The sequence below is a fragment of the Sphingomonas sinipercae genome, from assembly GCF_011302055.1.
Lineage (GTDB): Bacteria > Pseudomonadota > Alphaproteobacteria > Sphingomonadales > Sphingomonadaceae > Sphingomicrobium > Sphingomicrobium sinipercae.
The window spans coordinates 1,985,451-2,038,997 of record NZ_CP049871.1; the positions used below are offsets into that span (position 1 = coordinate 1,985,451).

The window sequence follows — 53,547 nt, forward strand, 5'->3', positions numbered from 1 at the left end:
AAGCTCGCGCAGCCTGACCTCGACGCTGCTCGAGGTGCCGCCGGCATAGATCGCATCGGCGGCGTCGGCGCCGCTGGCGGTGGAGTGTTCGACCAGGCGCTGGACGAGGGCTTGCGCGTCGCTGACTGAAAGCATCGCCGCCGACTAGCGGCTCGACAGGCCGACGACCAGCATCGCGAGGAAAACGAACAGGCCGCACAGGCGGTTCGAGCGGAATAGCGCAAGCGCGCCCTCGCCGTCCTTCGGATCGGCCCGCAGCGCCTGGTTGGCGAGGTGCAGTGCCGCCGGGAGCAACGCCAGCAACGCCACCCAGTCCGGCCGCACCAGCCACACCGCCGCGCCCCACAACATCAGCGCCATCGCGTAGAACACTGCCACGCCGGCCGCCGCCCTGTCCCCGAGCCTGCGGGCGCTGCTTTTCACGCCGACCAGGGCGTCGTCCTCGATATCCTGGATGGCGTAGAGCGTGTCGTAGCCGACCACCCACGCCACGCTGCCGAGCCACAAGAGAAGCACCGGCCAATCCAGGCTGCCCGTCACGGCCGGCCACCCGACCAGCGCGCCCCAGCCGAACACTAGCCCCAACCACGCCTGCGGCCACCAGGTAATCCGCTTCATGAAGGGATAAGCCAGCACCGGCGCGATGCTTGCGAGCGCGACCAGTGCAGCGGTGAAGTTGAGCTGGAGCAGCACCAGCAGGCCGATTGCGCAAAGCCCGGCAACCAGCACCCAGGCCGACGGCAACGACACCCGCCCGCTCGCTAGCGGCCGAAGCCGCGTTCGCTCCACCTGCCGGTCCAAATCGCGGTCGACAATGTCGTTATAGACGCAGCCGGCGCTCCGCATCGCGAAAGCGCCGGGCGCTAGCCACAGCAACAGGTCCCATCGCCCGTCCACACCGGCCAGCGCCACGCTCCATGCGCACGGCCAGTAAAGCAGCCAGGTCCCAATGGGCCGGTCGAGCCGCATCAGCGAAGCGAACGGACGCAGCCGCGGCGGCAGCGCGCCGATCAGCCCGCGCCGTTCGCTGTCCGGGACGATGTCGGTGTTGCTGCTCACGCCGCGCTGGTTAGCGTCTCATCCGTTCTGTTGCTAATGTCCGCTCTCGACCCATTCCTGCCATTAGCCGACTGAGCTATACCAGCCGCTGATGGAACCACCTTGGCTTAAGTATCCTGACATTCCGTCTGGCGCGATTGGCTGGAGGATGGGTGCGGGCGAGGACTACTACGACAAGTTCTATCGCTGGTTCTCCGCCTTACCTGCCGGCGAACAGGACACTTACTCCGGGTTAAACGAGCCGCCGTCTGAATGGCGCGACCTTTACGCGACTATCAGAGCGCACCCTTGGACGTAGTGTCCGCTTTCCACCCATAGCGAACATTAGCCGCGCCCGCTAAGCGCGTCTCTATGCCCGCAACACCCGCCTGGCCGCCGAAGGGCCTCCCGCGCCTATTCGTTCGGCAGCCGCTGGCCGAGGGCGCGAGCATCGAACTGGATCGCGACCAGGCCAACTATCTCGGCAACGTCATGCGCCTTGGCGAAGGCGCGGAGCTACTGCTGTTCGACGGTGCTTCCGGCGAATGGCTCGCCCGCGTCGCCGAGGCCGGAAAGAAGCGGATGACGCTTGCCGTCGAGCGCCAGACCCAGGCGCCCGAAACGATTCCCGATGTCTGGCTCGCCTTCGCGCCGGTAAAGCGGACCCAGACCGATTGGCTGGTGGAGAAGGCGACCGAGCTTGGCGCCGCGCGGCTGATCCCGGTGGTCACGCAGCGCACGAACGTTGACCGGGTGAAACTGGAGCGGCTGCAATCGATCTCCATCGAAGCGGCGGAGCAATGCGGTCGAACCGTACTGCCGAAGATCGACGAGCCGGTGCCGCTCAAGCTGTTCCTGCAAGACAGCGGGCGCCGCCTTTACTTCGCCGACGAAAATGGCGGGGAGCCCGCGGTGTCCAGCTTCATGCCCGGGCCGGCGACCATCCTGACCGGTCCCGAAGGCGGCTTCACCGATGACGAACGCCAACTGATCCGCGCCCGGCCAAATGCCGTCGCAATCTCGCTCGGCCCGCGCATCCTTCGGGCCGAGACGGCAGCGCTCGCCGCCTTGGCTTCGTACATGGCCGTTGCCGGCGACTGGCGCGGATAAGGCCGGCTGTTCGGTTCATAAACGAAACCTGCTGGCGCGCCTGCAAACGCGCCGCTAGGGCGCGCAGACGATGACGACGCGGACCGATGAGAGCGAAAGCCCGCTGATCGAGGGCCGCGACGACCTGCTTAAGGTCTTTTCCGGCGGTGCGAAGCCGCGCGAAAGCTGGCGCATCGGTACCGAGCACGAGAAATTCGTCTATCGCACCGCCGATTTCCGAGCCCCGTCCTACGACGAGCCCGGCGGCATCCGCGACCTGCTGATGGGCATGACCGAATTCGGCTGGTCGCCGGTGATTGAGAACGGCAACGTCATCGCCCTGTCCGGGCCCGATGGCACGATCAGCCTGGAACCCGCTGGGCAGCTCGAGCTTTCCGGCGCGGCGCTGACCGACCTGCACGAAACCTGCGCCGAAGCCGGCCGCCATCTCAAGCAGGCAAAGGCCATCGGCGAGCGCCTCGGCGTCGGCTTCCTTGGCCTCGGCATGTGGCCCGACAAAACCCGGGCCGAACTGCCGATCATGCCCAAGGGCCGCTACGCGATCATGCTCAACTACATGCCGAAGGTCGGCAGCCTCGGCCTCGACATGATGCTCCGCACCTGCACGATCCAGGTGAACCTCGACTATTCCAGCGAAGCCGACATGGTCGCCAAGTTCCGCGTCGGCCTGGCCCTGCAGCCGGTGGCGACAGCGCTGTTCGCCAACTCGCCGCTGACCGAAGGCAAGCCCAACGGTTACCTCAGCTTCCGCAGCCATATCTGGGAAGACACCGACCCCGATCGCACCGGCATGCTGCCGTTCGTGTTCGAAGAGGGCTTCGGGTACGAACGCTATCTCGACTACGCGCTCGATGTGCCGATGTACTTCGTCTACCGCGACGGGAAGTACATCGACGTCGCCGGCGAGAGTTTTCGCGCCTTCCTCGACGGCAAATTGCCGCAGCTTCCGGGCGAGAAGCCGCGATTGACCGATTTCACCGATCACCTCTCCACCGCCTTTCCCGAAGTGCGGCTGAAGAGCTTCCTCGAAATGCGCGGCGCGGACGGCGGCCGCTGGGGCAAGATTTGTGCGCTGCCCGCGCTGTGGGTGGGCCTGCTGTACGACGACCAAGCGCTTGGTGCGGCGTGGGAGCTGGCGAAGCACTGGTCGATCGAAGAGCGCGAACAGTTGCGCCACGACGTGCCCAAGCTCGGGCTGCGCACGCCGGTCCCGGGCGGTGGGACGATGTTGGAACTCGCGCGCCAAGTTGTCGCAATCGCGTCCCAGGGTTTGAACCGGCGCGCCCGCGTCAATTCCGCCGGAGACAATGAAAGCGGGTTCCTCGATCCGCTGCACGATATCGTCGCCACCGGCCAATCGCCCGCCGACCGCCTGCTCGACCGATTCAACGGCGAATGGCAAGGCGACGTGCGCCGGATTTACCAGGAGCTGAGCTTCTAATGGACATGCAGACCCAGCAGCGCCGCGGCCTCTACCCGGAATTCGAGCCGTACGAGACCGGGATGCTCGACGTCGGCGACGGCCACAGCCTGTATTGGGAGCTTAGCGGAAATCCCGACGGCAAGCCCGTCGTCTTCCTCCACGGCGGTCCCGGTGGCGGCTCCTCGCCATCGCATCGCCGCCAATTCAACCCGGGAAAGTACAAGATCCTCGTCTTCGACCAGCGCGGCTGCGGCAAGTCGAAGCCCTTCGCGAGCTTGGAGAACAACACCACCTGGGACCTGATCGACGACATCGAGAAGCTGCGCACACGGGTCGCAAAGGTCGACAAGTGGATGGTGTTCGGCGGTAGCTGGGGCTCGACCCTCGCGCTCGCTTACGCCCAGACCTATCCCGACCGGGTCACCGAACTGGTGCTGCGCGGCATCTTCCTGTTCCAGCAATATGAACTCGACTGGCTTTATGCCGAGGGCGGCGCCAGCTCGATCTACCCCGACGGCTGGGACGAATTCGTCGCGCCGATCCCGCAAGAAGAACGCGCCGACCTGCTCCAGGCCTATCGCAAGCGGCTCACCAGCGACGACAAGCAGACTCAAATTGCCGCTGCCCAAGCGTTCAGCCGCTGGGAGGGCCGGACCGTCACGCTGCTCCCCAGCCCAGCCGTGATGGAAGAGTTCACCGAAAGCGACAAGGCGATCTCGATCGCGCGGATCGAGAACCATTACATGATCAACAAGGGCTGGCTGGACGAAGGCCAGCTGCTGCGCGGCGCCGACAAGATCCGGCACATTCCCGGCATCATCGTTCAGGGCCGCCACGACAGCTGCACCCCGCCCCGCGCCGCCTGGGCGCTGAAGCGGGCATGGCCGGAGGTTGACCTTCAGATCGTCCCCGACGGCGGCCACCTCTACAACGAGCCCGGCATCCTCGACGGACTGGTGCGGGCAACGGACCGCTTCGCCGACGCCTAGCTATTCGCCCGGGCGGTACACCCGCTCGCTATGGCCCTTCAGCTGGTCCGGGTAGAAATAGACCTCGCGCAGGTTGCCGCTCGCGTAGCGTTCGGCCTGGTCGTTGAAGTGCGGTGATTTCGGGTCGCCGCTCACGCCCCCGGCAGTCACCGCCCGGGCCCGTACCCGATTGCCGAATTCGACCACCGCAACGAAGCTGTTGCCACCGTTCCCGTACCAGCGCTTGCTCCCCTTGCGCGGTGCCGACCCGACCGATGCCAGCGAGCCATAAATGCCCGACGCAAACGGGATCGGGATGCTGGGTGCGGCGTCGCTGAACGGATGGTCGATCGCCGGCGATATCCGCTGGAAGCGGTTGATCTCGCCCCACGGCGTCCGCCAGCTGCCAAATTCCTTCGTTAGCCGCTCGACCGCTGCCTGCAGCGCTTCGAGCTTCTGCGTGGGCGTCGTATCACGCGTGATCCGCATCGAGGTGACGTTGGTCGGTTCGGCCATGGGAATGCTGAGCTTTCTAACCAGCGCGTTGGCCCAGAACATCGCCACTGATTGCGCCACGGAGCCCGCGCCCCAGCGATAGTTCCAGGTGCGAAGGGCCTGCACCGGCCCGGCAAGCTCCGCGCGCCGCGGGTCGGTCCGCGCCAGGCCATCATAAGCCGCGGCGAGCGCCGGGATCATTGCAGCGAAACCGGGCTGGTAGCTGTCGAACGCCGCCGCCTGCAGCTTGCCCAGCGTCCAGCCCTTGCTTCCCTGCAGCAGCTGCAGCGCATGCAGCCCGCGGAAGTTCTCGCCGTCGACATCCATATATTTGGGGAAACGGCGCTGGTCAGGACTGTCCGGCCCGGCGGCGCGATAGGGCCAGGTGTTCGTGTTCTGCACCCACCCGACCGGCGGCCGCATTGCTGCCGGCAATTCGGCCAGGGGATGCAGCCCCCGCCAGGCCGTTGCCGGATCGCTGCCATCCACCGGCTTGGTGTAATCGAAGCGATCGTCGCGGATCGGCACGAATTGCGGGTGCAGATAAGCGACGGCGCCCTTCCGGTCGGCAAAGATCGTATCGTTTGAACTGTTCGCCTGCCGCGCCGCCACCGCGAGGAAGGAATCGAGGTCGCGGGTCTTGGTCCGCAGGAACGACTGCTCGAGCGCAAGCACCGGCTTGTCCATCATCGCAAAGGCGATCCAGCGCCCCTGGTCGTCGCTTCGCACGATCGGGCCCTGATGCGTGGCGAAGGTGGTGAAGCTGCGCTGCGCCATCGTGCCGTCGCCTGCGCGATAGCGGATTGTCACCGGCTGCTGCTGCATCCGCCGCCAGCTGTTTCCGTAACGGTACCGTGGCCCGATTTCGGGCTGTTCGACCTGCACTGCAAATTCGTCGACGCTGTCCACGCCGCTCGACGTGTGCATCCAGCCGGCGTTCTGGTTGAACCCCTGGTAGATGAAAAACTGGCCCCAGGTCGCAGCGCCATAGACGTTGAGTCCCTCGCCGCTGGTCACCTGCTGCTCGGAGCGGAAGAAGAAGCTGGTGTGCGGGTTGATCAGCAGCAGCGCGTTGCCGCCAAGCGTCAGTTTCGGTGCAATCGCGATTCCGTTCGACCCGGCGGGCTCGGGCAGCCGCTCTGCATTCGGCACGGCCGCAAGCGCGGCGCCGGCGCCGTATCCGGGGTTCCGCCGCACCGAGTAGAACCGCTCAAGGTCTTTCAGGTCGATGCGTTCGATGTCGCCGCCGATGCTGCCTTCCGTAAACGAAAGCGCCATCCATGGTTCGAAGCGGGTCAGCACCTTGGGCGTCACGCGCGGGTGCGTGGCAAGGTAGTAGTTGAGACCGTCCGCCCACGCGTCCATCAGCCGCTTGAGCCAGTCGGGGCTTCGGCCATAGTCGGCGCGAAGCTTCTCTTCACTGACATAGAGCCGTGCGCGAAGATCCTTCCAGATCGCCTTTTCGCCTTCGGCTTCGGCGGTCCGGCCGAGCGCGGTCAGATAATTCGCTTCAATGCGCGGAAAATCGTCTTCCGCCTGCGCATAGATCATCCCGAACACGGCGTCCGCATCGGTGCGGCCCTTGATGTGGGCGATCCCCCAGTCATCCCGCGTAATCGTCACGCGCGCCGCTTGAGCCTGCCATCGGTCACGCTCGGCCGGAGCAGCAGCAGGAGCGGCGGTGGTGAAAAGGGTGAGGATGAGGAGGAATGCGCGCATTCGCCGACCCTACGCGCGGCAAGAGGTTTTGCAAAAGCCGCTGATCGTTCGACAAATCGCATGGCCTTTGGGCGGGGTTCGGAACGAAGGCACCACTCGATACGCTAGAGCGCAATGGGACTGCCCTTCGACCCGCCGACCGCCGTCGGCAGCAGCCCGTTTCGGATCCAGTTGACCTATTGGTGGCGCCATCACCGTCTGGCCCGGCTAGCGCAGCCGCGGCTGTTCACGGAGTGGGTGCAGCATCGCAAGCTGTACGACCGCGATCCCCGCCTGCCGCGACTTGCCGACAAGCTGCATGCCAAGGATTTCGTTGCCGACCAGCTCGGCCCCGACTGGGTGACCCCGACCTTGTGGCGGGGCGTCACTTTGCCCGCCGAGCCGGCGTGGGAGTTCCCCTATGTGGTCAAATCCCGGCACGGTTGCGGCCACACCATCGTCGTCCACGACCTAGCGGGTCACAAGCAAGCCGTGCGCCAGTCACGACGCTGGATGCGGCGAAGCTATGGCGGATGGCTCGACGAATGGCTTTACGGTCAGATCGAACGCGGCTTGCTGGTGGAGCCGTTCATCGGCGAGGCGCCGACCCTGCCGGTCGATTACAAGGTGTTCGTCTTCGGCGGCGAGGCCCGCTTCGTGCAGGTGCATCTCGACCGCGCGGGACGGCACCGCTGGATCGTCCTCGATCGCCAGTGGCAGCGTGTTTCCGAGGCCAGCAGCGATCCGGACCCTGCGCCGCCTGCCGAGCTTTCGGTGATGCTTCGCGCGGCCGAGCGCCTTGGCGCTGGCTTCTGCTTCGTTCGCGCGGACTTCTACCAGGTCGACGGCAAGGCGCGCTTCGGCGAGATGACCTTTTACCCCGGCAGCGGCTTGGAGCCGGTCCAGCCGTCGCGGCTGGACTTGCAGATGGGGCTATTATGGGCCGCGGCCCTGCCGGCGTGGCTGGAACCGGCATCGCGGATGGTCGCTTGAGACTCAGGTCGAAGGAAGCGCTTGGTTCGCTTCTCCCCAGCCGGCGAGCAGCTTGGATTGCGAACGTTCGAACAGGCGATCGACGTCGCGGATCGTAAAGGCATTGCCGCCTCTATACTTGTCCAATTCCTCCCAGGCGATTGGCGCGCACACTGGCGCGCCCTCGCGGGCCCGAACCGAATAAGGCAATACCGCGGTGGACCCGCGCTGGTTGCGAAGCCAATCGAGGAAGATGCGGCCCTTGCGCTGTACCTTGCGCATGTTGGCGGTGAAGCGCTCTGGTTCGGCTTCCGCAACCGCGCGGGAAAAGCGCTCGGCGAAGCTGGTCACCGCCGCCCAATCCGCCGACGCATCCAACGGGGCGACGACATGCAGGCCCTTGCCGCCGGTCAGCAGCGGAAACGTTTCCAGCCCCATCTCGCCAAGCAGCTCCCGCAACCGCCGCGCCGCATCGCGCACGGCGCTGAAGTCGAGCCCCTCGTCAGGGTCGAGGTCAAACACCAGGCGGTCCGGACACTCGACCTTGTCGGCGCGGCTGCCCCAGCCGTGGAATTCGATCGTACCCATCTGAACGCACGACAGGATGCCGCGAACGTCGTCCACGCAAAGGTAATCCTGCGTCCCGCCCTTTTTCTCGACGATCGCGACGTGCTTGACGTGCTCGCCCATCGATCCGGTGTCGTGCTTCTGGAAAAAGCACTTCTTGGCCCGGCCCTGGGGGCAGCGGATCAGGGTGATCGGCCGGTTGGCTGCGTCGACCATCAGCAGCGGGTCGATCGCCGCATAATAATTGGCAAGGTCGCCCTTGGTCAGGTGCTCGGTCGGGAAAATCTGGCGGTCGGGATTGCTGATCGCGATCCCGAAATCTTCCGGCGTCTTGTGCTTCCGCTGCTTGGCCGCCGTCTTCGGCTTGTCCGCTTTCGGCAGAGACTTCGGTGTTTCCACGACCACGTCCTTTGCCGGCTTGTCCTCGCGCAGCGCGATGAAGCTCGGGTGGCGCAGGATTCCTTCCGACGTGAACTCGGTGAATGCGACTTCGCAGACCAGCTCGGGGCGGATGAAGTGGGCGCCCTTGCGCTCGGCCCGCGGCACTTCGACCGGCGCCTTGGCGATCTCCATCGGCTTCATCCGATCCATCATGTCGTGCAGCATCTGCGTGTTGAAGCCGGTGCCGACCTTGCCGACGTAGGTCAGCTTGCCGCTTTCCTTCGCCGCCAGAAGCAAGGAGCGGAAACCCACCCGGCGGTCGCTTTCCGACCAGCCGACAATGACGAATTCCTGCCGGTTGATGCACTTGATCTTGAGCCAGCCTTTCGACCGGCCGGCCCGGTAGGGCGCATCGGCCTTCTTGGCTATCACGCCCTCGCCGCCCTCCGCGCAGATGGCGTTGAACAAGGCCTCGCCCTTGCCCACGATGTGGTCGCCATAAAGGATCGCCGACGGCGCGTCGGCCAGCAAGGCCTGCAGCCGAGCCTTGCGTTCCAGGTTCGTCAGCTTGCGAATGTCCTCGCCGCGGTCGATCAGCAGGTCGAAGGCGTAGAAGGCCAGGTTGTGACCCTTCTCGCCCTTCAGCGTCGATTGCAAAAGCTGAAAATCGGGCTTGCCATTGTCGCCCAGCGCCACCGCTTCGCCGTCGATAAGGCAACCGGGCGGAAGGTCGGCAGCCGCCTTGACCAAGCCGCGAAACTTGTCGCTCCAGTCCTTGCCGTTGCGGGTCCAGGCCGTCGCCGCGCCGCTGCCGGTGGCGATCAGCAGCCGGTATCCGTCATACTTATATTCGAACAGCCAGTTCGACCCGGCCGGCACTTCGTCGACCAAGGTAGCGAGCTGCGGCGCCTCGAACGGCGGCGGCGCGTCGCTCGCTTTCTTTTTGGCCCGGCTGCCCTTTTGCCCGCCGCGATTCGACCGCCAGACGTCTTCGCCTGACGCGATCTCAGCCATCGTCCGGCCGGTGGTGACACTGCTGGTGCATTCGCTGACCAGCGCGTCGCCATTGTCGGCATCGGCAAATTCGTCGGTGACTTTCTTCAGCATCCACGCTTCGCTGCTGTCGCCCGGCTTGCCCTTCAGGCGGAACATCACCCATTCCCCCTTCATCCGCTCGCCTTCCAGCGTGAAGTGGAGGTGGCCTTCCTCGATCGTCTTGCGCGGGTCCTTGTCGGGGTGCGGGATCCAGCGGCCCTGGTCCCACAGCATCACCGTGCCGCCGCCATATTCGGCCTTCGGGATCGTCCCTTCGAAGCTGCCGTAATCGAGCGGGTGATCCTCGGTCCGCATCGCCAAGCGGTTGGTGCCGGGATCGAGGCTGGGACCCTTTGGCACCGCCCAGCTTTTAAGGACGCCGTCGAGCTCGAGCCGGAAGTCCCAGTGCAGGCGAGAGGCCTCATGCTTCTGGACGACGAAGCTGTCGCCCTTGCCCTTTAGCTTGCGGCCCTTGGGCTCCTTGGTCTTCGAGAAGTCGCGCTTCTTGTTGTACGTTTCGATGTCGAGTTTCTTCGCCGCGCGCGCCATGGCTTAGCGCTTCCGCCCCCCGGACGCCGCCTTCTTGGTGCCGGTCGAGCGCGGCCGGGCAGCGCTGCGCGGCGCGGCTTTCGCCTTGCCCTTCGCCTTCGGCTTGGCTTCGTCACCACTGTCGCCAAGGCTTTTCTTCAGCGCAGCCATCAGGTCGATGACGTTCGACCCCTTAGGCACCGGCGCGTCGGCGTCGGGATCCTGCATGACCTTCTCGCCTTTCTTGCGCTGCTTCTCTTCAATGAGCTTGTGCAGCGCGTCGACATAGCGGTTGTGGAATTCCGACGCGTCGAACTCGCCCGCCTTCTTCTCGATCAGCGTCGAGGCGAGGTCGAGCAGGTCCTCGTCCGGCTTGTGGTCGCCGATGTCGCGAAAATAGCTGTTCGCCTTATTGACCTCGTCGGCGTAGCGCAGCGTCTCCATCAGCATCCCGCGTCCGCACGGCTTGATCGCGACGACATATTCCTGCCCGCGCATGGCGAGCTGGCCGATGCCGACCTTCTTCGCCTGCCGCAGCGCCTCGCGAAGCACGACGAAGGCTTCCTCGGCCAGGTCGTCCGCGGGCACGACGTAATAAGGCTTTTCATAATACATGGCGTCAATGTCGGTGATGTCGACGAACTGGACGAGGTCGAGCGTCTTCTTGCTCTCCAGCTTCACCGCTTCGATTTCTTCGGGATCGAGCAGGACGTAATGCCCCTTCGACACCTCATAGCCCTTGACGATTTCGTCGCGGTCAACGGGCCCGATCCCAGGGACGACTTTCTCGTACTTGATGCGCTTTCCGGACGGCTCATGCACCTGGTGGAACTGGATCGAAGCCCCGCTTTTCGTCGCCGAATAGAGCTCGACGGGGATCGAAACCAACGCCAGCCTGATTTGTCCTCGCCAGATGGGCCGAGCAGCCATCGAAACACGCCTCCTTCACCGAGGCGATTCAATCATTCCGGAAGCGAGTCGTTCCGTGTTGCTGATTTGAGTTGGTGAACTAACGCCGCGACATCGCCGCCGCGGGCCGCGCAGGCGACGATTGCCGACCCGCTGATCACGCCGTCAGCGCCTGCGGTTAAGGCGGCGCGGACGTGATCGGGCTGCGCGATTCCGAAGCCGAACACCGGCGGCGGCGCGCTGAGAGCGCGCAATGTGCCGATCAGGCCGGCGTCGAACTGTGCCTGCGCATGCGTGCCGGTGGTGCCCGCCCGGGTCACGCAATAGGTGTAGCCGCCGCCCAACCTGGCAATCCGATCAAGCGTCGCGGCAGGCGTATTGGCCGCGGCGATCAGCACCGGTTCCAATCCGGCCTGGCGCATTTCCCTCGCCCATGGCTCCGCCTCAAGCGCTGGCAGGTCGGCGACCAGCAGGCTGTCGGCGCCGGCAGCTGCGGCCCGTGCGAAAAAGTCGGTCCGCCCGCGCGCCACCACCAGGTTGGCATAAGTAAGGATGCCGACGGGGACCTCCGGATGGTCCGCGCGGCAGCCGGCAAGGAGGCGGAAACAGTCGTCGACCCGCACGCCCGACCGCAACGCCCGTTGCGCCGCCGCCTGGATGACCGGCCCGTCGGCGACCGGGTCGGAAAATGGAATGCCGACTTCGATCATGTCGGCGCCGCCAGCGACAAGTTCGCGCAGAATCCGCGCGCTTGTGACAAGGTCGGGATCGCCGAGCATAACGAAGGCACCAAAAGCGCCTTCGCCGCGCGCGGCGAGCCGCTCGAACATTGCGGCGTAACGGCTCATGCCGATGGCCCCAGCAGCTGTTGCGCCTGGGCGACGTCCTTGTCGCCGCGGCCCGACAAGCCGACCAGCAGGATGCGCTCCGGCTGCTCTTCGGCAAGCTTGAGCGCGTAAGCCAGCGCGTGCGCGGATTCGAAGGCGCAAAGGATGCCTTCTTTCTCCGCCAGCAGCCTGAAGGCGGCGAGCGCGTCTTCGTCCGTCGCCCCGACGTAATCCGCACGGCCGCTGTCTTTCAGGTGCGCGTGCTCCGGACCGACCGCCGGATAATCGAGCCCGGCCGACACCGACCAGCTGTCGGCGATCTGCCCGTTTTCATCCTGGAGGACGTAGGTTGCGGCGCCATGCAAGATGCCCGGCCGCCCGCGCAGCAGGGTCGCGCCATGCTCGGAGCCGTCCAGGCCCCTGCCCGCCGCCTCGACGCCGACCAGCTGCACAGCGTCGTCGATGAAGTCGGAGAACAGGCCGATGGCGTTGGATCCACCGCCGACGCAGGCGATGACCGCGTCGGGCAGGCGGCCGAGCTGGTCGAGTATCTGTGCGCGGGCTTCGCGGCCGATGACCCGCTGGAATTCCCGCACCATCAGCGGAAACGGGTGCGGGCCGGCGGCGGTGCCAAGCAAATAATGCGTATCCCCGAAACTTGCCGACCAGTCGCGCAGCGCCTCGTTGATCGCGTCCTTGAGCCCGCGTCCGCCGCTTTCCACCGGCACCACTTCGGCGCCCATCAGCTGCATCCTAAAAACATTGAGCTGCTGCCGCTCGACGTCGTGCGCGCCCATGTAGATTCGCGTTTCGAAGCCGAGCAGCGACCCGGCGATCGCTGTCGCAACGCCATGCTGGCCGGCCCCGGTCTCCGCGATCAGGCGACGCTTGCCCATGCGCTTGGCGAGCAGGCCTTGAGCCAGCACCTGATTGGTCTTGTGCGCCCCGCCGTGGAGCAGGTCTTCGCGCTTCAGGTAGATGTTGCCGGGAAGATTGCGGCAGCGAGTCAGGGGCGTCGGCCGACCGGCGTAGTTCGCGAGCAGGCCGTTCAGCTCTGCGGTAAAAGTGTCATCGGCCTGGGCGTCCAGGAACGCCGCCTCAAGCTGCTCCAGCGCCGGGACCAGGATTTCCGGCACGAAACATCCGCCAAACTCGCCGAAGCGGCCATCTAGGCGCATTGTTCGTCCACCATGCGCGAGCGCGGGCGGAGCGCATCGAAGAGGACGCCGATCTTCTCCGCCGACTTTTTGCCCGGCGCGGCCTCGACCGCCGAGCCGCAATCCATCGCATAGCCGCCGAGCATTGCTGCCGACCGCGCATTTTCCGCCCCGATCCCGCCGGCGACGATGCTGCTCGGAAGCTCCGGATGCCCTTTGATCGCCGTCCAATCGAAACTTCGGCCGGTGCCGCCGTCGCCATTGTCGAACAGCAACCGGTCGCCGCCGCGTGAGCGCAGCGGGTCACGGCCGACGCTGAGCGCCGTCCAGATTTCGCATTCTCGCGGCAACTGTCGGCGCAGGCCGCGGACGTAGTCGCCATCTTCGCCGCCATGCAGTTGCACCGCATGCAGGTTGAGCAGGGTCGCAACATCGCCAACGATGCCGTGGGAAGCGTTGCGGAATACGCCGACCGGCCGAATGCCTGCCTGCCTGGCCATTCCGGCAAGTGGCGCGGCCTGCTCGACGCCGATGTGGCGCGGGGTACCGGGGACGAGGACGAACCCGGCGAAGGCAGCTGCGGCGCCTGCGCTGATATCCTCGCGGCGGGTCAGCCCGCACAATTTCACCCGCCCGAACAGCAGGGCCCGCGCCGCCTGGGCCGGATCGGGCGCCTGCATCAGCGAGCTGCCGATCAGGAAGGCGTCGACGCGGCTGGCGAGGCGGTCGATGTCGCTCCGGCTGGAAATGCCTGACTCGCTGACCAACGTCCGGCCTCGCGCTAAAGGCGCCAGCCGCTCGGTCGTTGAAAGGTCGATCGACAGGTCCTTGAAGTCGCGGTTGTTGATGCCGATCAGCGGCGCATCGAGGGCCAACGCGCGCTGCATTTCCTGCTCGTCGTGAACTTCGACCAGCGCGTCCATGCCGAGCGCGCGCGCTTCTGCAATCAGGTTGCGAGCAGTTGGGTCGTCGACCAGCGAGAGCATCACCAGCACCGCGTCGGCCCCGGCGATCCGGGCTTCGACCACCTGCCGCGGGTCGAGGAAGAAATCCTTGGCGAGGATCGGTCCGCCAAAGCCGCCGCGCGCCGCCGTCAGATCGGCCAGGGCGCCGCCGAAGTAGGTCGCGTCGATCAGCACGCTCAGCGCGTCGGCGACGCCGGCATAGCCGCGGGCGATGGCGGCCGGGTCGGCGCCGGCGCGGATAGCACCCGCCGACGGCGACGCCTTCTTGATCTCGAGGATGAAGCGCGCGCCCGGCCTGGCGAGCGCGGCGGTGAGGCTGCGCTCCGTCGATTGCGCCCGAGTGCGCAGCGCGTCGAGCGCCACGCCGTCGAAGCGAGCCGCAAGCTCACGCCTTTTGGTGGCAGCGATCTCGGCGAGGATGCCGGTGGGCTCAGCCATTGCTCGCCTCCACGAACCGGTCGAGCACCCTGCCTGCCGCGCCGGACGCGAGCGCATCAGCGGCCTTCTCGACACCTTCGCGCACGTTGGCGGCGCGGCGGGCGGTCATCAGTAGCGCGCCTGCGTTGAGCGCGACGATATCGCGTTCGGATTGCGCCCCACCACCATCGAGCAGCGCGCGCAGACGAGCGGCATTCTCGGCCGCGTCGCCGCCCGCCACCACACTCAGCGGCGCTCGTACAAGTCCGGCGTCTTCCGGCGTGATCTCCACTTCCTCGACAGCGCCATTGGACAGCCGGAGCGCGCGCGTCTCTGCGTGGAGCGCAATCTCATCGACGCCGCTGCCATGGACGACGAGCGCTTCGCGCACGCCCATTGCATCGAGCGTGCTGGCAATGCGCCGGAGCATCCTGGGGTCGGCCACGCCGAGCAATTGCACCGGCGGCCGGGCCGGATTGATGCATGGGCCGAGCAAGTTCATCACCGTGCGGACCTGCAACTGCCGCCGGACCAGCGCCGCATGTTTCATCCCGGGATGGTAGGCCGGGGCAAACAGGAAGCAGAATCCCGTTTCGTCCAGCGCTCGCCGGGCGTCGCCGGGGGCCACATCGAGCCTGGCGCCGAGCGCTTCGAGCACGTCGGCCGATCCGCATTTGGAGCTGACGCTGCGATTGCCGTGCTTGGCGACGGGAAGCCCGGCCGCGGCAGCGACGAAGGCGGCCGCGGTCGAGACGTTGATCATCCCCGACCCGTCGCCGCCGGTGCCGCAGCAATCGGCGAACACATAATCCGGGCGCTCGAACGGCGTCGCGGCGGCAAAGAGCGCGCGGGCTGCCCCGATCATTTCGTCGGCGGTCTCCCCCTTCATCCGCAAGGCGATGAGCATCCCGGCGACCTCGGCCGGTTCAAGCCTGCCCAGCACGAGGCGCTCGAACAGATGCTCGGCATCCTCACTCGGCAAGTCCTCACCGGCGAGGAGACGAGGCAGCGGGTTGGGGACGGGCAGGTCGAGCGGGAGGGATGCCGGCGCGTCGGCAATTGGACGAAGAGCTTGGAGCATGATGGAATCCTGAAACAAAAAAGCCCGCCGGTGGCGGGCGGGCAGTCGAATGATCGTGTGGCTCGTCGATCAGTCGCGCCATCGCGCCGCAAGATTCAGCGCACGCCACCACTGGTGGACGTTGCGAACAGCGGCGATGGCGTTCAGGTTGGTCATCAAGTCATTGGGTAGTCGACGCTTTCCGGTCGCGTCAACCCGCCCGATTGACGGATGCGGACCGCGAGTGGCATTGCGCGCCGACAAGCGGGTGTAGCTCAATGGTAGAGCAGAAGCCTTCCAAGCTTACGACGAGGGTTCGATTCCCTTCACCCGCTCCAAAATGCGACCATGCGTGCATGGTCGGCAATTTTGGAGCGCCCGACGCGAAGCGACTGGGCGACAATCCGTACCACAGGATAAACCCGCGCGCGGCGGCCGATGAAACTTAGCGCCCGCTTGGACGCTCTCCGGTACACGTAACTGGGAGAGCGCGGGTGAACGCCAAGGCCATTGCCATCAATTGCACGCTCAAGCGCAGCGGCGGGGAGAGCTCCTCGACTGACGCGATGATCGACCTCATCGCCGGGGAGCTGCGCAAGCACCAGGTCGATTTGGTGGAAACCATCCGCATCGCCGACTTCAACGTGTTGCCGGGAGTCCGGTCGGACGAGGGCCCGGGCGACGACTGGCCGGCGCTTCGCACGCGCATTCTTGCCGCAGACATCCTGATTTTCGGCACGCCGATCTGGATGGGGCAGCCGTCGAGCGTCGCCAAGCGGGTGCTTGAGCGCATGGATGCCTTTTTAAGCGAAACCGACGACCGGGAGCGCACCCCCGCCTTCGGCAAGATCGCCGTGGCGGCGATCGTCGGGAACGAGGATGGCGCGCATCACTCCGTCGCAGAAATCTTCCAGGCGCTGAACGATGTCGGCTGGACGATCCCGGCGCAGGGTTCGTGCTACTGGGTTGGCGAAGCGATGCAGTCGAAGGACTTCAAGGAGCTGGACAAGGTCCCCGACCCGATCCTGGCGACGGCGCGGATGCTTGCATCGAATTCGGCGCAGCTTGCCAGATTGCTTGGTCGGGACCCCTATCCCGGCACTGAAAAGGAACAGTCGGGCGATCAGTGACGCGTTGACAGCGGGACGCCCCGCCGCCATTTGCGCGTCCGCAGTCTGGAGAGGTGGCCGAGTGGTTAAAGGCAGCAGACTGTAAATCTGCCCGCGCAAGCGTACGCTGGTTCGAATCCAGCCCTCTCCACCACGAACTCGGCCGAACCCCGGTCGACGGCGACAGCGCGGTCGCCGGAACAAATTCGGTCAAAGCGTAATATTTGGCGGAATCCCTCGCTTGGGCTTAGATGAGGGCGGAGTCGTGACGGCGTTGGTATGTCGCGGCAGCGAAAGGAGCTCGGGTGCCGAATCCCGTGGCAAAACAAGACGATCCTTTGGAAGTCGACGGTGTCGAGGCGGACCGCGTTCGGCGATTGTCGCCGGGCCAGCTCGAATGCCTCCGGCTCGTCAACGAACACCTGAGCTCCAAGGAAATCGCGGCCCGGCTCGGCATCTCCCCGCATACCGTCGATCAGCGCATTCGCGGCGCCTTGCAGGTGCTCAAGGTCGAACGCCGGGCCCAGGCAGCGCGGCTCGTCGCGCAGCACGGCGAACCATATCAACGGCTGATACATCAATCACCGCACATTGAGGCTGACGGCGACCCCGGCGAGGAAACGAGGGCGGTCAGCAATCAGATTCGGCACGCTGGCCGCGCAGGGGAGATCCGGGGATTCTCGGGTTTCAAAACCGAGCAGAGGCACGCGTTTTCCCGGTCTTCCCTGCAACTGCCGTTCGCAACGAGGAGCCACCCCCGGAATGAGATGAGCGTCGGCCTGCGGCTGCTCTGGATCTTGATAATTGCGACCGGGGCGGCCTTTTCAGCTGGCATGTATCTCGCCGGACTGGAAAGCCTCGCAAGGCTCTTGAAGAGCTAGGCATCGACTTCATCGCTACGCCGGACATTCACTCCAAGCGCACCGCGCTTCGGAGAAGGAGCAGTCATGCGCAAACAAATGATCGAAAACGCCGCCTTCGAAGTCGCAACGCAAGTCCGTGCGGTCGAGGAAAGCATCGAAACCGCCCTTGCCGAAATCGCTGAGCTGCAGGCCAAGATGGTCCGCGCCCGAAGCGTCACGGGCGTCGGCTTCACCACCAGCCACAGCGCGTTCGAGCAGCTTGTCGCGGCGACCACCGGTCTGGTCGCGGCGCGCGGCGGGATCGGCAATTGCCACGCCGCACTGGCGGAAACCAAGAAGGTCGTGCCGGGTCTGCGCACGGTCAGCTGGGGCGACGGGCAGGAATGCCCCGATCCTTCCACCGGCGAAGTGTTCCCCGCGCTGCGCGTCGTCGGCTAAGGAGTTTTGACCGGGCCGCAGCGATGTGGTCCGGTCAAACGCCGATGATCCCTCACTACATCCTTTTCTGGGCGCTGCTGCTGTCCATCGTTGGGTACGCCTGCTGGCGCGGGCGCACCGACGAGCGTGTGGCCGCTATCGCTTGCCTCCTGGCTACCGTGACGACGGTTCTGGTGATCCCGCCGCCCAGCGCTCGCTACAGTTCAACCGATTACACGCTCCTGGGGATCGATATCGCGATGCTCGCCGCATTCGTCGGAATTGCCGTGCGGTCGAACCGTTTCTGGCCGCTTTGGGTCGCGGGCCTTCAGCTGACGATGACGATGTCCCATTTGATCAAGGCGATGCGGCCTGAACTGGTCTCCGAGGTCTACGCCGCCGCGGCGGTCGTCTGGAGTTACCCGATCCTCTTCATCATCCTTATCGGCACCTGGCGGACGCATCGCCGGTCCGTGGCCGGGCGGGTGGACGATCCGCAGCTTCATCCGGCTTGAAACCGGCGCGCGTTGCGTCCCGCGCGGCGCAGTGACATGGCGGAACCATGTCTCGCCGCAAGAAATCGCACCAGCACGGATCCGCCAACCGCCCCCGGCTGTGGGGCAAGCATGCGGTCGCCGCTGCCCTCGACAATCCCAACCGCCGGGTGCTGAAAGCCTGGTCGACGCGCGATGCGGCGACTTTCATGCAATTCCCGCCCGACGTGCCGATGACCTTTGCCGATGTCGCCGACCTCGGCCGGCTGGTGCCGGGCGATGCGCCGCACCAGGGCGTGGTGATCGAGGTCGAGCCGCTCGAGGATGTGTGGATCGACGACATTCTCGGGGAAGCGCCGGAACGTGCGACGCTGCTCGTGCTCGACCAGGTCACCGACCCGCATAATGTCGGCGCCATCCTGCGCTCGGCGGCGGCGTTCGGAGCGATCGGGATCGTCACCCAGGACCGCCATTCCCCACCGGAGAGCGGAGCGCTTGCGAAAGCGGCCTCGGGCGCGCTCGAAACCGTGCCTTGGGTTCGAGTGGTCAACCTTGCCCGCGCGCTGGACGACATCGCCGAGGCGGGCTTCTGGCGCATTGGCCTGGCTGGCGATGCGAAGGACGAGATCAAGGCCGCGCTCGGCGCACCACGAGTCGCCCTCGTGCTCGGGGCCGAAGGGCCCGGCTTGCGGCAGAATACGCGCGAGCATTGCGACGTGCTCGCCAAGCTGCCGATCAACAGCGCGATCGAGAGCCTGAACGTCTCCAACGCCGCCGCGGTCGCCCTCTATGCTGCCGCGACGGCCGCCGACTAGCCATGGTTCGGACCGTCGACAGCCTCGGGAAAAGCCTCGCCGAACTGGCGCTTCAGGAGCCGGCGTTCGCCCAGGTGATCGAGCGCCATGGCCACCCGGAACCGCGGTCGAGCCCCCCTGGCGCAACCACCTTGCTTCGAACCATCGTCGGGCAGCAGGTCAGCGTCGCCGCGGCGCGATCGATGTGGACCAAGTTCGAAGCGGCTTTCAGATCTCCGCCCGATCTCAACCTCCTGGTCGACGCCTCCGACGAGGCTTTGCGAGCGGCGGGCATCTCCCGGCAGAAGGCGGGCTATATCCGCAGCCTTGCCGCCCTGGTGACGTCGGGCGAGCTCAAGCTCGACCAGCTTCCCGCCGATGATGAAGAGGCCATCGCCCTGCTGACCCGGATCAAGGGGATCGGCCGCTGGTCGGCCGAAATTTATCTATTGTTCGCGGAAGGCCGCCAGGACGTCTGGCCCGCCGGCGACCTTGCGGTGCAAATCTCGATCGGGCGCCTCCTCAACCTGCCGGACAAGCCGACCGAGAAGCAGCTTCGGGAAGCAGCGGAGAAGTGGCGCCCGCATCGCGGGGCCGCCGCAATCCTTGCCTGGCACAGCTACAACGCCGTCGGGACCGCGCTTTAGCGACGCACTCCAAGCCGATGCGCGCGCGAGGCTAGCGCCCGGAAGACGCGCGGCCCAAGGTCGAGCCGGAGGGGTGCGAGCTTGTCGCCGCCGGTGTCCTTGCCGATCAGGTGGCTGACCGACGTTTGCCCCCGGCTTGAGCCGCCCCACCGGTAAAGCGCATTCAGCGCCACGATCGGCACCAGCAGGCTTCGGCCCTCGATTTGCAGGGCCTCCAACTGGTCGAGCCTGACCGGCGTCGAGCTTCGGACTTCCAGCCGTTGGAACGGCGCGACCGTCGGGATCGACTCGCCCTGCCCGACCGGGTTGGCAAAGAAACTGGCGATGCGCTGATCCTGCCCGGCACTGGCGTTGAGCATCGTTGCTTCGACCAGGACTTCGCGCGCCACGGCGGCGCCGCTGTTGACGATCACCAGGCTGAATTCGAGCGTCGCGACCGCCGCGTCGACGACCACCCGTTCGGGATGAAATTCCAGGTCGATCCACGGTCGCAAGCTCGATGCAACGACACCTCCCCTGGCTGCGGGAGGCGCCGGCGCAGCAGTCGGCGGCGGAGGCGGGGCGGGCGCCTTTGCGGGTGGTGAAGGCGGAACCTCGAGCGCGAACTGCTGGCCGCCGTTGCCCGCGTAGGCCGGGCGAGCGCGACGGCGGTACAGGAAGAAGGCGCCCGCCCCGGCAAGGGCAAGAGCCGCAACCAGCCAAGGGAGCATCGACATCAAGCCCGGCTCGCTATCGTCCGCAGGTGCGATGTTTGGAATGACTGGCTCGTTACCGGCCACCTCAGGCGTCGCAGGCAGCGTGACCGACCCCGCTCCACCGGGCGACGCAGGCAATTCGAAATCCTGCAGCGACGGCGCCCGCGCCGGGCCGCTGTGGGTCCGAGCAGGCGCCGCGTCGGGCCGGCTTGGACTTGGCGGGGCAGCTTGGGGTTGGACCGGTCTCGACGGTGAAGCGCGATCCGGCGCTGCACGCGGTGTAGGCGGTGAAGCAATAACCGTGGATGGTGTCGGCGCGGATTGCTCCGGCGCGGGACGAGTAACCCGCCCTTGCAGGTCGAAGTTGCGCAGGTCGCCGCCCTGCCTAATCGCCGGCCCAGCGCTGTTGGTGGGAACTTGTGCGGGCGGCGTGACGACATTTTGCGCACGCGCCCCCGTTCCCACCAACGGTAGTACGGCAGCCACGGCTGCAATTAGGATTCGCTGCGCTGTTCTCATTGGCCTCAATGAAAGGGATAAGTCGGCGGGTTCGGCACTCTGCTGCGCGCGCCGGTTCAATGACCGCCGCGGCGCCCCCTTTCAAGCACAGCCTGGATTAACGGGCGTCGACCAGCACCAGTTCGGCGTCTTCTTCCGCCTCGATCATCAGCGCTTGCTCGCCGGTCACCGCAACGCCGTCGCGGGGGCCTGCGTCGTGGCCGTTCACCCGCACCTTCCCGCTAGGAACGAGATAGAGGTGCCGGGATGGGTCGGCGGCATAGGCAATCGCCTCGCCCGCCTTGATGCTCGCGCCCAGGATTCGTGCATCGGCATTGATCGTCAGCGTGCCGTCGTCGGATGCGCCGCTGGCCAGCAGTTGGAACTGCCCTTCACGGCTGTCCTTCGGGAACGGCATCGCGCCCCACGCGGGTTCGGCATTCGGCTTGTCGGTCTCGATCCAGATCTGGAACAAGGTGGTCGCTTCGTCCTCCAGGTTATATTCGGCGTGCGTAACTCCGGTGCCGGCGCTCATCACCTGCACGTCGCCAGCGCCCGTGCGCCCTTTGTTGCCCATCGAATCCTGGTGCGTGATCGCGCCGGTGCGAACGTAAGTGACGATTTCCATGTCGCGATGCGGATGCGGCGGGAAGCCGCTCCTGGCTGCGATCCGGTCGTCGTTCCAGACTCGGATCGCGCCCCAGCCCATCCGGGCGGGATCGTGATAGCTGGCGAAGGAGAAATGGTGGCGGGCATCAAGCCAGCCGTGGTCGGCATGGCCAAGGCTGCTGAAGGGTCGAATGTCGATCATGCAACCGAAATGGCACGTTGCGCCGGGCCTTCAAGTATCACCGGTGTCACTGGCCGCCCAGCCGGCTTCGGCCGAACCGATGAACATGGTCCATCGCCCACTTCTCTCCGTGCCTGATCCGGGCTAGCTCCATCGACACAAGCCCAAGGGTTGCGTGCGGGACGGATGAACGAACATAGCGACATGCGGCCAGCAAGCGGGTCAACCACCGGCTTCCTCGACGACAGCGAATGTGGAGCGCTGATCGCGGCGCGCGACTGGTCCGACACGCTCGGCCCGCCCAACCAATGGCCGCAAAGCTTGCGGACCGCGACCGCGTTGCTGCTGCGTTCCCCGGTGCCGATGGTGATGCTGTGGGGCGAAGACGGCATCATGCTCTACAATGACGCTTACTCAGGCATTGCCGGCGGTCGTCATCCCCAGCTCCTTGGTTCGAAGGTCCGCGAAGGATGGCCCGAGGTCGCCGACTTCAACGATAATGTGATGAAGGTCGGACTGGCCGGCGGCACGCTTCAATATCGCAACCAAGAACTCACGCTCTTTCGCACTGGAGAGGCGGAACGGGTTTGGATGAACCTCGATTATTCGCCGGTGATCGGTGATTCGGGGGAACCGGAGGGCGTTCTTGCGATCGTCGTCGAAACCACCGCCCACGTCCTTGCCGAGCGCGCATTGCGTGAGGGAGCGGAGCGGCTTCAGTTCCTCGACCGACTGGCGAGCGAGGCGCGCGAACTGTCCGATCCTCATGAAATCATGGCGACGACGGCCCGCTTGCTTGGTCAGCACCTGCAGGTCGTGGACTGCGCTTACGCCGACATGGAGCCGGACGAAGACACGTTCACCATCCGTGGCGACTGGGCCCAGCCCGGGTTCAAGAGCATCGTCGGCACCTACAGCCTGGCCGATTTCGGCGAGACCGCCAACCGGGAGCTGCACGCCGGGCGACCGCTGATTACCCGCAATACGCTGGTGGACCTCGGTCCAGACGAAGCCGCCGCCTTCCTCGGCCTGGGCCTGCAGGCAACCGTTTGCATGCCCTTCATCAAGGACGGCAACCTGACTGCGCTGATGGCCGCCCACGATTCAAAACCGCGCGACTGGACCGATGGCGAACTGACCCTGATCCGGGAAACGACCGAGCGCAGCTGGGCCTATATCGAACGCACGCGATCGCAGGCTGCATTGCAAGAGAGCGAGCAGCGCTTCCGCACCGTCGCCAATTCGGCCCCGATCATGATCTGGGTCACCGACCCCGACGGCAAGTGCACCTACCTCAACCAACGCTGGTATGAATTCACCGGCCAGGAACCGGGCGCCGGCGAAGGCTACGGCTGGCTGGAAGCGGTGCACCCCGACGATCGCCCGCGGGCCCAGGCCGCATTCGTGTCGGCCAACGCCGAACAGCGCGACTATAGCACCGAATTCCGGGTTCGCCGCGCCGATGGCCTGTACCGCTGGACGATCGACGCCGCCGCCGCGCGCTTTGCCGCTGACGGGACCTATCTTGGCTACGTCGGCTCGGTGATGGACATCGACGAGCGCCGCGAGTCCGAGCAGCGGCTCAAGCTGCACGAGGAACAGCTTCGGCTGGCGATCGAGGCTGGCGAAATCGGGCTGTGGGACTTTGACCCGGTTCACGACCATCTGTTCTGGCCGGAGCGGGTCAAGGCGATGTTCGGGATTAGCCCGGACGTCGAGGTCTCGATTGAGGACTTTTACGCCGGCGTTCACCCCGACGACATCGAGCCGACGGCCGCGGCCTTCGCGGAAGCCGCCGATCCCGCCAAGCGCACGCTTTACGATGTCGAATATCGCACCGTCGGCAAGGAAGACGGCGTCACCCGCTGGGTCGCCGCCAAGGGACGCGGCGTGTTCGATGACCACGGCACCTGCGTCCGGGTGATCGGTACCGCGGTCGACATCACGCCGCGCAAGAAGGCCGAACAGCACCAGCGGTTGCTGATCGACGAGCTTAGCCACCGCGCCAAAAACCTGCTCGCCATCGTCCAGAGCGTCGCTCTGCAAAGCTTCCGCGGCACCGAAACGCTGGAGGAGATGCGCGCGGCCTTCGAAGGTCGGCTCGGCGCCCTCGGCGCGGCGCACGACATCCTGACCCGGCAGAATTGGGAAGCCGCGCCGCTGAGCGAATTGATCGGCGCGACGCTGGCCGCAGTCTCGCCGGGCGACGGGCGCCTCCTCCTGGACGGCCCTGACTTGCTCCTTCCGCCCAAGACCGGCGTGTCACTGGCAATGGCGATCCACGAACTTGCGACCAATGCCTTGAAATACGGGAGCCTGCAGTCGCCCGAAGGCAAGGTATCCGTCACCTGGCGGGTCAGCGGGGGGCGGCTTAACTTGCAGTGGACCGAGTTCGGCGGCCCACCGGTACAGCCGCCGAGCCGGCGCGGCTTCGGCACGCGCATGATCGAACGCGGGCTTGCCGCAGAGCTTGGCGGAAGCGTCCGCATGCAGTTCGAGCCTTCCGGCGTGATCTGCACCGTCGACGCGCCGCTGCCGCAGGTGCGGCCGTGACCCTGCTTCGTGGCAAGCGTGTCATGCTGTTGGAGGATGAGGCGATCATCGCCTTTTCCGTCGAGGATATGCTGATCGAGCTCGGCTGCTCGGTGGTCGGGCCGGCCATGAACCTCGACGAAGCAATGACCCTTGCGACCGGCAGCGAGATCGACGCGGCGGTGCTCGACGTGAACATCAACTCCGCCCGCAGCTACACCGTGGCGCGGGAGCTCGAGCGCCGCGAAGTGCCGTTCGTCTTTGCCAGCGGCTACGGCGAAGGCGGGGTCGAATGGGACGGCAGCCCGGTCGAGATCCTGCCCAAGCCCTATCGCAAGGATCAATTGGAGCGCGTGCTGACCGACCTGCTCAGCCAGAATTGACCCCTCCCTGCACCCGCACGGTCGAGCGACCGCCGCCGGCAGGAAATGGTGCCCAGGAGAGGACTCGAACCTCCACGCCCTTGCGAGCGCCAGCACCTGAAGCTGGTGCGTCTACCAATTCCGCCACCTGGGCACGGGATCAGATTGAGTGGTAGGCGGCGGCGCTTAGAGGGGCGGCTCCCGCCTTGTCAACGGCGCAGGACGCGCTATCGCCGCTCGCCATGATCAATCGCGACAATCGCATCGTCACCGTCTTCGGCGGCGCCGGCTTCATCGGCCGCTATGTGTGCGAGTACCTGCTTCAGCAAGACGTCCGGGTTCGCGTCGCCTCCCGCAATCCGCGGCTCGCGCACGTCATCCAGCCGCTTGCCAGTCCCGGGCAATGGGGCGCGGTTCGCGCCGATGTGACGAACGAAGCCTCGATCCGCGCGGCGGTTGCCGGCGCGAACGCGGTCATCAACCTGTGCGGCGTGTTCGGGGCCAGGTCGGGCGCGGTCAACGCGCACGGTGCGGGGGCTGTCGCCAAGGCCGCGCGCGAAGCCGGCGCGGGCGCCCTGGTCCACATTTCAGCAATCGGGTCAGATGCTTCGTCCGACGCGCCTTATGCCCGGACCAAGGCGGAGGGCGAAGCTGCCGTCCGTGCCGCATTCCCCGGCGCCACCATCGTCCGCCCGTCGATCGTCTTCGGGCCGGAGGACGATTTGACCAACCGGCTGGGTGCCTTGTCGCGCTTGCCGGTCCTGCCGGTCGTAGCGTCGGAGCGCCGATTCAAGCCGGTTTACGTCAAGGACGTCGCCCGAGCGATTGCGATGGCTGCGCTCGACCCGGCGAAGCACGGCGGCCACGACTATGACATCGGCGGGCCGCAAGTGATGACGATGGAGGACATTTACGCTGTCTCCACGCGCGCGGCCGGGCGGGAGCCGGACCTCGTCGCGATGCCAAACTTTGCTTCGTCGATCCTGTCGTGGTTCGGCTTCCTGCCGGGGGCGCCACTGACCCGCGAGCAGTGGAAACTGCTTCAATCCGACAATCTTCCGGCGGAGAAATCCATGGGCCTGGAGGCCTTCGGGATCGAGCCGACCGCATTCGCCGCCGTTGCCCCGGAATGGCTTGGCCGCTTCCGTCAGGGCGGGCGCTTTGCCGCCGACGCCGTCGACCAGGCGGCCTAGCGCGCGATGCCGATCCTGCTGCTTGTCATCCTCCTCGGCATTGTCGAGGGGCTCACCGAATATCTGCCGGTCTCCTCGACCGGGCATTTGATCCTCGCCACCGAACTGCTCGGCTTCGATGCCAATCGCTGGGCCTTGTTCAACGTCGCCATCCAGCCGGGCGCGATCCTTGCCGTGGTCGTCCTCTACTGGCGCACCTTCCGCGACGTGCTGGTCGGGATGTTCAAGCGCGAAGCGTCCGCCTGGCGGTTCACGCGCAATCTCCTGATCGCCTTCCTGCCAGCCGTCATCATCGCGCTGATGATCGGCGATATCATCGACGCGATGCTCGAAAACGCAGTGATCGTCGCCTGGGCGCTGATCATCGGCGGTTTCGCCATCCTGCTGATCGAAAAGCTCGCGAAGCCGCAGGATTGCGACGGCGTGTCCAACCTCACCTTGCGCCAGTCGGTGGGCGTGGGGCTGGTGCAATGCCTGGCCATGATCCCGGGCGTCAGCCGGTCGGGGGCGACCATTCTTGGCGCCATGAGCCTTGGCGTCGACCGCAAGACGGCGGCCGAGTTCAGTTTCTTCCTGGCCGTGCCGACGCTGTCGGGCGCGACGGCGATGCAGCTGTTCCGCCACGGCGACACGCTGACGGCCGACATGACCGGCTGGATCCTGCTTGGCAGCGCGGTTTCGTTCGTGGTCGCGATCGTGGTGGTGAAGGCGTTCATCTCGGTCGTCACCCGCTACGGCTTCGCGCCTTTCGCCTGGTATCGGATCATTGCCGGTGCAGCGGCTTTGGCCTGGCTGACAATGCGCTGATTTCATTTGCTTTCCACCGGTGCTAAAGTTCGCGCCGACGGAGGTTTCGATATGCGTGTCGCGTTCTTTGCAGCCCCTCTCCTTGCGCTTGCCGCACCCGCAATGGCGCAGCCGCCTGCGGCGCCGATCCAGGTACCTAGCGAGCTCAGCGATCCGGCGACGATCAACAAACTCGGCAATGCGGTGCAGGCGCTTCCCGGCGTGCTGCTCGACCTGAAGGTCGGAGAGCTTCAGGCCGCGCTTGAAGGCCGCAGGGCGACTGCGGCCGAGAAGCGGATGACGGTCCGCGACATGGGTCGCCGCGACGATCCCAACTTCGAACGCAACCTCAAGCAGCAGGTCGCGCAGGCTGGGCCGATGCTGGAAGCCAGCATGAAGGCCCTGGTCGCGGCGCTGCCGCAGATGATGGGTGGCCTGCAGCAGGCGGCGGACGCGGCGAAGCGTGCCGGCGCCAACATGCCCTCACCGACCTATCCGAAGCGCTAGACGCATGAGCCGGGCGCGCTAAAGGTGCGCCGGCCATGTGGCAGCTGTTTCAATTTCCCCTTTGTCCCTTTTCCCGAAAAGTCCGGCTGGTGCTGGGCGAGAAGGGCATTGCCCATGAGCTGGTGCGCGAAAACCCGTGGGAGCGGCGCGACGAGTTCATCGACCTCAATCCCGCCGGCGAGACGCCGGTCATCGTCGACCCCGACGCCGGCATCACGCTGATCGGGAGCCAGCCCATCGTCGAATATTTCGACGAAACGGTCGACAAGATGCCGATGATCCACGGCAATGCCGCGCTTCGGGCCGAGATTCGGCGGCTGGTCGAATGGTTCGACGAAAAGCTGTTTCGCGAAGCGGTCGAGCCCCTGATGAACGAGCGGATGCGCAAGCGCCTGGTCAGCAAGGAGAGCCCCGACACGCGCATCCTTCGCGACGCCATGCGGGTCGCCAATGGCCATCTCGATTATATCGATTACCTGCTCGACCACCGCCGCTGGCTCGCCGGTCCCGGCCTCAGCCTCGCCGACTTCACCGCCGCCGCCCACCTTAGCGTCATCGATTACCTCGGCGCCCTCGACTGGCGCGGGCACAAGCAGACCAAGGACTGGTATTCGGTGATGAAGTCGCGGCCCTGCTTCCGGCCGTTGCTGGGCGAGCGGATGGAAGTGATCGTGCCGCCGCAGCACTACGACAAGGTCGATTTCTAGGCTGGCTGCGCGGCCTGCGTGGCGGCGATGAGGTAGTTCAACCGCACGTCCTCGCTGAGATGAAGCCCGCGAGTCGGCGACCAGGCGATCCCTTCGATGTCGCAGCACTTGAGCCCGGCATTGGCGAGCAGCTGCTTCATCCGGTCGGGACCGATGAACTTGCCGAAATCGTGCGTCCCCTTGGGAATGCGTCCCAGCCCCTCGGCCAAGGTGATCGTCAACAGCTTCGACCAGCCCGTGGCGTTCGGGGTCGAAAAGATGACGAGGCCGCCTGGGGCCAGCCGCCGGGCGACCGCGCCGACGAAGGCCGCCGGGTCGGCGACATGTTCGATCACTTCAAGCGCGGTGATAAGGTCGAATTGCCCTTCGACCTCTTCAAGCTCCCCCGCGCGATAGCGGATGTCCAATCCCTGCCGGCCGGCATGGGCGCTGGCGACTTGGATGAGCTCGGCGGCCGCATCGACGCCCATGACGCTCGCCCCAAGCCGGGCCAGCGGTTCGGCGAGCAGCCCGGCGCCGCAGCCGACGTCGAGCGCAGTCTTGCCTTCCAGCGGTCTGAAGCTGCTTTCGTCCAGCGCCCAATGCTGGTCGATGCGATCGCGGATGTAGCCGAGCCGCACCGGGTTCAGCTTGTGCAGCATCGCCTGCGAACCATTGGGGTCCCACCAGTCCCCGGCCGACGCCGCGAACTGGGCGACCTCGGCGGGCAGGATGCTTGTCTCAACCATGCGCCACTCCTAACAGGGCGCGCCGGTTAGCCCAAGGAGCAAGCGCCCGTCCCATGCCCCGGATCGTGATGAAATTCGGCGGCACGTCGATGGCGGGCATCGAGCGTATCCGCAACGTCGCCTCGCGCGTCCGGGCCGAGGCCGAAGCCGGCAACCAGGTGCTGGTCGTCGTTTCCGCGATGGCCGGCGAGACCGACCGGCTTGTGCAATTGTGCCGCGAAGCGTCGGCGCTGTCGGACCCAAAGGAATATGACGTCGTCGTCGCCTCGGGCGAGCAAGTGACCGCGGGGCTGCTGGCAATGACCCTTCAAGGCATGGGTGTGGCGGCACGCAGCTTCATGGGCTGGCAATTGGTTCGCGCGTCTGCGGTCCACGGCAATGCCCGGGTCGATGCGGTGGAATCCGCCCTCCTCGACGAAGCGCTCAACGCCGGCACCGTCGCCGTCATTCCAGGCTTCCAGGGCGTGTCTGAAGACGGGCGGCTCGCGACCCTTGGACGCGGCGGCTCCGACACTTCGGCGGTCGCGATCGCCGCCGGGGTAAAGGCCGACCGCTGCGACATCTACACCGACGTCGACGGGGTTTACACGACCGACCCGCGCATCGTCCCGCGCGCGCGGAAACTGACCCAGGTGACGTTCGAGGAGATGCTTGAACTCGCCGGAGTCGGCGCAAAGGTGCTGCAGGTGCGGTCGGTCGGCCTGGCGATGCGGGCGAAATTGCCGCTGCGCGTGTTATCCGCGTTCGAAGACGTGCCGGGCACCGATATCGTTGCCGATCTTTCAGGAGCCGAGATGGAAAGAAACGAAATCGCCGGCATCGCCGCCGATCGCAACGAAGCACGGATCACGCTGACCGGCATCGCCGACAGGCCCGGCACGGTGGCGACGGTGATGAAGCCCCTGGCCGCAGCTGGCATCTCCGTCGACATGATCGTTCACGCCGCGACCCGCGCCGGTGAGGCAAGCGACCTGACCTTCACCGTGCCGCGCGCCGCCTTGGCGCAGGCCCGTTCGGCTATCGAGCAGGAACAGTCGGCGATCGGCTTCAGCGAAATCCTGTGCGACGATGCCGTCGCCAAGGTGAGCATCGTCGGCGTCGGTATCCGTTCCAACCCGCAACTCGCGTCGCGGATGTTCGACACGCTAGCCGAGCGGGGGATTAACATGCTCGCCGTGACCACATCGGAGATCAAGGTCAGCGCGCTGATCGCGGAAGACGCCTTGGATGTTGCCGTCCGGGTCCTCCACACCGCGTTTGGCCTCGACGCGCCGGCCAACTCCCAGGGACAGGCAGCATGAGCATGGGGCATGACCGCCTGAACGAACTGATGCACCGCGGTACCGAGTTCCTCGGTTGCGAACTGGCGATCATGGCTGGGGCGATGAGCTGGGTCAGCGAGCGCAGCCTGGTGTCGGCGATCAGCAACGCCGGCGGTTTCGGAGTCATCGCCTGCGGCGCAATGACTCCCGAGCTGCTCGACACGGAAATTGCCGAGACCAAGGCGCGCACCGCCAAGCCGTTCGGCGTCAACCTCATCACCATGCACCCGCAGCTAAGCGAGCTGATCGACGTCTGCACCAAGCATGGCGTCGGCCACATCGTGCTCGCCGGCGGGCTCCCGCCCGGCTCGGCGATTGAGCGGATCAAGGCCAGCGGCGCGAAGCTGATGGCGTTCGCCCCCGCATTGTCGCTGGCCAAGAAGCTCATGCGGTCGAACGTCGACGCGCTGGTCATCGAAGGGATGGAGGCCGGCGGCCACATCGGGCCAGTGTCCACCACCGTGCTTGCGCAGGAAATCCTGCCGCACGTCGCCAAGGACATACCCGTGTTTGTCGCAGGCGGGATCGGCCGCGGCGAAGCGATTGCCGCTTATCTGGAAATGGGCGCGGTCGGGGTCCAGATCGGCACCCGCTTTGTCTGCGCGAACGAAAGCATCGCCCATCCCAATTTCAAGAAAGCGTTCATCCGCGCTTCGGCCCGCGACGCCGTCCTGTCCGTTCAGATCGACCCGCGGCTGCCGGTGATCCCCGTCCGGGCGCTGAAGAACAAGGAAACCGAACGCTTCGCCGCCAAGCAGCGCGAAATCGCGGGTCAACTGGACGGCGGCGAGCTGGAAATGGCTGAGGCGCAGCTGCAGATCGAGCATTATTGGGCCGGCGCGCTCCGCCGCGCGGTCATCGACGGCGATGTCGAGACCGGTTCGGTGATGGCCGGCCAGTCGGTCGGCATGGTCAAGCAGGAAGAACCGGTCGCCGACATCCTGCGCGAGCTGGCGGACGAGGCCGCGGCCGCGCTGGAGAGCCGCGGCTAGATCTTGACGTTAAAGGTGTAGGTCAGCCCGGCGCCGACCGAGAACTGATCGCGCGATCCGATGTCGCGGATGACCGGGGATTTGGCGGCGTCGCCGACCAGCCGGTCATAGCGACCGTAGCCGAACAATCCCCAATCCTTATTCAGCGCGTAGTTTGCGCTGGACGTCATGCCCACGGCATAGATTCCGCCGCCCGGATTATAGGCGTCCAGCCCGGTCGCAAGCGCGGCCTGCGGCGTGACTCCGAAATAGGCTTCGTGAAACTTCTTGTCGGCCAGTCGCAGGCGCGGGCCGATCGAGAACAGATATTTGTCGCCGTCGCGATTGACGTAATCGGCGCCCAAGCTGCCGACCAACCCGTCATGGCCGCTGACCGCCTTCAGCACTTCGCCGCGAAGCCGGAAGGACTTGCTCACCTGCTGTTCGGCGAAGGCGCCAATCTCTACCGCGCGGTCGACCTTGCCCAGCGGCAAGCCAACGTCGGAGTCTTTCCGACCGGAGCGAATCTTGGCCGCCGGACCGATCGAAAAGCCACCGCTGCGGACCAGCTTGATCCCGAAGCTGTCGTCGGGCGCGCCGAAGCCGAACGGCTCGTCGCCCTTGGCGATGGAAACCTTGGGATATGGCGCCCATTCGCGCCCGTCGGAGCCGAGATATTCAGGACGCATCTGGGCGCCCAGGCCGGCGCGCACGCGATAGGTTCCGACTGCTTGGGCGGAGGCTTCCGCAACCGGTACGGCGACGAGGATGACAGAGGCGACGGTGAGGAGGAGGCGCATCCGGCTCAAACCACCCAGCCCGAATGAAGTTGCAACGGCTCCAAAACGATTTGTGCAAGTGACAGGCAGCCGCGCCATCTGGTAGCGCATGGCCATGCCCCTCACAGCCGCCGCGTCCGCCCGGGAAATCCTCACCGGCCTGCACGATGTGATGGCCAAGCGCGGCAATGCCCAGTCCAAGCTGAACGAGGTCGTCAACCTGATCGCCGAGGCGATGAAGAGCGAAGTCTGCTCGATCTACCTGCTGCGTGCCAACGAGCTGGAATTGTTCGCGACTCACGGGCTGCGAGAGGAAGCGGTGCACGTCACCCGCTTGAAGATGGGCGAAGGCCTGGTCGGCTCGATCGCTGCCGACGGACGGATCCTCAACCTCGCCGAAGCCGCCTCGCATCCTGAGTTCGTCTATCGGCCGGAGACGGGGGAAGAGCGCTATCACAGCTTTGCCGGCGTCCCGATCGTTCGCCGTGAAAATCCCATCGGCGTCCTGTGCGTCCAGCATGCCGAGCCGCGCCGCTATGCCGATGTCGAGATCGAGGCCCTGCAGACCGTCGCCATGGTCTTGTCGGAACTCATTGCCGCCGCTCGCCTGGTCGATGGTTCTCGTCGCGGCAATCGCAGAGACTCCGGACCGGTCCGCCTGAGCGGCCTCAAGCTGGTCAAAGGCATGGCCAAGGGCCAAGCCGTCTTCCATCAGCCGCGCGTCGTCGTCGAACATACGATCGCCGAGGATACCGAGGCGGAGCGCGAGCGGGTCTACGCTGCCTTCCGCAAGATGCGCGAGCAGATCGACAACATGGCGCGCGAAGCCGAATTCGGCACCGTCGGTGAGCATCAGGAGATCCTCGAGACCTACCGGATGTTCGCTTACGACGAAGGCTGGTCGCGGCGGATCAACGAAGCGATCGACAGCGGCTTGACCGCGGAAGCGGCGGTCGAGCGCGTCCAGCAGCGCACCCGGGCGCGGATGCGCGAGATCGACGATCCGCTGCTTCAGGAGCGGATGCACGACCTGGAGGACCTGTCGAACCGGCTGCTCCGGATCGTTTCCGGGCGGGTCGGCACCGCCGCGCAATCCGGCCTGACCCAGGATACCGTCCTGATTGCCCGCAATCTCGGACCCGCCGAGCTGCTCGACTACGACCGGCGGCGGCTGAAAGCCGTCATCCTCGAAGAAGGCTCCCTGACGGCGCACGTCACCATCGTCGCCCGGGCCATGGGGGTGCCCGTCGTTGGCCGGCTCCACGAGATTCGCCATTCCGTGGAGGAAGGCGACCAGGTGCTGGTCGACGGCGACAATGGCAGCGTCATCGTCCGCCCTTCCCGCACCCTGGCCACCAGCTTCGATCAGCGGATGGCGCTCCGGCTCAAGCAGCGCGCGCAATTCGATGCCGTTCGCTCCCTGCCGGCCAAATCGCGGGACGGCGTCGACGTCAGCGTGATGGTCAATGCGGGCCTCGCCGAAGACGCTTCGTCGCTGGAATTGACCGGCGCCGACGGGATCGGCCTGTTCCGGACCGAGTTCCAGTTCCTGGTCTCAGCCACCCTCCCCGGCCGGGAAAGCCAGCAGAAGCTGTACCGCAAGGTGCTGGACTCCGCGGGCGACAAGCCGGTGATTTTCCGAACGCTCGACATCGGCGGCGACAAGGCCCTGCCCTACCTCACCGGGCTGGACGACGAAGCCGAAAACCCGTCGATGGGCTGGCGGGCGCTTCGGTTGTCGCTCGACCGCTCCGCCTTGATGAAAGCCCAGGCGCGCGCGCTGATCCAGGCCGCGTCCGGACGGGTGCTTCGGGTGATGTTCCCGATGGTCTCGGAGCCTTGGGAATATGAGCAAGCGCGCAAGCTGTTCGAGGAGCAGATCGACTGGGCGCGGGCGGGCGGCCGGGCGCTTCCCTCGCAAATCGAATATGGCGCCATGCTGGAAGTGCCGTCGCTGGCCGAAATGCTTGACCAGTTACTGCCCCGGGTGAACTTCCTGTCCATCGGCACCAATGACCTGACCCAGTTCCTGTTCGCCGCCGACCGGGCCGATCCGCGGCTCGCCGAGCGCTACGACTGGCTCAGCCCCGCCATCCTGCGCTTCCTCAAGCGAGTCATCGATGCGGCCAATGCCGCCGACGTCCCAGTGCGGATTTGCGGCGAGATGGCCGGCCGTCCGCTTGAAGCGATGGCGCTGATCGGTCTCGGCGCCGAGCGCTTCTCGATCACGCCGGCGGCGGTCGGGCCGACCAAGGCGATGGTCCGCTCGCTCGACGTCGACGCGATCCGGGCCCGGATGCAGCAATTGTTGCAGCGGCCGCCCCAGGACATGCGCAAGACGCTGACGGACTGGGCCAAGCGCCACCGCGTCGCCATCGCATGATTCGACGGCCACAGCGGTTGACAGGCTCGGCGGCGACCTGAACAACAGCGGCTGCACTAACGAGGGTTAGGGATGGACGAGACCGACGCGATTGAGACCCCGACGGTCGGCGAGCAGCTTCGCTCTGCCCGCGAGGATAAAGGCCTCTCGCTGGAGGACCTCGCCACGCAGACGCGAATTCCGCGTCGGCATCTGGAAAGCCTCGAAACCGCCGATTGGCACCGGCTTCCGGCGCCAACCTACACCCTCGGCTTTGCCAAGAGCTATGCCACCGCCGTCGGCCTCGACCGCGCGGAAATCGCCGAGCAGCTTCGCGCTGAAATGGGCGGCGTTCGGACCGAGACGGCTACAGCGGAAGTGTTCCAGCCGGCCGACCCGGCGCGGACGATGCCCAAATGGCTCGTGCTTGGGACAATCGCCGCCGTCATCCTCTTCGCGCTATTGTTCTCCTGGTACCAGAACCGTTCGCTTAACGAGGGCGATGAGACGCCCGCCGCCGTTTCGCAGCAAGCGATCGTGCCCACGGCGCCAGCCGCAGCGCCGGTCCAGCAAGCAGCGACAACCGCCAGCGGGCCCGTCGTGCTGACCGCGACCGAACCGTCGTGGATCCAGGTTTCCGACAACGGCAAATCGTTGTTCCAGGGCGAACTTGCCGCCGGGCAGACTTTCGCGGTCCCGGCCACCGCGACTGCGCCAACCTTGCGCGCCGGCAAGCCGGAAGCGCTGCGCATTACCGTCGGCAACACCGTCGCGCCGCCAGTCGGTCCGCCCGGACGGGTCGCGTCGAACGTCAGCCTGCTTGGCGCCGACTTGATGAAGGCGCCAGCCGCGGCGTCCGCGCCGGCCGTCGGGGCCAGCCCGCAACCATCCGGCGCGCGCTAGATTCATCTGGGCGCAAGCTCGATTGCGTCAAGGTAGCCTTGCTGTAGCTTTCGACTTTCCGTGGGGGAATCCAATGAAGTTCGCGCGCCTGCGCATCGCCGTCCCGGCAGCCATCCTTCTCGCCAGCACTGCCGCGCCTTCGATTGCGCAGAGGCCACCGACGCCCGAGCAGCGGATCGCGATCCTGCAGCAGCAGCTTTCCGCTTCGCAGGCGCTTGCGGTCCGGCTCCAGCAGCGGCTGGACGCGGTCGAAGCGCAGCTGCAGCAGCTCGTCAACCGGACGGAAGAGAGCGGTCACCGCCTCGGCGTGCTTGAAGGCACGGTCCAGCAGCTTCGCACCGATCAGGATTCGCGGATCGCCCGACTTGAAAGCGCCGCCGTGGCGGCCCAGCCCGCCGTCGTCGAGACAGCGGAGGATCCCAAGCCGGTCGTCACCAAGCCCGCCACCGGCGGCAGCAAGTCGACCGCGAGCGCCGAGCCGGCGGACGCCGCCGCCGCCGCCACCGACCCCGGCGAGGACGCTTACACCGAAGGCTTTAAGTTGTGGGAAGCGAAGCGCTTCGACCAGGCGATCACTTCGCTGCGCGCGTTCGTCGCCGGCTATCCCAAGCACCGGCGGGTCAGCTGGGCCAATAATCTGATCGGGCGCGCCTTGCTCGATAAGGGCGAGCCGTTCGCCGCCGCGCAAGCTCTGCTAGCCAACTACCGCTCCAATCCGAAGGGCGGACGGGCGCAGGATAGCCTCTATTATCTCGGGCAGGCGCTGCTCAAATACGGGCAGCCGGCGCAGGCGTGCAAAGCCTATTCGGAGCTGACCAGCGTCTATGGCGATTCGGTCCGCCCGGAGCTGAAGGCGCTGCTTCCCAAGGCGCGCGCCGAAGCGAATTGCAGCTAAAGCTCGATCCGCATCTGGTCGGACGCTTCGGCGCCGGCCTCGATCGATTGATTCCGGGCGACGCCCGCATCGGCCTCGCCGTCTCGGGCGGCCCAGACAGCCTGGCGCTGCTGCTCCTTGCCAGCGCGGCCCGGCCCGGCGCGGTGGAAGCGGCGACCGTCGATCACAGCCTGCGAGCCGAAAGCGCCGACGAAGCGGCGATGGTCGCAGGACTTTGCGCCACGCTGGGGGTCCCCCACGCGACGCTGGCCATCCGCTGGGATCGCAAGCCGGAAACGGCGCTCCAGGAACGTTCGCGGGCCGAGCGGTACCGGCTACTCGGCGGCTGGCTGGAAAGGCGCGGCCTCGGTGTCCTGGCGACCGCCCACCACCTCGACGACCAGGTCGAAACCTTGCTGATGCGGCTCAACCGCGGCGCCGGCGTTCGTGGTCTCGCCGCGATCCGCCCGGTCGCCACGGTTCCGGGAACCGGGCAGCCATTGCTGCGGCCATTGCTGGACTGGCGACGCGAAGACCTTGCGAGCGTTTGCAGGATTGCCGGCGTCTCCCCGGCCGCCGACCCGGGCAATTCGGACGACCGCTTCGAGCGGGTGCGCGTGCGAAACGCACTCGCGCAACTGGACTTGCTCGATGTCCCGGCCATCGGACAAAGCGTCGCCAATCTGGCGGAGGCGGATGCCGCGCTTGAATGGGCGGTGGAACACCATTGGCGCACGGCAGTCGCCGCCGATAGCGGCGAGCTTCGCTACACCCCCGGCGATGCCCCGCCGGAAATCCGCCGGCGCATTGCGGCAAAGGCCGTTGCCGAGCTTGCCAGCGAGGGGCCTTTGCAGCTGCGCGGCCGGGAGCTCAACGAACTCCTCGGCGCGCTGACGGCCGGGGGGACCGCGACTTTGCGAGGCGTCCGCTGCTCCGGCGGGGAAACGTGGCGTTTCGCTTCAGCGCCGCCGCGCCGCCTAGCGTAACCAGTCGCTGAAGTGACGGCGGGCGAGGACCATGGCGCCGACGATCCCGGCGGCGAACAAGGCGATTTCGAGCGCGCCGCTGGCGGCCTCCGTCGCCGGGCCCAACCCGTGTTCGCCGAATAGCGCGCCGACCGCATCGATCCGCAGCCGCGAGTTGGGAAAATTGCGGGCCAGCAGGTCGAGGCTGCCGAGCATCAGCCGCCCGCCAGACAGGATGATGACCAGCCCGGCCACTGCGCCGACTGCAGCGCCCAGAAGCGCGCTTCGGCGTGCGGGTGCAAGCGGCGTGAACCGAGTCGCAAGCCATGCGGCAAGGCCGACCGCGGCACCGGTCAGAGCACCCTCGCCAGCGCCGGTGATATCGCCGGGCGACTGGCCGAACAGGAGGCTGAACCCGTCGACGCCAAGCAGCTTGGTGAAAGCGCCGACCAGCAATCCGCCGGCCGCCCCGCCCGCCATTTTCCAGGCCCATTGCGGGCCCTTGGCAAAGCCGGCCGCGGCAACCCCGAACGAGACGCCCAACCCGCCAAGGATGGCGACGACGATCGTCAGGCTGACCAGCACCAGCAGCATCGAGATACCGCCCGCACCCCGCTGCGTCGGGTCGGAAGTGGCGAGCAGGCCGTAAACGAGCCCCCCCAACAGCCCCGCCATGCCCGCGCCGATGGTCCCGGCCACTCCGGTCAGCAGGAACTCGCGTGCCGAATAATGGCTCGGCGCGGGCGGAGCTTCGCGCGCCACGCCGCCCCCCGGCCCGACCGATGCGATGAAGCGGTACCCGTGCTTTGGCACCGTCTCGATCAGGCGGGGCCGGCTGGCGCTGTCGCCAAGTTGCCGCCGAAGCGTCTTGATGCACTGGGTCAGCGCTTCGTCCGTGACCGGGACGCCGCGCCAGACCTCCTCCAGGAAGCGGTCCTTGGTAATCAGCTTGCCATGCTCGCGGACCAATAACGCGAGCGCGTCGAAGTAACGCGCGTTCACCTCGACCGTCTCGTCCCCCTCCCGCAGCTGCCGGTCAGCGACGTCGAGCTGGAAACGGTCGAAAGCGAAGGTTTGCGGCGCCATTGACGAAGCTTCAGCATGGCCGCCCAAGGTTGGCAACCGGCGAGGCTTCGGCACCGCCGTTCATGCCTTCCTAAGCGGCGCATTGTTATTGACTGGCGAGAGCTTATCTTGGCCCCAAAGCGGCAGTGACGCCGACGCGAGAGACCGAATGAACGAAAAGAAGCCGACGAGTCCCTGGATCAAGAGCCTGATGATCTGGGTTGGAATCCTGTTCGGCCTGGTGCTGTTCGTGCAAATGATCGGCGGCGGGTCGCAGGCCGCGGCCGGCCAGCCGGTCGCTTATTCTGACTTCATGCGCCAGGTCGAAGAAGGCAATGTTCGCGCAGTCACGATCGCGTCGAGCGCAAGCCGCAATTCCCTGATCAGCGGCAAGCTGGCCGACGGCACCGACTTCCGCACGATCGCGCCACCGGACGCTAACGTATCGTCGAAGCTGATCGAGCGTGGCGTCGACGTCCAGGTCAAGGCGGAGGAAGGGTCGAGCATCTGGATGCTGATGCTCTACAATTCGCTGCCGCTGCTGCTGATCATCGGCATCAGTTTCTTCGTCATGCGCCAGATGCAGAAGAATGCCGGATCCGGCGCGATGGGCTTCGGCAAGAGCCGCGCCCGCCAGCTGACGGAAAAGCACGGCCGAGTGACCTTCGCCGACGTCGCCGGCATCGATGAGGCCCGCGAAGAGCTCCAGGAAATCGTCGAATACCTTCGCGACCCGGGCAAGTTCGCCCGGCTTGGCGGCAAGATCCCGAAGGGAGCGTTGCTGGTCGGCTCGCCCGGCACTGGCAAGACTCTGCTCGCCCGCGCCATCGCGGGTGAGGCGGGCGTGCCCTTCTTCACGATCTCGGGCTCCGACTTCGTCGAAATGTTCGTCGGCGTCGGCGCCAGCCGAGTCCGGGACATGTTCGAGCAGGCGAAGAAATCGGCGCCCTGCATCCTCTTCATCGACGAAATCGACGCAGTCGGCCGCCATCGCGGCGCCGGCCTTGGCAACGGCAACGACGAACGCGAGCAGACGCTCAACCAGCTGCTCGTCGAAATGGACGGCTTCGAGGCCAACGAAGGCATCATCATTATCGCCGCGACCAACCGTCCCGACGTGCTCGACCCGGCGTTGCTTCGTCCCGGCCGGTTCGACCGCCAGGTGGTCGTGCCCCGTCCCGACATCGAAGGCCGCGAGAAGATCCTGTCCGTGCACATGAAGAAGGTACCGCTTGCGCCCGACGTCGATCCGCGCGTGATCGCCCGCGGGACGCCCGGCTTCTCGGGCGCCGACCTTGCCAACCTCGTCAACGAAGCGGCGCTGCTGGCGGCTCGCAAGGGCAAGCGCCTGGTGGCGATGAGCGAGTTCGAGGAGGCCAAGGACAAGGTCATGATGGGCACCGAACGGCGCTCCATGGTCATGACCGAGGATGAGAAGAAGATGACCGCTTATCACGAGGCCGGTCACGCCATCGTCGCCCTGCACGAGCCTGCGTCGGACCCGATCCACAAAGCGACGATCATTCCGCGCGGCCGCGCGCTCGGCATGGTCATGCGCCTGCCGGAACGCGACAGCTATAGCTATCACCGCGACAAGATGTACGCGAACCTGTCGGTGGCGATGGGCGGGCGCGTCGCGGAGGAAGTCATCTTCGGCTACCAGAAGGTTTCGTCCGGCGCGTCTTCCGACATCCAATATGCGACGCAGCTGGCGCGCGACATGGTCACGCGCTGGGGCATGTCCGATGCCCTTGGCCCGCTGCAATATGCCGAGCCGGAAGAGGAAGTGTTCCTTGGCTATTCGGTCAACCGCACGCGCGGCATGTCGAACGAGACCGCGCAGCTGATCGACAAGGAAATTCGCCGCATCGTCGACGAAGGTTACGACCGCGCCAAGGTGGTCCTGAACGAGCACCGCGATGAGCTGGAGTCGCTGGCGCAGGCACTGCTCGAATATGAAACGCTGAGCGGCGATGAGATCAAGACGCTGCTTGGCGGCGGCAAGATCGATCGCGGCAGCTCGGCCAAACCCACCATCCAGCCGGCTGGCTCGTCCGTCCCCAAGACCGGCCGCAAGTCGAAGCCGATCGGTGGCGCAGCGCCCGCAGGCGCCTGACGTTCAACTGGCGTTCACTGCAAGTCCTCCTACTTCTCGTGACCACGAGGGGGGAGGATTTCTAATGGTGCGTGCGGGTGTATTGGCGGCTTTGGTCGCCGCAGTGTGGGCGGCCCCTGCCTCGGCGCAGTCGATGCGCGCCGACATCTTCCTGCAAAAGGCCGATGCACTCGCAGCCAAGGGGCCGCTGGCCCTGCTTTCCGGCGACATGGGCAAGCTCAAGGCCGAGATGCGCGGCTCGGCCGAGCAGCTTCGTGCGGAGCGGCTGGCTGCCGTCAAGGCCGGGCAGAAGCCCGTTTACTGCCCACCGGCACAGCAGGGCAACCTTGGGGTGAGCGAGATCCTTGATCACTTCCGCTCGATTCCCGTCGCTGAACGGTCGCGGATGACCACTAAGGACGCATTCAAGCGGCTGATGATGAAGAAATATCCCTGCCCGGCTTAGCCGAGCACGCCGAGAAACAGCAGCAGCGCCATGAAGATGATCGACGCGGTGAACGCAAAGACGATCAGCACGGCGGTCCGCCATAAGGCGCTGAACCGCCCAAGTGCGTAAGCCCCGCGCAGCTGCCGGTACATGTGCACCGGCGGCACCAGCGCGATCGCCCAGCCCGCGACCCAACCGGGCAAGCCGATCGCCCGTAAGAGGCTAAGCGCGATGAAGCCCAGGGTCATGAACGCCAGCGAGTAAGTGACGAAAACGGTGTGGTCGTACGCCCGATACTGGCGATAACGCCGGCGGTGCAGGAAAAGCAGCCAGACGAACGGGACCGAGATGGGAATGAGCGCCCAGGAAAATTTGTAGGCGCTGTTCTGGACCTTGTAGAGTAGCAGCTTCGGGTTCTCCTTCGCCTTCATGTAGGCAGCGTCGAACCAGCCCGGAATCGTCGCGTCGGCGGCCGCGGTCACCTTTTCGCCAACGACATTACCAGTTGGCGTTTCCGGCGCGCTTTGCACCTGGGCGCCCATGCTTTCGAAAATCGTCGCCTGCAGGTCGATCGCCTTGCGCATCCGGGCAATTTCGCGATCGACCTCGGCGGTTGGCTCGCCCTGCTTCGCCATCGTCGCCCGGCGCGTTTCCAGCGCCTTCAACTCCGCCAAATTCTCGGTTTGCGCCTGGGCAAGGTCGCGCTTGGTCTCGGCGCTGGCCTCCGGCGTCGAATTGAAGTGCAGCGGACCGCCGACCAGGGAGACGATTGCGAACATCAGGAAAACGCTGAACAGGAACAGCGCGACCGGCGAGACGAAGCGGGCGCGTTGCCCGCCGATATAGTCGCGGGTGAGCTCGCCGGGTCGCCAGGCAAGCTTGGGCAACGTCCGCCAGATCTTGCCTTCGAAGTGAAAGACGCCGTGCAGCAAATCGTGGAAGAACGCGCCGAGGGTGCGGTGCACATGCGCCTGCTGGCCGCAGCATTGGCAATACGGGCCGGTCAGGTCGCAACCGCAGTTCAGGCAGCGTTTCTCATGCGTGTGGCCGTCGGCCTCCCCCGCCGTTGGCTCGACGGCGCGGCCCAGCATTCCACCGGTCACCGCTTCGCCGATCGCTTCGAGTTCGCCGCTCACCGTGAGCCCCTCCTACCCCAGCATCCCGCCGAACAGCAGCAGCATGAAGAACAGGATGCAGGCGAGGACGGCGAAGGCCATCATCGCCGCGGTCCGCCACAGCGCGCTCGGGACCGGCAGCGAATAGGCGCCGCGAAGCTGCCGATACATGTGGATCGGCGGCACCACGAACGGGATCAGCGCGAGCGGCCCGATCAGCCCGGTCATTTTCAGAAGCGTGTAGGCGACCGCGAACAGGCTCATGAACGCGATGGAATAGGTCACGAAGACGGCGTGACCGTAGGCGCGATATTGTTCGCGGTACCGCCGCCGGTTGAGGAACAGCAGCCACACTAGCGGGATCGAGATCGGGATCAGCGCCCAGGAGAATTTATAGGAGTTGCTGGACAGCTTGTAGGCCAGCAATTCGGGGTTGGCCTTCGCATGTCGCCACGCTTCGTCGATGACCCGCAACGGCCGCGGCGCATCGCTGAGATCGATGTCGACCGGAGCCGTGGTCGCCGCTTCGACCTTCACTTCGCTGCGCGTGCGCCGCTCATAGGCCTTGGCACCCAGCAGGCTGAGAACGGCGAACATCAGGAAGACCGAAAACAGGAACATTGCGAACGGCGACAGGAAGCGGCCCCGCTCGCCGTGAATATAGCGCCGAGTTAATTCGCCCGGATGCAGCGCCAGCATCGGCAGCGTGCGCCAGAACTTTCCTTCGAAATGAAACACGCTGTGGGTGAGATCGTGAAGGAACGCGCCGAAGCTGCGATGAATGTGCTCCGCCTGCCCGCACCGATGGCAATATTCGCCGGCCAGCGGCGAGCCGCAGTTGAGGCAATGGCCGCCAGTGAACGGGACGCTCCCGACGCCGCGCGCGGCTTCGCTGCCGGCCACGCCGCCAGCGCCTTCATCCCGATGCATGTCAGCCTGTGCCCGCCCCATTCGCCCTTTCCCCAGCGCACGTTAGGCGGGACTGCGCGGCCATGCTAGCGGTGATGGAATGAAGCGGGTCGGGCTTTTGGGAGGTTCGTTCAACCCAGCGCATCGCGGGCACCGGCGGCTGAGCCTGGCGGCGATGCGCGCGCTCCAACTCGACGAAGTGTGGTGGCTGGTTTCCCCGGGCAACCCGCTCAAGGATGCCCGCGACATGGCCGACTACGAAGCGAGGTTGGCTTCGGCCCACATCGTGGCCGAGGGGACTGCGATCGTCGTCAGCGACTTCGAACGGCAGGCCGGCACGCGCTATACGGTGGATACGCTTCGGGCGCTGCTTCCGGCCTATCCGCAACACCGCTTCATCTGGATGATGGGGAGCGACACCCTGCCGGACTTTCACCGCTGGAGGCACTGGCGGCGGCTCGCCGGGCTGGTGCCGATTGCGGTGCTTCCAAGGCCCGGCTATGATGCCAAGGCCCAGGCGGCGCGCGCGATGGGCTGGCTGAGGGGGTTCGTCCATCCCTCCAGCGAGGCGAAGCATTGGACGGAGTGGAGTCCACCGGCGATCACTTTTCTTCGACTGCCGACCGACCCGACTTCCGCAACCGCTTTGCGCGCGCTTGACCCCGACTGGCATCTGCATCTGCCCACTGGCCCGACTCCGCGGACCGATGATGCGCCGGACCCGCTACAAGATTAGGAGAGCACTTGCCCGACCCTGAAACCGACCCCGCCAAGGCCGCGCCACAGCCGGCGGACGTCGACAAGCTTCACCAGCTGGTGCTCCAGTCGCTCGACGACGATCAGGCGGTCGAAGTCGTCTCGATCCCGCTCGGCGGCAAGTCGAATATTGCCGACCATATGGTGATCGCGTCCGGCCGTTCGACGCGCCAGGTTGCGTCCATGGCTAACAAATTAGCCGATCGCGTTAAGCAAGAGTTCGGAAAAATCGTGCGAATAGAGGGGCTGCCGACGGCGGACTGGGTGCTGATCGACGCCGATGACGTGATTGTGCACCTGTTTCGGCCGGAAGTGAGGAGTTTCTACAATCTCGAACGGATGTGGGCATTTGGCGATGATTCGAGCGTAAGCGCATCGCAAGACGGGTGAGGGCAACAATGCGACTGACAGCGATCTTCCTGTGCCTGCTGGCGTTTATCGCCCAGCCCGCCGCAGCCGCGACCTCGCCCAGCCTGTGGGGCCTGGAACGCCAGCTCTCGTCGCTTCTTTCGACCAAGTCCGCCGATGTCGGCGTCGCCGCGCTCGATCTCAACACGGGCGAGATGGTCAGCTTCAAGGGCGACCACCCCTTTCCGATGGCAAGCACCGTCAAGGTCGCGGTCGCCGCACTCTACCTTGCCCAGGTCGATCACGGCCGCCGCTCGCTTGACGATACCATCAGCGGACAAAGCGCTCGCAGCCTGATGCGCCGGATGCTGATCCACAGCGACAATGGCGCCACGGACGTGCTGATCCGCGATCTCGGCGGGCCCCAGGCGCTCGATAGCTGGCTCAAGGACAATGGCGTCCAGGGCCTGCGCGTGGACCGCACCATCGCGCAGCTGCTGCGCGACAAGCGCGACCTTTGGGATCGCCGCGATTCCAGCACGCCGACGGCGATGGTCGACCTGCTGCGCCGGATCTACAAGGCGGAGCTGATCACGCCCAAGAGCCGCAACTATTTGCTCGACGTGATGGGCCAGTGCCAGACCGGCAAAAATCGGATCAAGGGCCTGCTCCCAGGCGTCCCGGTCGAGCACAAGACGGGCACGCTGAACGGCTATTCCAGCGACGTCGGCTTCATCACCATGCCGGACGGCCGCCGGGTCGCGGTCGCCTTCTTCGCGCGCGGCGGCGACGATCGCCCACGCACTATCGCGCAGGCCGCCCGCGCCATCTACGACGGCTTCTGGGCCAAGCTCAGCAGCTTCGGCTTTGCCGGGAACGGCAGCCCGCGCTAAGCGGGCGAGGTGCTTCTCCACATCGTCGCTCGCGGAAAGATCGGCCGGTCCCCGGAGGGCGAGCTGGTCGATCGCTACCTGAAGCGGATTTCCTGGCCGACCAGGCTCACCGAACTGCCCGACCGCGGCGGAACCGCGCCGCCGCTGCCCGCCAACAGCATCACGGTCTATCTCGACGAGAAAGGGGCGTCGCTCTCCTCGACGGAACTCGCCCGAAAGCTCGAACAATGGCGCGACGACGGCAAGCGCGAGGCTCGCTTCGTCATCGGCGCCGCTGACGGCCATGGCGATGCCGAACGCGCCGGCGCCGACCTGCTGCTGTCGTTCGGCTCCGCGACCTGGCCGCACCTGCTGGCCCGGGCGATGCTTGCCGAACAATTGTTCAGGGCGACATCGATCCTTGCCAACCATCCCTATCATCGCGACGGTTGAGCGATGCGCCGGATTTTCGCCCCGATCGTGCTGTTGATGGCCGGCCCGGCGGCGCTCGCGGCCGGGCCCGCCCCGTCCGGGCCGGCCGACCCGCTGCAACTGCAGCTTCAAGACGCGCGGCGCGAGGCGGCGCAGGCGGAAAGCCAGCAGCAGAAGATCGAGCGAGCCGCCGCCGCGGCGCGCAACGCGGCCACCCGGCTTCGGCTCGAGCAACTGGCCGCCGCGCAGGCGATCATGGCGCAGGAAGCCCGAATCAGTTCGGCTGACGCCGAGGCGAGCCTGCTCGCACAGCAATTGTCGGCGCAGCGGCAGCGTTTGGCCGCCGAGCGCGCCCCCTTGTCGTCGCTGCTCGCTGGCCTTGCGCTGAGCGGCCGGCGCCCCTTGGTCTCGCTGATCGCCGGCGGCGGATCGCCGGAGGAACTGGTCAAGCTCAACCTATTGGTCAAAGCCGTTACGCCGGCGATCGAGGCGCGGACCGCCGCTCTCGCGCAACAGGTCGAACGAGTGGCGCAGCTGCAGTCTGCGGCGATCGAGGCAAAGGGCGCCGCCTCGACCGGCCGGCACCTCCTGGCCCGCCGCAAGGTGGCGCTTGCGAAGCTTGAGGCCAAAGCCCTCGCCCTCGCCGATCGGCGCGGCAGCGAAGCCTTGGTCCAGGGGGACGTGACGCTGGCGCGCGGGGAACATCTGTCCGACCTGCAACGCGAGGACGCCGACAGCCGTTACGCGCGGACGGCGGCGGCGGAGCTCGCCCGACTTGGCCCAATCCCCCTCCCCGATGCCGCCGGCCAGGTCGCGCGCCCGCCGCTCAATTATTCGCTGCCCGTCCAGGCGGCGGTTACCGAGGGCCTCGGCAGCATCAGCGAAACCGGCGTCCGGTCGCGCGGGATCACCTTCGCCACGCGGCGCGGCGTCCCGGTGCTCGCCCCGGCCGACGGCACCATCGTCTTCGCCGGCCCGTTTCGCGATTACGACGGCGTCATCATCCTCGACCATGGCGGCGGCTGGCGGAGCGTGCTGGTCAACGCCGGCTCGACCTTGCCCAAGGGCAGCCGGGTCGTCGCTCGACAGCGGATCGGACTTGCGCTTGGACAGTTGGAATTGCAGCTGCAAAGCGGCGGTCGCCCGGTCTCCGCCGCCATCATCGCAGGTTCATCTGCGATGCTGTCAAAAACCGCGCAATCCGACTAGGCTGAAGCGACAAGCAGGAACGGTTCGAGATGAAGATGATCAACAAGGTGCTTCCGCCGCTGGCGCTCGTCGGGGCGCTTGCGTTCGTTCCCGTCGCGACCAGCTCGCTCGCCGCCGCGGACGTGACCAATTACCAAGAACTCGAGAAGTTCATGAGCGTCTACGAGCGGGTGAAGGCGACCTACGTCGAACCTGTTGACGACAAGGTCCTGATCAACGGCGCCATCAACGGGATGCTGGCCGCGCTCGACCCGCATTCAAGCTATGTCGAGCAGTCGGATTACGACACGCTCAAGACGACCACCGACGGCGACTACGGTGGCCTGGGCGTCAACTTCACGATTGAGGACGGGGCGATCAAGGTCATCACCCCGACCGAGGACACGCCGGCCTGGCGCGCCGGAATCAAGGCCGGCGACTACATCACCAAGATCAACGGCGAGTTGGTCTATGACGTGACCCTCGACGAAGCGGCCGAGAAGATGCGCGGCCCGGCGGGCTCGCCGATCAAGCTGACTGTGGTCCGGGCCGGCCGCGACAAGCCGTTTGACGTGACGATCGTGCGCGAGCGGATCGCGCTTCGCCCGGTGAAGTGGGAGATCAAGGACGGCGTTGGCTACATCGACGTCAACAGCTTTTCCGGCAACTCCGGGGAGGCGGTCGAAGCGGCGCTGACGGCGATCGACAAGGCCAGCAGCGGCAAGCTGCTCGGCTACGTCCTCGATATGCGCGGCAACCCGGGTGGACTGGTCGATGAAGCCGTGAAGATCAGCGACGCGTTCCTTGAGCGCGGCGAAGTCGTTTCCCAGCGCGGGCGCGAAAAGGGCGACATCGAACGTTATTACGCACGCCCCGGGGACATGGCGCACGGCCTGCCGGTGATCGTCCTGGTCGACGTCGGTTCCGCCTCGGCCGCCGAAATCGTCGCCGGTGCGCTCCAGGACCAGCGGCGCGCGCTGGTGATGGGCGAACGGACCTTCGGCAAGGGCAGCGTCCAGACGGTGGTCCAGACCGGGCCGCGGGCCGCGCTTCGGCTGACCACGGCGCGTTACTACACGCCGTCCGGCCGCTCGGTTCAGGCCGGCGGCATCGACCCCGACATCGTCGTCCCGCAGCTCTCCGATCCCGATTACAAGGATCGGCCGCGCGTGCGCGAAGCCGACCTTCGCCGGCACCTGCTCAGCCAGGCGAACGCCGACGACAAGCTGCTGCAGGAAGACGATCCGACCAAGGATCCGCGCTTCTCGGCTTCCGCCGAAGAGCTGAAGGCTAAGGGCATCAAGGACTTCCAGCTCGACTATGCGGTCAAGACGCTCAAGCGGCTTGCCGGACGCGGCACCGCCGTAGCTGCTGCCGCATCGCCGAAGGGCAAGTCGCGCTAGCCATGGCGACCAGCGCGGCACAATTGGACGGCCGCGGCGCGCTCGGCCATTCAGCCACCGCCCGCCTGATCGCGCTCGCGCTTCCGCTGGCGCTGCTCGGCGGTGCGCTCGGCTCGCAATACCTGGGCGGCCTGCACCCTTGCGAGATGTGTTACTGGCAGCGCTGGCCGCACGCCGCCGCGATCCTGCTTGCAGCCTTCGCCTTCACCGCGCCGGCAAGGTCCACCCGCGCCCGCGCCTTCACCGCACTCGCCGCGGCGGCCATCGCCGTGTCCGGCGCGATTGGCGTCTATCATGCCGGGGTCGAGCTCAAGATTTTCGAAGGCATTACGACCTGCACCAAGTCGGCGACCGCAGCGAGCACGGCCGAATTGCTCGAACAATTGCGCCGAGTGCCGCTGATCCGCTGCGACCAGGTGCAATGGTCCTTCCTCGGCATTTCGATGGCCGGCTGGAACGCGATCGTATCGCTGACCGGCGCTGCGTCGATTGCGGCGCTGCTGATGACCGGGAGGCGCGGGTGAGCGGCCCCTGGCGTCCCGGCACGCGCCGGCCGGACAGTGCATCGATGCTGCGCGTCGACCAGGCCGGCGAATATGGCGCAACGCGGATCTATGCCGGCCAACTGGCCGTGCTGAATCCTTCGTCGCAGGCGGCGAAACTGGTCTCGCGGATGGCGGCGCAGGAACGGCGGCACCTGGACCGGTTCGACCAGCTGATGGCCGAGCGGCGGGTCCGCCCGACCGCGCTGCAGCCGTTCTGGCATGCGGCCGGCTTCGCGCTCGGCGCAGCGACCGCGCTGATGAGCGAGCGCGCCGCAATGGCCTGCACCGATGCGGTCGAGACCGAGATCGACCGCCATTATGGGCAGCAACTACGCGAGCTTGGCGACGACGATCCCGAACTGTCCGCCGACATCGTCGAATTTCAGGCGGAGGAACTCGAACACCGGGACATTGCCCGCGCCGCAGGCTCGGAGCGAACGGTGGGCTATCCGGTGCTTTCAGCGGCGATCCGTGCGGGATGCAGGGTCGCCATCGCAATCTCGAAGCGCGTCTAGGGAACCTCAATTGCCCTTCGCCCGCTTTCTACTCGAAAGGTTTGTGAGATGATCAGGATCGCCCTTGGAACCGCTGCCGTTGCCGCCACCCTTGGCACGCTCGGCCTGACCGCCCAACCGGCCGCTGCCCAGCGCTCGGCGGCGGAGATCATTGTCTACGGCAACGATCCCTGCCCGCGCGCTGCCGAAGACGAACAAGTGATCTGCGTCCGCCGGTCGGAAGCCGACCGCTACCGGATTCCCAAGGATGCGCGCACGTCGGGCGACCGCCAGGAAACGACCAGCTGGACCCAAAAGGCGCAGCAGGCGATGTCGATGGGCAATTCCGGCACCAACACCTGCTCCCCGGTCGGGCCAGGCGGACATACCGGCTGCACCCGCGAAATGATCAATCAGTGGCGCGCCGAGCGCAAGGAAGACACGGCGCCGCCGCCGACGCCGCGTTAGGACTGGATCCGGGGGGACAGTGATGACGGAAGGCCTGCTGATCCTGGCGGCGGCTATCGCTCCGGCGAGCGCCGCATTCGACCTGGCAGGCAAATCCGCCCTCGTCGCCCCGACCGAATCCGGCAAGTGCCAGGCCGGAGCACCGAACGAAGTCGTCGTTTGTGGCAAGCGGGAGCCGAATTACCGGCTCGATCCGGCCGCGCTCGCCACGGCGCGGGCGCGGGACGCCCTGCCCGCGGCGCCTGACCCAACGGCCGCGCTTGCCAACGCCAGCCCTTGCAGTGCCGGCATCGGCCCCCAGGGTTGCACCGGGAAGGCCGATATCGACTTTGTGGCGGTTGGCCTGCTCGCGGCGAAAGCGGCGGCGGCCGCAGCACAAGGCGAAGACTGGCGCGAGACGTTTCGGACCAGACCTGACGAATATAATGAATATCGCGCAGCCAAAGACCGTGAGAACCGGAAGCGGCCCCACGTCACGCTAGGCTTTGGCGCTGGCGGCGGGAGCGGCGCGCCCCGGCAATAATGGTTCAGCAGCGCCAGCCGCCGCCGCTCCACCAGACTCGCTGGCAATCGACATTGTTGGTCATCCAGCGGGGGTAGCTGCGGTCGGGACGGTCGTGCCACCAGTCGTTGTAGCTTCCCGAATCCCAGCTGCGGTTGTTGTACAACGCCCATTCGCCGCCGGCCCAGTTGCCGACGTAGACGCCGCGGCCGTTGCGCGCGCCGCGATGCCGGTCGCCGCGACGGTCGCCGTGGCCGTCACGGACTATCCGCACGCCGTTGGCGATTTCGGGCGCCACGAAGCCAAGCTGCGGCTGTTGGGCGGCGGCGACGGCGGGAAGCATGAGGGGAGCCGCGAATGCAGCGGTGGCGGTCAGCAAGGTGCGCATGGCATGGGCCTTTCATCTCATCGGCACGTCGCAAAACGCTCGAGGGACGCTTTCGGCTGCGGGGGCTCACGCTAACCGTCCGCTAACGGATGGCCGCCTATGGGTTGCGGGTGAGCAAGAATTGGACACCGAAGCGACCGACGGTCGCCCTCGACGGCAGCGAACAGCCGCGCGTCTCGCGCATCCGCCGTGACCCGCCGGGCGAGGTGCCGAAGCCGAAGGCGCTGAAAGCTTATCCGACGGAGCGCGAGGTCCGGACGGTGATCGTCGGCGTCATCCTGTTCGGAATCGCTATCATGATCATCACGCTTGGGCTGAGCGACATCACCAGCCGCTAACGCCGCGGGCTGGCGACTTGCCGGCCGCACGCTAAGCTGTCCCCGAATATCAGGGGAAACACACTATGACATTATTGCTGGCTCTGGCCTTGGCGGCCGCTGTCCCGCCGTCGGTCGAGGCATCCGCGCTTGGCCGCCAGGTCGCCGAGGCGGGCACTTTGGGCACCTTGCTGCCGCTCATCACCGCCAAGGAAACGGAAGAGCTGCTCGCCCAGCACGAGGACCTTGGCAAAGATGAGCAGGCTACGCTTCGCGCGCTTGCAGCGGACATCGCGAAGGCGGGCAGCGAGCGGGCCTTGGCGGCCAACGGCAGGGCCTACGCCGAGGCGCTGACCGCTGAAGAGCTAAAGATTGTCGTCGCGTTCCAGCGGAGCGCGGCTGGTCGGCGCTACCAAGCGGTGCAACCACAAGTGATCGCCGCGACGATGGTCGCGCTCGCCGGACTCGACTTCAAGAAGGATGTGCTCGCCGCATTTTGCAAGAAAACTGGTAAGCTGTGCTGAACCCGGAACCCAAGCCGCGCTAGGCGCAGGCCCCCTTGCGCAGCCTACCAGAGTGGCGTGTTGGGCCGGTGCGTTTGCCGCACCGCGGTGTCGGGCAGCAGGTGCGACTTGAACTTCTTCTTCATGACGGCCGCGCCGTCACTGCTTGAGCAGACCAGGCGGACCCCGCCGGAGGGCAGCCGCTCGATCGCGGAGATGCCGACGTTTTCCGACTGGCACTTGGCGACGACCTTGCTCTCGTCGAGCGAGACGAACATCGCGCGGCTCAAGCGACGAGCGCCAGTTGCGGACGGCGGCGCTTGGCCTCGTCGATGCGCGCGGCATAGCCGGCGGCCAGCGCCGCATGGGTATCGCGCGAATGATCGCAAGCCGCGTTTTCAGCGCGGAACAGGGAGACCTGCTGGCGTTCGTAAAGGTAGTTGAGGTCCATTGAAGGCTCCCTTCGGTAAGCGGGAGCACGCCGGCGATGTGAACCGCGGAATCTCTCAGCCGCACAAGCTTACGAAAAGGTTCGTGCGATGTGTCCTTGTAGCACGGGCGGCGGTGAATGGCGAATAAGCGCCCGAAGCGCCGCCACCGCGGACGCTACCAGCGGTTAAGCTTGTTGTGAGAAAACCGCCGGCTGGGCGACGAGAGGAGAAGGCAATGCAGTCGTGGCTGCTGTTGGCGCTGTTGTCGGTGACGGGTGCTGCGCCGCCCGCGCAGGATTCCGGGGTTCCCGATGACGAGGAGGAGAATTACATCCTGCCGCCGCTGATCGCGCCGCCCGAGCCGGTCAAGCCGCTGCCGCCGCTATCGGCCGAGCATTTGCGGCTGGGCCAGCAGCTTGCGGGGCTGATCGTGCTGTCCGAAATTCGCGACGAAGTGCTGCGCACCCCGCCCAAGCCCCCGGCCGATGCCGAGGGCAACCCGCGGGTCAACGCGCGGATCGTTGCCCAGCGGTCGCCAAGCTGGAACGTCGCACCCGCCGCGGCGAGCGTTTACGCGCGGCTCTATTCGGTCGACGAACTTCGCGCGATGATCGCCTTTTTCAAAAGCCCCGCCGGCCAGAAATTCCTAAGCGCGCGCCGGCAGGGCGTGGTCAACGTAATGCACGTGTTCCAGCAGATGCCCTGGTATACCAACCTATATTACGAAACCTGCGGCGACCAGGAATTCTGCCGCTGGAAACCCGACCGGTAAGTCGCGCGCCCTGCCTTAATCCAGCGGGGCTTCGGCGCCGCCGACCAGCGGGCTGGGTTTAGGCTTGGGATCGGCAGGAATCGGTTCGCCGCCCAGCGGGCCGCGCGGCGGCGGGCGGCGGCGGGGCGGGCGAGCCTGCCGCTTCGGGCCGCGGCGGTTGCGTTCGGCTTCGACCCGAGCGCGGGCGGCTTCCATCTCCGCCCTGGCGGCGTCGAGGGCGGCGCGAGACTGGGCCCGTGCCCGATCCATTTCCGCCCTGGCAGACTCCAGGGCAGCGCGCGCCTGCGCCCTTGCCCGGTCCATCTCGGCGCGGGCCGCGGCAATCGCGGCATCAACCTCAGCGCGCGCGGACTCCATCGCCGCCCGCTGCCGCTCGCGCGCTTCGTCGAGCAATTTTCGCGCATCTTCGAACGGATCGTGGGCCACGACTCACCTCTTGGCTGTTATAGTCGCATAACACAGCAGGTGGGGCGGCGCTATTCCCCTTCCAGCAGGTGGAGCCACATTGCCCGCCCCTGGGCGGCGCGGGCGATGGACAGGAAGTAACTGACGACCGCGTCTGCTTCGCCGCCGGACTTGACCCCCTCCCGCTCCAGAAAGGCGTCGAGGCGGGCGTTGAACGCGGTTCGCTGGGCGGCGGAGAAATCGTCCATTCCCTTCAGCCCGAAGGCGCGCTGGTCGTCCTTGCTCAGCTTGCTGAAAAGCTGTTGCAGCCGGTCGGGCGTGAAACGGCCTTTCAGCTCATCCTCGGCGATCGCCATGCCCGCGTCGCCGGCGGCGATGAGCGTGGCGATAGACCCGCGCTTGCTGTCCCACTTCCATTGCTTCGCGCAAGCGTCCCGCGCGGCGCTGGTCAGGTCGCCGAGCTCGGCCAGCGAAGCGGCCGAATCGTCGAGCACCAGGTCGGCCGCCTCATAGGCTTGTTCGGCCGTAAGCTTGTCCGCGACGCAATAGACTTCATCCTCGTTCCACCCCTTGGGCTTCGGGGCCGGTGGAGCAGCAGCAGCGAGCGCGAGCGCGGAGAGCAGGATCATGGAGACCGGTTAGCAAGCCAGGCCGCGCTTCGCTACGGTCGAGCCATGGCGCACAAAATCTATGCGATGCCCTTCGCCAAGGTTTACCCGCTGCTGGTCGCCAAGGCGGAGCGGAAGGGGCGGACCAAGGCCGAAGTGGACGAGGCGATCCGCTGGCTGACCGGCTATTCGGACGCGCAGCTGGCGCGGGTGCTTGCGGACGGCACCGATTTCGCGGCGTTCTTCGCGCAGGCGCCGGCGATGAACCCGGCGCGGCACCTGATCACCGGCACGATATGCGGCGTGAAGATCGCGGAGATCGAAGAGCCGCTGATGAAGGAAATCCGCTACCTCGACAAACTGGTCGACGAGCTGGCCAAGGGTCGGCCGATGGCCAAGGTGCTGCGGCAGTAGCGGCGGTCCGGCGCGGCGCCGGGGGTGCTCGGGAGCCGCTTAAAGTCACTAAAGTCACGCGGTCGTGCAGCTTTTTCGTGACTTTAGCGGAGGGCGCGCGGGGCGGTCGTGGAGCGGGGTCGTAGACGATCGCAAAGAGCCGGGCCGCGCGTGGCGGCCGGGCATGAACATGCTCCACAAAGGCGCGTGTAGGACAGTGCTTTCGTCACCGGTCGAGGATT

At 66.3% G+C, this 53,547-nt stretch carries 60 protein-coding genes and 3 tRNA genes (1 of these 63 cut by a window edge); 40 read left to right on the forward strand and 23 right to left on the reverse strand.

The genetic code is table 11. The annotated features are described in order from the left end of the window. On the reverse strand, nt 1-135 hold the start of the coding sequence (locus G7078_RS10290) for a TldD/PmbA family protein (RefSeq protein WP_166095749.1). 1,212 nt of this gene lie to the left of the window's left edge; the window shows 135 of its 1,347 coding nt (coding positions 1-135); its start codon is at nt 133-135; the stop codon falls past the left edge of the window. A gap of 9 nt (nt 136-144) precedes the next feature. After that, complete coding sequence (gene ubiA / locus G7078_RS10295) at nt 145-1,059, reverse strand: 4-hydroxybenzoate octaprenyltransferase (RefSeq protein ID WP_166095751.1); 915 nt, start codon at nt 1,057-1,059, stop codon at nt 145-147. Between the two features lie 351 nt (nt 1,060-1,410). On the opposite strand from ubiA, the gene G7078_RS10300 reads away from it, so the two are divergent. From G7078_RS10300 to pip, 3 genes are all read left to right on the forward strand, one after another. Further along, nucleotides 1,411-2,148 carry a 16S rRNA (uracil(1498)-N(3))-methyltransferase gene (locus G7078_RS10300; RefSeq protein WP_166095753.1) on the forward strand — a complete coding sequence of 246 codons (738 nt, stop codon included), beginning with the start codon at nt 1,411-1,413 and terminating at the stop codon, nt 2,146-2,148. A 70-nt stretch (nt 2,149-2,218) separates the two neighbouring features. Further along, nucleotides 2,219-3,589 (forward strand): glutamate--cysteine ligase, encoded by a 1,371-nt coding sequence (locus tag G7078_RS10305; protein WP_166095755.1) that lies wholly within the window; start codon nt 2,219-2,221, stop codon nt 3,587-3,589. Nucleotides 3,590-3,594: 5 nt separating this feature from the next. Beyond that, nucleotides 3,595-4,560 carry a prolyl aminopeptidase gene (gene pip / locus G7078_RS10310; protein ID WP_166096344.1) on the forward strand — a complete coding sequence of 322 codons (966 nt, stop codon included), beginning with the start codon at nt 3,595-3,597 and terminating at the stop codon, nt 4,558-4,560. Here the strand turns inward: pip and G7078_RS10315 are convergent, their stop codons facing one another. Beyond that, nucleotides 4,561-6,753, reverse strand: a complete 2,193-nt coding sequence (locus G7078_RS10315) for a penicillin acylase family protein (RefSeq protein ID WP_166095757.1) — start codon at nt 6,751-6,753, stop codon at nt 4,561-4,563. A 114-nt stretch (nt 6,754-6,867) separates the two neighbouring features. Between G7078_RS10315 and G7078_RS10320 the strand changes: the two genes are divergently transcribed. Beyond that, complete coding sequence (locus G7078_RS10320) at nt 6,868-7,725, forward strand: ATP-grasp fold amidoligase family protein (RefSeq protein WP_166095760.1); 858 nt, start codon at nt 6,868-6,870, stop codon at nt 7,723-7,725. A gap of 3 nt (nt 7,726-7,728) precedes the next feature. Here the strand turns inward: G7078_RS10320 and ligD are convergent, their stop codons facing one another. The 7 genes from ligD to G7078_RS10355 all read right to left on the reverse strand — a co-directional run bounded on the left by ligD (nt 7,729) and on the right by G7078_RS10355 (nt 15,829). Further along, a complete protein-coding gene (gene ligD, locus G7078_RS10325; RefSeq protein WP_166095762.1) occupies nt 7,729-10,236 on the reverse strand; it encodes a DNA ligase D in 2,508 nt (835 codons plus the stop codon). Nucleotides 10,237-10,239: 3 nt separating this feature from the next. Then, nucleotides 10,240-11,145, reverse strand: coding sequence for a non-homologous end joining protein Ku (ku, locus tag G7078_RS10330; RefSeq protein ID WP_166095764.1), 906 nt, complete (start codon nt 11,143-11,145; stop codon nt 10,240-10,242). A gap of 32 nt (nt 11,146-11,177) precedes the next feature. Further along, nucleotides 11,178-11,972, reverse strand: a complete 795-nt coding sequence (gene trpA, locus G7078_RS10335) for a tryptophan synthase subunit alpha (RefSeq protein ID WP_166095766.1) — start codon at nt 11,970-11,972, stop codon at nt 11,178-11,180. Then, complete coding sequence (gene trpB / locus G7078_RS10340; protein ID WP_166095769.1) at nt 11,969-13,129, reverse strand: tryptophan synthase subunit beta; 1,161 nt, start codon at nt 13,127-13,129, stop codon at nt 11,969-11,971. Before trpB ends, trpA begins: the two co-directional genes overlap by 4 nt. Further along, a complete protein-coding gene (trpCF, locus tag G7078_RS10345; protein WP_166095771.1) occupies nt 13,120-14,511 on the reverse strand; it encodes a bifunctional indole-3-glycerol-phosphate synthase TrpC/phosphoribosylanthranilate isomerase TrpF in 1,392 nt (463 codons plus the stop codon). Before trpCF ends, trpB begins: the two co-directional genes overlap by 10 nt. Then, the gene (gene trpD, locus G7078_RS10350) at nt 14,504-15,571 is read right to left on the reverse strand and encodes an anthranilate phosphoribosyltransferase (protein WP_166095773.1); all 1,068 of its coding nucleotides are present in this window, start codon (nt 15,569-15,571) and stop codon (nt 14,504-14,506) included. The genes trpCF and trpD overlap by 8 nt, the downstream gene beginning before the upstream one ends. A gap of 69 nt (nt 15,572-15,640) precedes the next feature. Continuing rightward, on the reverse strand, nt 15,641-15,829 hold the full coding sequence (locus G7078_RS10355; RefSeq protein ID WP_166095775.1) for a hypothetical protein: 189 nt from the start codon (nt 15,827-15,829) through the stop codon (nt 15,641-15,643). On the opposite strand from G7078_RS10355, the gene G7078_RS10360 reads away from it, so the two are divergent. The 8 genes from G7078_RS10360 (at nt 15,815) to G7078_RS10395 (ending at nt 19,874) form a co-directional block, all read left to right on the forward strand. After that, a tRNA-Gly gene (locus G7078_RS10360) sits at nt 15,815-15,888 on the forward strand. The genes G7078_RS10355 and G7078_RS10360 overlap by 15 nt on opposite strands. 156 nt (nt 15,889-16,044) lie before the next feature. Further along, the gene (locus tag G7078_RS10365) at nt 16,045-16,680 is read left to right on the forward strand and encodes a flavodoxin family protein (protein WP_166095777.1); all 636 of its coding nucleotides are present in this window, start codon (nt 16,045-16,047) and stop codon (nt 16,678-16,680) included. A 47-nt stretch (nt 16,681-16,727) separates the two neighbouring features. Beyond that, nucleotides 16,728-16,813 (forward strand) — tRNA-Tyr (locus G7078_RS10370). Between the two features lie 151 nt (nt 16,814-16,964). After that, the gene (locus G7078_RS10375) at nt 16,965-17,540 is read left to right on the forward strand and encodes a response regulator transcription factor (RefSeq protein WP_166095779.1); all 576 of its coding nucleotides are present in this window, start codon (nt 16,965-16,967) and stop codon (nt 17,538-17,540) included. Between the two features lie 66 nt (nt 17,541-17,606). Continuing rightward, nucleotides 17,607-17,960 (forward strand): hypothetical protein, encoded by a 354-nt coding sequence (locus G7078_RS10380; RefSeq protein WP_166095781.1) that lies wholly within the window; start codon nt 17,607-17,609, stop codon nt 17,958-17,960. 44 nt (nt 17,961-18,004) lie between these two features. Continuing rightward, nucleotides 18,005-18,454: a hypothetical protein gene (locus G7078_RS10385; RefSeq protein WP_166095782.1), complete on the forward strand. Its 450-nt coding sequence runs from the start codon at nt 18,005-18,007 to the stop codon at nt 18,452-18,454. Between the two features lie 47 nt (nt 18,455-18,501). Next, nucleotides 18,502-19,248 carry a 23S rRNA (guanosine(2251)-2'-O)-methyltransferase RlmB gene (gene rlmB, locus G7078_RS10390; protein ID WP_166095784.1) on the forward strand — a complete coding sequence of 249 codons (747 nt, stop codon included), beginning with the start codon at nt 18,502-18,504 and terminating at the stop codon, nt 19,246-19,248. Between the two features lie 2 nt (nt 19,249-19,250). Further along, entirely contained in the window at nt 19,251-19,874 is a 624-nt protein-coding gene (locus G7078_RS10395) for a DNA-3-methyladenine glycosylase family protein (RefSeq protein ID WP_166095787.1), read from the forward strand. Here G7078_RS10395 and G7078_RS10400 read toward each other — a convergent pair. Then, entirely contained in the window at nt 19,871-20,590 is a 720-nt protein-coding gene (locus G7078_RS10400) for a hypothetical protein (RefSeq protein ID WP_166095790.1), read from the reverse strand. The two genes, G7078_RS10395 and G7078_RS10400, sit on opposite strands and share 4 nt — an antisense overlap. 595 nt (nt 20,591-21,185) lie before the next feature. Next, complete coding sequence (locus G7078_RS10405; RefSeq protein ID WP_166095792.1) at nt 21,186-21,878, reverse strand: pirin family protein; 693 nt, start codon at nt 21,876-21,878, stop codon at nt 21,186-21,188. A 165-nt stretch (nt 21,879-22,043) separates the two neighbouring features. Here G7078_RS10405 and G7078_RS10410 point away from each other — a divergent pair, with 165 nt between their 5' ends. Together G7078_RS10410 and G7078_RS10415 are read left to right on the forward strand one after the other, a co-directional pair. Further along, complete coding sequence (locus G7078_RS10410; protein WP_166095794.1) at nt 22,044-24,410, forward strand: PAS domain S-box protein; 2,367 nt, start codon at nt 22,044-22,046, stop codon at nt 24,408-24,410. Continuing rightward, nucleotides 24,407-24,772 carry a response regulator gene (locus G7078_RS10415; protein WP_206367450.1) on the forward strand — a complete coding sequence of 122 codons (366 nt, stop codon included), beginning with the start codon at nt 24,407-24,409 and terminating at the stop codon, nt 24,770-24,772. The genes G7078_RS10410 and G7078_RS10415 overlap by 4 nt, the downstream gene beginning before the upstream one ends. A gap of 46 nt (nt 24,773-24,818) precedes the next feature. On the opposite strand, the gene G7078_RS10420 is transcribed toward G7078_RS10415, so the two are convergent. Then, a tRNA-Leu gene (locus G7078_RS10420) sits at nt 24,819-24,905 on the reverse strand. An 88-nt stretch (nt 24,906-24,993) separates the two neighbouring features. Between G7078_RS10420 and G7078_RS10425 the strand changes: the two genes are divergently transcribed. The 4 genes from G7078_RS10425 to G7078_RS10440 all read left to right on the forward strand — a co-directional run bounded on the left by G7078_RS10425 (nt 24,994) and on the right by G7078_RS10440 (nt 27,944). Next, complete coding sequence (locus G7078_RS10425; protein ID WP_166095797.1) at nt 24,994-25,944, forward strand: complex I NDUFA9 subunit family protein; 951 nt, start codon at nt 24,994-24,996, stop codon at nt 25,942-25,944. A gap of 6 nt (nt 25,945-25,950) precedes the next feature. After that, entirely contained in the window at nt 25,951-26,751 is an 801-nt protein-coding gene (locus tag G7078_RS10430; RefSeq protein ID WP_166095799.1) for an undecaprenyl-diphosphate phosphatase, read from the forward strand. A 102-nt stretch (nt 26,752-26,853) separates the two neighbouring features. Beyond that, entirely contained in the window at nt 26,854-27,237 is a 384-nt protein-coding gene (locus G7078_RS10435; RefSeq protein ID WP_166095802.1) for a hypothetical protein, read from the forward strand. Nucleotides 27,238-27,272: 35 nt separating this feature from the next. Further along, nucleotides 27,273-27,944 carry a glutathione S-transferase family protein gene (locus G7078_RS10440; RefSeq protein ID WP_166095804.1) on the forward strand — a complete coding sequence of 224 codons (672 nt, stop codon included), beginning with the start codon at nt 27,273-27,275 and terminating at the stop codon, nt 27,942-27,944. Here the strand turns inward: G7078_RS10440 and ubiG are convergent. Next, nucleotides 27,941-28,672 carry a bifunctional 2-polyprenyl-6-hydroxyphenol methylase/3-demethylubiquinol 3-O-methyltransferase UbiG gene (gene ubiG / locus G7078_RS10445; RefSeq protein WP_166095806.1) on the reverse strand — a complete coding sequence of 244 codons (732 nt, stop codon included), beginning with the start codon at nt 28,670-28,672 and terminating at the stop codon, nt 27,941-27,943. The genes G7078_RS10440 and ubiG overlap by 4 nt on opposite strands. A 53-nt stretch (nt 28,673-28,725) precedes the next feature. On the opposite strand from ubiG, the gene G7078_RS10450 reads away from it, so the two are divergent. Then, nucleotides 28,726-29,973, forward strand: coding sequence for an aspartate kinase (locus G7078_RS10450; protein ID WP_166095809.1), 1,248 nt, complete (start codon nt 28,726-28,728; stop codon nt 29,971-29,973). Further along, a complete protein-coding gene (locus G7078_RS10455; protein WP_425505250.1) occupies nt 29,970-30,986 on the forward strand; it encodes an NAD(P)H-dependent flavin oxidoreductase in 1,017 nt (338 codons plus the stop codon). The genes G7078_RS10450 and G7078_RS10455 overlap by 4 nt, the downstream gene beginning before the upstream one ends. Here G7078_RS10455 and G7078_RS10460 read toward each other — a convergent pair. Further along, nucleotides 30,983-31,765 (reverse strand): MipA/OmpV family protein, encoded by a 783-nt coding sequence (locus tag G7078_RS10460; RefSeq protein ID WP_166095811.1) that lies wholly within the window; start codon nt 31,763-31,765, stop codon nt 30,983-30,985. The genes G7078_RS10455 and G7078_RS10460 overlap by 4 nt on opposite strands. Before the next feature lie 94 nt (nt 31,766-31,859). On the opposite strand from G7078_RS10460, the gene ptsP reads away from it, so the two are divergent. From ptsP to tilS, 4 genes are all read left to right on the forward strand, one after another. Then, nucleotides 31,860-34,127 (forward strand): phosphoenolpyruvate--protein phosphotransferase, encoded by a 2,268-nt coding sequence (gene ptsP / locus G7078_RS10465; RefSeq protein WP_166096348.1) that lies wholly within the window; start codon nt 31,860-31,862, stop codon nt 34,125-34,127. 72 nt (nt 34,128-34,199) lie between these two features. Further along, entirely contained in the window at nt 34,200-35,009 is an 810-nt protein-coding gene (locus G7078_RS10470; RefSeq protein ID WP_166095813.1) for a helix-turn-helix domain-containing protein, read from the forward strand. Between the two features lie 73 nt (nt 35,010-35,082). Further along, nucleotides 35,083-35,904, forward strand: coding sequence for a tetratricopeptide repeat protein (locus G7078_RS10475; RefSeq protein ID WP_166095815.1), 822 nt, complete (start codon nt 35,083-35,085; stop codon nt 35,902-35,904). After that, nucleotides 35,895-36,869 carry a tRNA lysidine(34) synthetase TilS gene (gene tilS, locus G7078_RS10480; protein WP_166095819.1) on the forward strand — a complete coding sequence of 325 codons (975 nt, stop codon included), beginning with the start codon at nt 35,895-35,897 and terminating at the stop codon, nt 36,867-36,869. The genes G7078_RS10475 and tilS overlap by 10 nt, the downstream gene beginning before the upstream one ends. Here the strand turns inward: tilS and G7078_RS10485 are convergent. Continuing rightward, entirely contained in the window at nt 36,861-37,934 is a 1,074-nt protein-coding gene (locus G7078_RS10485; protein ID WP_166095822.1) for a winged helix-turn-helix domain-containing protein, read from the reverse strand. The two genes, tilS and G7078_RS10485, sit on opposite strands and share 9 nt — an antisense overlap. A gap of 148 nt (nt 37,935-38,082) precedes the next feature. On the opposite strand from G7078_RS10485, the gene ftsH reads away from it, so the two are divergent. Further along, entirely contained in the window at nt 38,083-40,029 is a 1,947-nt protein-coding gene (gene ftsH / locus G7078_RS10490; RefSeq protein ID WP_166095825.1) for an ATP-dependent zinc metalloprotease FtsH, read from the forward strand. A 64-nt stretch (nt 40,030-40,093) separates the two neighbouring features. Next, nucleotides 40,094-40,474 carry a hypothetical protein gene (locus G7078_RS10495; RefSeq protein ID WP_166095826.1) on the forward strand — a complete coding sequence of 127 codons (381 nt, stop codon included), beginning with the start codon at nt 40,094-40,096 and terminating at the stop codon, nt 40,472-40,474. On the opposite strand, the gene G7078_RS10500 is transcribed toward G7078_RS10495, so the two are convergent. Both G7078_RS10500 and G7078_RS10505 read right to left on the reverse strand, forming a co-directional pair. Continuing rightward, complete coding sequence (locus G7078_RS10500) at nt 40,471-41,592, reverse strand: DUF3667 domain-containing protein (protein ID WP_166095827.1); 1,122 nt, start codon at nt 41,590-41,592, stop codon at nt 40,471-40,473. The two genes, G7078_RS10495 and G7078_RS10500, sit on opposite strands and share 4 nt — an antisense overlap. Before the next feature lie 12 nt (nt 41,593-41,604). Beyond that, entirely contained in the window at nt 41,605-42,522 is a 918-nt protein-coding gene (locus G7078_RS10505) for a DUF3667 domain-containing protein (protein WP_246166369.1), read from the reverse strand. Between the two features lie 58 nt (nt 42,523-42,580). Between G7078_RS10505 and G7078_RS10510 the strand changes: the two genes are divergently transcribed. The 10 genes from G7078_RS10510 to G7078_RS10555 are packed head-to-tail and all read left to right on the forward strand — an operon-like array spanning nt 42,581 to nt 49,509. Then, nucleotides 42,581-43,216 (forward strand): nicotinate-nucleotide adenylyltransferase, encoded by a 636-nt coding sequence (locus G7078_RS10510; RefSeq protein WP_166095829.1) that lies wholly within the window; start codon nt 42,581-42,583, stop codon nt 43,214-43,216. Nucleotides 43,217-43,224: 8 nt separating this feature from the next. Further along, entirely contained in the window at nt 43,225-43,626 is a 402-nt protein-coding gene (rsfS, locus tag G7078_RS10515) for a ribosome silencing factor (protein WP_166095831.1), read from the forward strand. A gap of 8 nt (nt 43,627-43,634) precedes the next feature. Then, entirely contained in the window at nt 43,635-44,477 is an 843-nt protein-coding gene (locus tag G7078_RS10520; RefSeq protein WP_166095834.1) for a serine hydrolase, read from the forward strand. A gap of 9 nt (nt 44,478-44,486) precedes the next feature. Then, entirely contained in the window at nt 44,487-44,909 is a 423-nt protein-coding gene (locus G7078_RS10525; RefSeq protein WP_166095836.1) for a 23S rRNA (pseudouridine(1915)-N(3))-methyltransferase RlmH, read from the forward strand. A gap of 3 nt (nt 44,910-44,912) precedes the next feature. Continuing rightward, the gene (locus G7078_RS10530; RefSeq protein ID WP_166095838.1) at nt 44,913-46,097 is read left to right on the forward strand and encodes a murein hydrolase activator EnvC family protein; all 1,185 of its coding nucleotides are present in this window, start codon (nt 44,913-44,915) and stop codon (nt 46,095-46,097) included. A gap of 35 nt (nt 46,098-46,132) precedes the next feature. Then, nucleotides 46,133-47,479 (forward strand): S41 family peptidase, encoded by a 1,347-nt coding sequence (locus tag G7078_RS10535; RefSeq protein WP_166096351.1) that lies wholly within the window; start codon nt 46,133-46,135, stop codon nt 47,477-47,479. Nucleotides 47,480-47,481: 2 nt separating this feature from the next. After that, on the forward strand, nt 47,482-48,003 hold the full coding sequence (locus G7078_RS10540; RefSeq protein WP_166095841.1) for a disulfide bond formation protein B: 522 nt from the start codon (nt 47,482-47,484) through the stop codon (nt 48,001-48,003). 44 nt (nt 48,004-48,047) lie between these two features. Then, nucleotides 48,048-48,539: a demethoxyubiquinone hydroxylase family protein gene (locus G7078_RS10545; protein WP_246166565.1), complete on the forward strand. Its 492-nt coding sequence runs from the start codon at nt 48,048-48,050 to the stop codon at nt 48,537-48,539. A 48-nt stretch (nt 48,540-48,587) separates the two neighbouring features. Further along, nucleotides 48,588-48,986 (forward strand): hypothetical protein, encoded by a 399-nt coding sequence (locus tag G7078_RS10550; RefSeq protein ID WP_166095845.1) that lies wholly within the window; start codon nt 48,588-48,590, stop codon nt 48,984-48,986. A 22-nt stretch (nt 48,987-49,008) separates the two neighbouring features. After that, nucleotides 49,009-49,509, forward strand: a complete 501-nt coding sequence (locus G7078_RS10555; RefSeq protein ID WP_166095846.1) for a hypothetical protein — start codon at nt 49,009-49,011, stop codon at nt 49,507-49,509. Between the two features lie 4 nt (nt 49,510-49,513). Here the strand turns inward: G7078_RS10555 and G7078_RS10560 are convergent, their stop codons facing one another. Continuing rightward, nucleotides 49,514-49,876: a hypothetical protein gene (locus G7078_RS10560; protein ID WP_166095848.1), complete on the reverse strand. Its 363-nt coding sequence runs from the start codon at nt 49,874-49,876 to the stop codon at nt 49,514-49,516. Between the two features lie 89 nt (nt 49,877-49,965). Between G7078_RS10560 and G7078_RS10565 the strand changes: the two genes are divergently transcribed. Together G7078_RS10565 and G7078_RS10570 are read left to right on the forward strand one after the other, a co-directional pair. Further along, nucleotides 49,966-50,214 (forward strand): hypothetical protein, encoded by a 249-nt coding sequence (locus G7078_RS10565; RefSeq protein ID WP_166095851.1) that lies wholly within the window; start codon nt 49,966-49,968, stop codon nt 50,212-50,214. Nucleotides 50,215-50,279: 65 nt separating this feature from the next. Further along, the gene (locus tag G7078_RS10570) at nt 50,280-50,717 is read left to right on the forward strand and encodes a DUF2059 domain-containing protein (protein ID WP_166095853.1); all 438 of its coding nucleotides are present in this window, start codon (nt 50,280-50,282) and stop codon (nt 50,715-50,717) included. A 44-nt stretch (nt 50,718-50,761) separates the two neighbouring features. On the opposite strand, the gene G7078_RS10575 is transcribed toward G7078_RS10570, so the two are convergent. Both G7078_RS10575 and G7078_RS10580 read right to left on the reverse strand, forming a co-directional pair. Then, nucleotides 50,762-50,974 carry a hypothetical protein gene (locus G7078_RS10575; RefSeq protein ID WP_246166370.1) on the reverse strand — a complete coding sequence of 71 codons (213 nt, stop codon included), beginning with the start codon at nt 50,972-50,974 and terminating at the stop codon, nt 50,762-50,764. 8 nt (nt 50,975-50,982) lie between these two features. Then, nucleotides 50,983-51,147 carry a hypothetical protein gene (locus G7078_RS10580; RefSeq protein ID WP_166095857.1) on the reverse strand — a complete coding sequence of 55 codons (165 nt, stop codon included), beginning with the start codon at nt 51,145-51,147 and terminating at the stop codon, nt 50,983-50,985. A gap of 215 nt (nt 51,148-51,362) precedes the next feature. On the opposite strand from G7078_RS10580, the gene G7078_RS10585 reads away from it, so the two are divergent. Then, nucleotides 51,363-51,899 (forward strand): DUF2059 domain-containing protein, encoded by a 537-nt coding sequence (locus G7078_RS10585; RefSeq protein ID WP_166095859.1) that lies wholly within the window; start codon nt 51,363-51,365, stop codon nt 51,897-51,899. 15 nt (nt 51,900-51,914) lie between these two features. Here G7078_RS10585 and G7078_RS10590 read toward each other — a convergent pair whose 3' ends face one another. Together G7078_RS10590 and G7078_RS10595 are read right to left on the reverse strand one after the other, a co-directional pair. Further along, the gene (locus tag G7078_RS10590) at nt 51,915-52,325 is read right to left on the reverse strand and encodes a hypothetical protein (RefSeq protein ID WP_166095861.1); all 411 of its coding nucleotides are present in this window, start codon (nt 52,323-52,325) and stop codon (nt 51,915-51,917) included. Between the two features lie 50 nt (nt 52,326-52,375). Then, nucleotides 52,376-52,933 (reverse strand): hypothetical protein, encoded by a 558-nt coding sequence (locus tag G7078_RS10595; protein WP_166095864.1) that lies wholly within the window; start codon nt 52,931-52,933, stop codon nt 52,376-52,378. A gap of 45 nt (nt 52,934-52,978) precedes the next feature. Between G7078_RS10595 and G7078_RS10600 the strand changes: the two genes are divergently transcribed. Next, nucleotides 52,979-53,326: a DUF2200 domain-containing protein gene (locus tag G7078_RS10600; protein ID WP_166095867.1), complete on the forward strand. Its 348-nt coding sequence runs from the start codon at nt 52,979-52,981 to the stop codon at nt 53,324-53,326. The last annotated feature ends 221 nt before the right edge of the window (nt 53,327-53,547 follow it).

What these genes read in the sequence shown, in the direction of transcription:
- G7078_RS10300 (WP_166095753.1), top strand. Translation starts at nt 1,411, where the DNA reads ATGCCCGCAACACCCGCCTGGCCGCCGAAGGGCCTCCCGCGCCTATTC.
- G7078_RS10305 (WP_166095755.1), top strand. Translation starts at nt 2,219, where the DNA reads ATGACGACGCGGACCGATGAGAGCGAAAGCCCGCTGATCGAGGGCCGC.
- pip (WP_166096344.1), top strand. Translation starts at nt 3,595, where the DNA reads ATGCAGACCCAGCAGCGCCGCGGCCTCTACCCGGAATTCGAGCCGTAC.
- G7078_RS10315 (WP_166095757.1), bottom strand. Translation starts at nt 6,753, where the DNA reads ATGCGCGCATTCCTCCTCATCCTCACCCTTTTCACCACCGCCGCTCCT.
- G7078_RS10320 (WP_166095760.1), top strand. Translation starts at nt 6,868, where the DNA reads ATGGGACTGCCCTTCGACCCGCCGACCGCCGTCGGCAGCAGCCCGTTT.
- ligD (WP_166095762.1), bottom strand. Translation starts at nt 10,236, where the DNA reads ATGGCGCGCGCGGCGAAGAAACTCGACATCGAAACGTACAACAAGAAG.
- ku (WP_166095764.1), bottom strand. Translation starts at nt 11,145, where the DNA reads ATGGCTGCTCGGCCCATCTGGCGAGGACAAATCAGGCTGGCGTTGGTT.
- trpA (WP_166095766.1), bottom strand. Translation starts at nt 11,972, where the DNA reads ATGAGCCGTTACGCCGCAATGTTCGAGCGGCTCGCCGCGCGCGGCGAA.
- trpB (WP_166095769.1), bottom strand. Translation starts at nt 13,129, where the DNA reads ATGCGCCTAGATGGCCGCTTCGGCGAGTTTGGCGGATGTTTCGTGCCG.
- trpCF (WP_166095771.1), bottom strand. Translation starts at nt 14,511, where the DNA reads ATGGCTGAGCCCACCGGCATCCTCGCCGAGATCGCTGCCACCAAAAGG.
- trpD (WP_166095773.1), bottom strand. Translation starts at nt 15,571, where the DNA reads ATGCTCCAAGCTCTTCGTCCAATTGCCGACGCGCCGGCATCCCTCCCG.
- G7078_RS10380 (WP_166095781.1), top strand. Translation starts at nt 17,607, where the DNA reads ATGCGCAAACAAATGATCGAAAACGCCGCCTTCGAAGTCGCAACGCAA.
- G7078_RS10385 (WP_166095782.1), top strand. Translation starts at nt 18,005, where the DNA reads ATGATCCCTCACTACATCCTTTTCTGGGCGCTGCTGCTGTCCATCGTT.
- rlmB (WP_166095784.1), top strand. Translation starts at nt 18,502, where the DNA reads ATGTCTCGCCGCAAGAAATCGCACCAGCACGGATCCGCCAACCGCCCC.
- G7078_RS10395 (WP_166095787.1), top strand. Translation starts at nt 19,251, where the DNA reads ATGGTTCGGACCGTCGACAGCCTCGGGAAAAGCCTCGCCGAACTGGCG.
- G7078_RS10400 (WP_166095790.1), bottom strand. Translation starts at nt 20,590, where the DNA reads ATGTCGATGCTCCCTTGGCTGGTTGCGGCTCTTGCCCTTGCCGGGGCG.
- G7078_RS10405 (WP_166095792.1), bottom strand. Translation starts at nt 21,878, where the DNA reads ATGATCGACATTCGACCCTTCAGCAGCCTTGGCCATGCCGACCACGGC.
- G7078_RS10410 (WP_166095794.1), top strand. Translation starts at nt 22,044, where the DNA reads ATGAACGAACATAGCGACATGCGGCCAGCAAGCGGGTCAACCACCGGC.
- G7078_RS10425 (WP_166095797.1), top strand. Translation starts at nt 24,994, where the DNA reads ATGATCAATCGCGACAATCGCATCGTCACCGTCTTCGGCGGCGCCGGC.
- G7078_RS10430 (WP_166095799.1), top strand. Translation starts at nt 25,951, where the DNA reads ATGCCGATCCTGCTGCTTGTCATCCTCCTCGGCATTGTCGAGGGGCTC.
- G7078_RS10435 (WP_166095802.1), top strand. Translation starts at nt 26,854, where the DNA reads ATGGCGCAGCCGCCTGCGGCGCCGATCCAGGTACCTAGCGAGCTCAGC.
- G7078_RS10440 (WP_166095804.1), top strand. Translation starts at nt 27,273, where the DNA reads ATGTGGCAGCTGTTTCAATTTCCCCTTTGTCCCTTTTCCCGAAAAGTC.
- ubiG (WP_166095806.1), bottom strand. Translation starts at nt 28,672, where the DNA reads ATGGTTGAGACAAGCATCCTGCCCGCCGAGGTCGCCCAGTTCGCGGCG.
- G7078_RS10450 (WP_166095809.1), top strand. Translation starts at nt 28,726, where the DNA reads ATGCCCCGGATCGTGATGAAATTCGGCGGCACGTCGATGGCGGGCATC.
- G7078_RS10455 (WP_425505250.1), top strand. Translation starts at nt 29,970, where the DNA reads ATGAGCATGGGGCATGACCGCCTGAACGAACTGATGCACCGCGGTACC.
- G7078_RS10460 (WP_166095811.1), bottom strand. Translation starts at nt 31,765, where the DNA reads ATGCGCCTCCTCCTCACCGTCGCCTCTGTCATCCTCGTCGCCGTACCG.
- ptsP (WP_166096348.1), top strand. Translation starts at nt 31,860, where the DNA reads ATGCCCCTCACAGCCGCCGCGTCCGCCCGGGAAATCCTCACCGGCCTG.
- G7078_RS10470 (WP_166095813.1), top strand. Translation starts at nt 34,200, where the DNA reads ATGGACGAGACCGACGCGATTGAGACCCCGACGGTCGGCGAGCAGCTT.
- G7078_RS10475 (WP_166095815.1), top strand. Translation starts at nt 35,083, where the DNA reads ATGAAGTTCGCGCGCCTGCGCATCGCCGTCCCGGCAGCCATCCTTCTC.
- G7078_RS10485 (WP_166095822.1), bottom strand. Translation starts at nt 37,934, where the DNA reads ATGGCGCCGCAAACCTTCGCTTTCGACCGTTTCCAGCTCGACGTCGCT.
- ftsH (WP_166095825.1), top strand. Translation starts at nt 38,083, where the DNA reads ATGAACGAAAAGAAGCCGACGAGTCCCTGGATCAAGAGCCTGATGATC.
- G7078_RS10495 (WP_166095826.1), top strand. Translation starts at nt 40,094, where the DNA reads ATGGTGCGTGCGGGTGTATTGGCGGCTTTGGTCGCCGCAGTGTGGGCG.
- G7078_RS10505 (WP_246166369.1), bottom strand. Translation starts at nt 42,522, where the DNA reads ATGGGGCGGGCACAGGCTGACATGCATCGGGATGAAGGCGCTGGCGGC.
- G7078_RS10510 (WP_166095829.1), top strand. Translation starts at nt 42,581, where the DNA reads ATGAAGCGGGTCGGGCTTTTGGGAGGTTCGTTCAACCCAGCGCATCGC.
- G7078_RS10520 (WP_166095834.1), top strand. Translation starts at nt 43,635, where the DNA reads ATGCGACTGACAGCGATCTTCCTGTGCCTGCTGGCGTTTATCGCCCAG.
- G7078_RS10530 (WP_166095838.1), top strand. Translation starts at nt 44,913, where the DNA reads ATGCGCCGGATTTTCGCCCCGATCGTGCTGTTGATGGCCGGCCCGGCG.
- G7078_RS10535 (WP_166096351.1), top strand. Translation starts at nt 46,133, where the DNA reads ATGATCAACAAGGTGCTTCCGCCGCTGGCGCTCGTCGGGGCGCTTGCG.
- G7078_RS10540 (WP_166095841.1), top strand. Translation starts at nt 47,482, where the DNA reads ATGGCGACCAGCGCGGCACAATTGGACGGCCGCGGCGCGCTCGGCCAT.
- G7078_RS10545 (WP_246166565.1), top strand. Translation starts at nt 48,048, where the DNA reads ATGCTGCGCGTCGACCAGGCCGGCGAATATGGCGCAACGCGGATCTAT.
- G7078_RS10550 (WP_166095845.1), top strand. Translation starts at nt 48,588, where the DNA reads ATGATCAGGATCGCCCTTGGAACCGCTGCCGTTGCCGCCACCCTTGGC.
- G7078_RS10555 (WP_166095846.1), top strand. Translation starts at nt 49,009, where the DNA reads ATGACGGAAGGCCTGCTGATCCTGGCGGCGGCTATCGCTCCGGCGAGC.
- G7078_RS10560 (WP_166095848.1), bottom strand. Translation starts at nt 49,876, where the DNA reads ATGCGCACCTTGCTGACCGCCACCGCTGCATTCGCGGCTCCCCTCATG.
- G7078_RS10565 (WP_166095851.1), top strand. Translation starts at nt 49,966, where the DNA reads ATGGCCGCCTATGGGTTGCGGGTGAGCAAGAATTGGACACCGAAGCGA.
- G7078_RS10570 (WP_166095853.1), top strand. Translation starts at nt 50,280, where the DNA reads ATGACATTATTGCTGGCTCTGGCCTTGGCGGCCGCTGTCCCGCCGTCG.
- G7078_RS10575 (WP_246166370.1), bottom strand. Translation starts at nt 50,974, where the DNA reads ATGTTCGTCTCGCTCGACGAGAGCAAGGTCGTCGCCAAGTGCCAGTCG.
- G7078_RS10580 (WP_166095857.1), bottom strand. Translation starts at nt 51,147, where the DNA reads ATGGACCTCAACTACCTTTACGAACGCCAGCAGGTCTCCCTGTTCCGC.
- G7078_RS10585 (WP_166095859.1), top strand. Translation starts at nt 51,363, where the DNA reads ATGCAGTCGTGGCTGCTGTTGGCGCTGTTGTCGGTGACGGGTGCTGCG.
- G7078_RS10595 (WP_166095864.1), bottom strand. Translation starts at nt 52,933, where the DNA reads ATGATCCTGCTCTCCGCGCTCGCGCTCGCTGCTGCTGCTCCACCGGCC.
- G7078_RS10600 (WP_166095867.1), top strand. Translation starts at nt 52,979, where the DNA reads ATGGCGCACAAAATCTATGCGATGCCCTTCGCCAAGGTTTACCCGCTG.